The following is a 53,228-nucleotide window of genomic DNA, read 5'->3' on the forward strand; positions in this document are numbered from 1 at the left end:
CGTGTCTGCGGTTTGATTACAACCGTGTCTTCGGTTCTATAGCCTGCGGTCTACGGTTTGATCGCCTGACTCTTTTAAGATACAAGGGGCGGGTTCACCGAAATAACCGCCCAAAACAAACAATCTCAAAAACCCGCCCCCACCCAACCATAAATTCAAATGTACTAAAATCGTATCCCCGCATCAACAAATATCAATCTTGTAAGGGCTGGTTCACCGAAATAATCGCCCAAAACCAATAATCTGGTAAACCCGCCCACCCAACCATAAATTCAAATGTACCTATTTTCCAATAAAAACAACCGATAAACGTATTAAAAAACACAAATCAAATCTGTATAAAACCTTAAAAATTGCCAACCATACAAAATGTCACGAATTTTTACATTACATTGTAGTTAATGTCAATTCTAAAAATTGTGCAAACTAATCTCTGTTGAACTGACCAAAGGACACAAACATGGATATCTTATCTAATACCGTGGCGCTATCGCGGATGCAATTTGCGCTAACCGCCATATTCCATATGCTGTGGCCAGTTTTGACAACGGGAATGGGAATTTATCTGGTAATTGTTGAGGGAATGTGGCTGAAAACTCGCAATCCTGACTATTACCACCACGCTCGTTTTTGGTCGAAACTATACGTTCTCAACTTCGGTATTGGTGTAGCTTCCGGCATTCCCATGGAGTTTCAATTTGGGACGAATTGGGCACCATTTTCCGAAGCCGTGGGTGACTTTTTTGGCAGCATTTTAGGGTTTGAAGCTTCAATGGCATTTATGCTAGAAGCTGGCTTTTTAGGAATTATGCTATTCGGTTGGGGGCGCGTTCACCCGATCGTCCATTATTTCGCTACCATCATGGTAGCCTTCGGCGCAAACCTATCCACTGTATGGATTTTAGTCGCTAACTCTTGGCTGCAAACTCCAGCAGGCGGAGAAATGGTCAATGGCAAGTTTGTTGTCACCGATTACTTTCAAGCAATTATGAACCCCTTCGCATTAAACAGCATTCTACATATGTTTTTTGCGACGTTAGAAACTTCCCTGTTTGTAATTGGTGGAATTAGCGCTTGGTACATTCTAAATAAGCGCAACGAAGCCTTCTTTTCCAAATCTTTAAAGATTGCCATAGCGACGGCGATCGCAGTTGCACCTTTGCAGATATTCATCGGACATTTGAGCGCCGAACAAGTCTATCACTATCAGCCGACAAAATTAGCAGCGATCGAAGCTAAATGGGAAACCTCAGCAGCCGGAGAATCAGCCGATTGGACTTTGCTAGCTTTGCCTAATGAAAAAGCCCAAAAAAATGACTGGGAAATTAAAATTCCCAATGGCTTAGGATACGTTCTAGAATTCAAACAAAAACTTTCCGAACCAGTCCTCGGTTTAAAAGAGTGGAAACCAGAAGATCGACCCCGGATGGTAGGTTTAATCTACTATTGTTTCCGCATCATGTCCGGGATTGGATTCTTCTTTGTAGGATTGATGCTGTTCAGCACAATTCAGTGGATGCGAGGCAAACTTTCTGCTGAAAATATTAGCAGTCAACCTTGGTTGATGCGCGCTTGGATCTTAGCAGCACCCCTGGGATATATCGCTGTAGAATCGGGTTGGATTGTGCGCTGTGTAGGCAGACAGCCCTGGGTTTTATACGGGCAAATTCGCACGGCTGACGGCGTATCAAATATCCCCGCTAGCAATGTTTTAACTTCTCTGAGTTTCTTTGCGATTATTTACAGCTTTTTGTTTGTTTGCGCCTTGTATTTTGGCAGCCGCATTATCCGCAAAGGCCCTAATTTAAATCTGTCAGTACCTGGTTTAGGCAATCAACCTGCGATCGAAACTGAACTCGCAGAACACATTCCCGATCAACGCCCTGTAGAAGCACAACAATAGGAGATTTTATGCAAGCTTTGGAGCATTTTCTCCCGCAAGTCTGGTTCATCATTTTGGGTTTATTTCTTTTGCTCTATGTCATGCTAGATGGCTTTGACTTAGGGGTGGGAATATTATCTTTGACTGCTTCTGATGACGAGCGCCGAGGCATTTTAATGACCAGTCTGGGCAATGTTTGGGATGCTAACGAAACATGGCTGGTTTTAATGGGAGGCGCTTTATTTGGTGCATTTCCTTTGGCTTACGGCACAATTTTAACTGCCTTGTACATACCGATTTGCATGATGCTTTTCGGTTTAATATTTCGGGCTGTAGCCTTTGAATTTCGCGAGCATTCTAACCGCAAGTTGTTTTGGAATTATGCTTTCGGTGCGGGCAGTTTTTTGGCAGCTTTAGCTCAAGGATTTGCCCTCGGCGCGGTGCTTGAAGGCATTGCGGTGGATGAAGCGGGTCACTTTGTGGGGACTACTTGGGATTGGCTGGATTGGCGATCGATCTTGGTGGCTTTGACACTGGTTCAAGGCTACGTGTTGATCGGTTCCACCTATCTGATTATGAAAACCGATGGGGAATTGCAAACAAATCACTACCGCACCGCTAAAATTGCGGCGGTGACAACGTTAATCGGAGCAATTTTGATTACCATCGCCACTCCGGTTTTTTATGAAAGTACCAGAGCAAGATTGTTCGATAAACCGCTAGTTTATGTTTTTGCGGCGATTCCCGTGCTGGGATTGCTGCTGGTTGGACTCTTGCTCAGAAGCCTGGAACAAAAACAAGAACGCACGCCGTTTGTCTGGACGATTATGATTTTCTTGCTCAGTTTCATCGGTTTGGGATTGATTGTTTTTCCCTACATTATTCCGACACAACTCACGATTTACCAAGCGGCGGCGGCACCCAGCGCCCTGGTATTTATGATTGTGTTCATCGGCTTTCTGATCCCGATCATGATTTTCTACAACATCTACAACTACGTAGTATTTCGGGGTAAGGTTGCTGGCGGCCATTACGGCGAATAAAGCAGCATAACACCGCAAATCCAAGTAAAGACACCCAAATCTCCCCAGATTTAAAATTAATCCGATCTGCGGATATTTGCGTGTCTTTGCTGTTGACAAATATCGATTTCTGAGCGTCAGGGTTCTGATTTATTAATCAAAAAAACATAAAACTTTTTGTTTTCGCCCGCGAATTTAAGTGAATCTACTTATAAGAATGCTGAAAATTTCTGTATAATTAGTATAGAAAATGATTTCTATGCTCTTTTTGTCTGGCAACAGTTACAAGTTTTGGCTGTGTTTGCCTAACTATTGTCTCAGGTGCGTCGAGGCGAGATTGTCACTTTTTTTCAGGATTTAAGGGTGTTCCGGTACGAGGAACCTTATTGTTCTGTGAGTTTTGAGAATTAGTAGAAATAGAGTAACTCGTAAGTTGGTTGGCGATATTACGCAAATACTATGTATTATTTTACACCTGATTCAATAATTTATGTCTGAATTTTTAGACGGCGATCGAGAAATCAATCCCCCATCAGCAGCAGACGATCGCACTTTGATTTGTTTCAGAGAGAGGAAATTGCGGACTATTTGGGAAACTGCTCTAGATGCGATCGCGATCGCCGATGACAAAGGGCGATACCTCAATGTCAACCCCGCCGCCTGCGAATTGCTTGGACTAAAAAGAGAACAACTCCTCGGGCGCTGGATCTGGGAGTTTGCAAAACCAAGCTGGAATTTTCAACAGGTGTGGCAAGAATGCCAGAAACCGGAAAAAGTGCAGGGTGAATTTGAGTTAGTGCGGGCTGATGCAGAGATTCGCACCGTCGAATATGCAATAACGCTCAACTTTTGGCCTCACCGCTACTTGTTAGTCATGCGAGATGTTACAGGGCGCAAACAAGCCGAAACACAAGTCGAAGAACTTACCCGCCAACTCGCCCAAACCCAAGCTCAACTTCGGGAAGCAGGTATCGCACCGGAGAGTCCCATCAGTCCCACAGATACTGGTATTTTAGAGCAAATTGCCCGCCACATCCCGGGCGTTATTTATCAGTTTCGCATGGATATTGATGGTGGTTTCCATTTTCCCTATGCCAGCGGCAGACTGGAAGAGATTTACGGCGTTACCCGAGAACAAGTGCAACAAGATGCGACTTGTATTTTCAATCACCTCCATCCTGAAGATTTCGATCGCGTTTATCAATCGATTCTCGATTCTGCCCAACATCAGACACCTTGGTGTTGCGAATACCGGCTGTGTTTTCCCGACGGGCGGTTGCGGTGGTTGCGCGGCGATTCTACACCGCAGCGACAACCCGATGGCAGCACTATTTGGCATGGCTATGTTCGGGACAATACCGAGAGCAAAGCCGCAGAAATTGCCATCAAAACCAGTGAAAACAGATTCCGCACGATCGTGGAAAATCTCAACGATATGGTTTATATCGTCAATCCCGATAGCACCTTCAGCTATGTCAGTCCCCAATTAAAAGAAATCATGGGATATGAAGCAGCAGAAATGTTACATGAGAGTTTTGCTAATTGGGTTTATCCAGAAGATTTACCAATTTGTAAAAATACTCTCGATCGCTCTTTGCAAGGTGAGAAACTGCGGGGATCTGAGTACCGAGTTTTGCATCGAGATGGCAACTATTACTGGCACTCTGCCAATGTATCCGCGATCGTAAATGACGCTGGAGAATTCGTTGCCTGTTTGGGAATAGCGCGTTACATCCACCCTCAAAAACAAGCACAAATCGCTTTAGAAGAAAGTAACAGCCGCTGGCAGTTGGCTATAGAAGGAGCGGGAGATGGCACTTGGGATTGGAACCTCAAAACCAATGAAGTCATCTTTTCCAGGCAGTGGAAAGCGATGCTGGGCTATGCAGAACACGAAATTGTGAATGATTTAGCAGAGTGGGACGGTCGGGTACATCCAGAGGATAAAGCTCAATGCTATATAGATTTTGCCAAACATTTTCGCGGCGAAACTTCTACCTGTCGCAACGAACACCGCCTGCGCTGCAAAGACGGTTCTTACAAGTGGATTTTAGACCGGGGTCAGGTGGTGGAATGGGACGAAGAATCTGAACCGATGCGGTTTATCGGCACTCATTGCGATATCAGCGATCGCAAAACCGCAGAATTAGAGTTAGCTGCCTCTCAAGCAGAATTAATGGCACTATTTAACGCCATGCAGGATGTGATTATGGTGCTCGATGCAGAGGGACGCTATCTCAAAATATCTCCCAGCTCGGCTCCCTTGTTGTACAAACCTACCGCTCAAATTTTAGGTAAAACTCTTCACGAAGTTTTACCCAAAGAATCAGCAGATTTTTTCCTAGAGTCGATTCAAGAAGCGATCGCCAATCAATGCGTGACGCAGTTGGAATACTCATTACCAATTGGCGATCGCTCAGTCTGGTTTGATGCCAGGATTTCTCCCATGTCTCAAGAGCAAGTGGTGTTTGTCGCCAGAGATATCACCGATCGCAAACGCCAACAGCAAGCTCTCCGCTTAGTAGTCGAAGGTACGGCGGCAAAAACCGGCGCAGCATTCTTCAAAAGCTGCGTTCAATATCTCGCCAAGGCACTAGAAGTTCGCTATGCTTTGATTGCTGAATTTGGTGACTCTGAAAAAACGATCGCCACAACTCTAGCATTTTGGGCGGGAGATGAATTTGGGGATAATTTTACTTACCATCTATCCGAGACACCCTGTCAAAATGTCGAGCGGTGTACCAAGATATGTCGGTATCCCAATCTCTTGCACTGCTGGTTCCCCAAAGATGATAATTTAGCAAGTCTCCAAGCCCAAAGTTATGCGGGTGTACCGATTGTAGATGCCGCTGGAAATTGTTGGGGATTGCTCGTGGTGATGGATACTGAGCCGATGGTGAAATATCTAGAAATGCAGTCAGCTATCTTGAGAATATTTGCCACCCGTGCGGCTGCGGAAATGGAACGGATGCAGGCGGAAGCAGCAGTGCGTCAATCAGAAATTCAACTGCGGCTGCAAACTGAAGAATTAGAAGCAACCCTGAAAAAGTTGCAGGATACCCAAACTCAGTTAATTCAAGCGGAAAAAATGTCTAGTTTGGGTCAATTAGTCGCCGGAATTGCCCATGAAATTAACAATCCAGTCAGTTTTATTTATGGCAATATTCAACCTGCTACCGATTGTGCGAGCGAGTTAATTCAACTAATTCATCTTTACCGAGAGCATTATCCGATTCCGCCCCAGGCGATTGCCGATTTTATCGAAGATATCGAGCTTGAGTATCTAGAAAATGATTTTTATAAGCTGTTGAAATCGATGAAAACTGGAGCCGCGCGCATCAGCGATATTGTTAAGTCGCTGCGGACTTTTTCGCGGTTGGACGAAGCGGATTTAAAAAGCACAGATATTCACGAGAATCTCGAAAGTACCTTAGTGATTTTACAAAATCGCTTGAACGGTAGGGCGGGAAAACCAGAAATTCATGTCGCCAAATATTATGGTGAAGTACCTCTGGTTGAATGTTATGGCGGTTTGTTAAATCAGGTATTTATGAATTTGCTGGTGAATGCGATCGATGCGATCGAACAAAGGCGAGAAAGCCTAGAACCCAGCGCCAAATTAAATTATATTGGTCGGATCGCGATCGCCACTTCGTTCGCTGCTGACAATCGCGTGTCGATCTCGATTCATGATAACGGTTGCGGGATAACTCCCGAAGTTCAAGAAAAAATATTTAATCCCTTTTTTACGACTAAACCGGTGGGTAAAGGTACGGGGATGGGGCTAGCAACTAGCTATCAAATTGTCACGGAAAATCATCGGGGGAAGTTGCGGTGTTTTTCGACACCCGGAGAGGGGGCGGAGTTGGCGATCGAGTTGCCAACTTGCAAGTAAAATTATCTATAGCTAGTTTATAATGGAAGCTCGATCGCAAATTCCGTCCCTTCGCCCAAAACCGAATGGCAGATCAAGGTTCCGCCGTGTTTTTCCACCACAATTCGGTAACTGATGGCTAAGCCCAAACCGGTGCCTTTCCCCATCGGTTTTGTGGTGAAAAACGGATCAAATAATTGGTGGCGCACGTCTTCTGTCATGCCGATCGCATTATCGGCAATCCGGATGCAAATAATATTTTCGTTAAGGGCTTCTGTGTGAATGCTAATAGTTGGTTTCCAGTTGCCACTACCCGTTAGCGAAGCCCTAGGAGAGGAACGCTTTTTTTGCTTCCAAGCATCTTCCAAGGCGTCAATACTGTTGCTAAGCAGATTCATAAATACCTGATTTAGCTGACCTGGATAACATTCAATTAAGGGTACTTTCCCGTAATCTTTGATGACTTTAATTTCGGGATATTCGGATCTAGCTCGCAGTTTGTTGTGCAAAATTAGCAGTGTGTTGTCTATGCCTTCATGAAGATTGGCAGGCTGCTTTACCGAGTCGTCTAAACGCGAGAAGTTTCGCAAACTCAGAACTATTTCGCGAATGCGATCTGCTCCCATTTTCATCGAAGAGAATATTTTTAATAAGTCTTCTTTCAGGAATTCTAAATCTATGTTTTCAATATATTCTTGAACTTCTACTTGTGGTTGAGGATAGTGTGTTTGGTACAGTTCCACAAGCTGCAATAAGTCTCTCATATATTGGCTGGCGTAGGAAATATTGCCGTAGATAAAACTCACGGGATTGTTGATTTCGTGGGCGACTCCTGCTACCATTTGACCGAGACTTGACATTTTTTCGGTATGAATTAGGTGAGCTTGAGTTTCTCGGAGTTCTTTGAGAGCTATTTCTAGCTGCTGGGCTCTGTTGTTGGCGATCGCCTCGGAGAGTCGCAAAGCATCCTCCGCTGCTTTGCGCTCTGTCACGTCAAAAATGGCGCCGTTGAGGGATGAAATTTGACCGTCTGGGTTGAAAATAGCTTGACCTTTTTCTGCAACCCACCGCACGTTTCCGTTGCTGTGAATCAGGCGATATTCGATCGCGTAAGGTTGTCTTGTCTTAATCGCCCGATCGACAATTTTATCGATCTGCCCCACGTCATCGCCATGAACTATACTAGAAAAAGCTTGCACGGGTTTTTGCATAAAGTTATCTGCCGGATAGCCGGAAATAGCTTCTATGCCGCTGCTGATAAAAGTTAAGCTCGATCGCCCCGCAGCACTGCAACGGTAAACTGCGCCGGGAATATTGGAAACTAACGATCTAAATTCTTGTTCCCTTTCCCGCAAAGCTGCCTCAATCCGCTTGCGATCGCTAATGTCGCGAGCAAAGGCGCACTGATATTCTTTACCGTTAAATTGCCAATGGTCGATCGTAATTTCTACTGGAAAAATGCGACCGTATTTAGTGCTGTGGTGAACTTCAATATTAACGGAACCGCACCTTTTTAAGACTTTCCAGTGCAAATTCCAAGCAGTTTCAGGAAAATCGGGATTGATGTCGTGCACAGTTAGATCGAGCAATTCTGTGGCAGAATATCCCAATGAACTGCAAGCGGCGTCGTTGACGTACAAAAATTTACCGTCCGCTCCCATCCAGAATACCGCATCTGCCGATCGGTCGATCGCAAATTGAGCCAATTGCAACTTTTCCTCAATCCGGTGGCGATCGGCAATTTCTTTTTGTAACAGTTCGCTTAACGAACTGAGAGTTAAAGCGCGATCGACAATATCATCTGTCGGTGGTTTTGCCAATTCTGCTGTCTGTGTATCATCTTGCTGCTGATTTTCTGCTAGCTGTTTTAACGGCTGTTGTGGAATATCTTCTGTGAGATTTAAGTCAGATTCGGTAAATGCTTTCGGCATCAGGGCGATCGCAAATCCGGCTAAGAGCAAAGAAATCACACCACTTGCAGCTTTGAGATCTACCGACAGCCAATCAATGGAATGCCAAAGCGTCCAAACTTGCGTTAATTGAGCAGCGCCGCAGCCCAAAAAACCGACAGCAAATAGCCCTCCAATCTTGCTGTGAGAACTTTGGCGGGTAAAATAAACCAAAGATAGCGCCAGAGAGCAATAAGCGAGTGCCGTCAGCGAGTCAAAAACAGCGTACAGTCGCAACTGGGCCAGCCCGTCGCAGCCAAGTGCGGAAGATGCAGGCAGTGTTGCATAAAAAAATGTTAATAATTCTTGCATAAATTTCAAGAAAAAAGTTATTTGCAGCAATCCAAATCCATCAAATATAATTATTTGATTTCGGTGGCTGAAAAATGTTTACATAATTATATACTTTTTTCATTTTTTATGAAACAGCTATTTTTGCATGGAATGTCAAAACTGTATAGCTTCGGCTGACAGTTGACAGTTGACAGTTGCCCTGTGATAGTTGACAGTTGACGGTTTAAACAATACCGATGCAACCGGAAACGATATCAAAGGGTGGTAATGGGGAAAAAGGCAATTGGTAGTTCCTGTAAGCTGACTGAAGTTTCTGGGAGTAAAAATAATCGCGCGCAGTGTTTCCGATCCCTGGTGCTTCTAGAATAATTTTCGATATAGCGGTTTTCAGAAAGATAAGGTATGTTGTTGGGCTTTAGCCCTGTGAGTTTAGTAGTTATATGAGCTGTCAGTTATACCTCATCTTTTTGAGAAAGGCTATAAATTATGTACCGAAATGCTTCGCCCTTGCCTAAATGAGATGAACGCAAATACGTAGTTGCGAACTTAGCGCTTTTTGTTTAGATCATGAAGAGCGCTGAAGCGCAACTACGTACCTAGGATGATAATCAATAATAGCGCTTTTTGCTGGGATTGTTAAGAGCGCTGAAGCGCAACTACGTACCTAGGATGATAATAAATAATAGCACTTTTTGCTGGGATTGTTAAGAGCGCTGAAGGCTTTTTGCTGGGATTGTTAAGAGCGCTGAAGCGCAACTACGTACCTAAGATGATAATAAATAATAGCGCTTTTTGCTGAGATTATGAAGAGCGCTGAAGCGCAACTACGTACCTAAGACGACAACCAAACGGCCCTGACTTCCTCCCCGAAATTGCGGGGAGGGAGTTACAAATTCACAAATGATTTAGGATTGCTATGACCCAGATTGCCAGCAGCAAAAATCTCTATTTTTGCGCTAGCCAATCCACAGTTAATTAAGCACCACCAAGCACCAAATGTACCAGAGTCCGAACTCCAAAGCCAGTTGCTCCAGCGCCGTTATAGCCGTTTTCCTTATCGCTCCAAACTGGGCCAGCAATATCTAAATGTGCCCAAGGAGTGTCCTTAACAAACTGCTTCAAAAATAGCGCCGCCGTAATCGAACCGCCGTAACGAGGCCCTGTATTTTTCATGTCAGCGTGCAAAGCCTTCAAGCCATCAAAATACTTCTCTTCCATCGGCATTCGCCAAAACTTTTCACCTGCCAATTCAGAAGCCGCGACTATTTCGGCGGCGACGCTATCTTGAGGACTCCACAAACCGGCGATATCTTCGCCCAAAGCAATGACGCAGGCGCCAGTGAGAGTGGCTAAATCGACAATTACGTCAACTCCCAACTTATCAGCAAATACCAAAGCATCAGCGAGGGTTAAACGACCTTCGGCGTCGGTATTGTTGACTTCAATTGTTTTGCCGTTGGAAGCTGTAAGGATGTCTCCAGGGCGCATGGCGTGGCCGCTGATCATGTTTTCGGTGACGGCACTGATAAAGTGAACTTCGACATCTGGTTTGATGTGTCCGATCGCCTTTGCGGCTCCCAAGGTAGCAGCGGCACCGCCCATATCTATTTTCATCATTTCAATACCGCTGCCGACACCTTTGATGTTCAAACCGCCGGAATCAAAGGTTAATCCTTTGCCGACGATCGCAATTTTGCGGCGGGGTGTGCCTGCGGGTTTGTAAGTCAGGTGGATGAATTTCGGCGGCAAGTCGGATGCTTTGGCAACGCCGAGAAAGGCTCCCATGCCTAGTTTTTCGCAATCTTCTTGCTCTAATATTTCTAATTCTAAACCGCATTCTGCTGCTAGACTTTGAGCGGTTTCGGCCATGGTAATCGGGGTGACATAATTGGCAGGTGCTGCGACTAATTCCCGTGCTAAAATAACTCCGGCTGTGATTTGGCGGGCGCGGGCGATCGCACTTTCGGTACCGGCGAAACCGAGTAAATGAATTTGTTCTACTTGCGGGCTTTTTTCGTCGGGTTCCGATTTGAAACGGTTGTCTTGATTCAGCGAGAGTTCCACACCTTCGGCGATCGCACTTGCTGTAACATCCGGCGCACTTTGCCACACCGGAAGGCTAATTCCGAGGGTTTTGCATTTCTCCTTTTTGGCTAACTTGGCGCACGCGCCCGCAGCTTGCCGCACGGTTTCTAATTTTAAGTCTGCGGCTTTCCCCAAACCGACGATCGCAATTTTGCGAATCGGACTATTGCCGCCGACACGGGCGATCGCACTCTGGCCCGCTTTGCCCTTAAAATCTACTTCCATTAGCAGCTCTTTCAACGTGCCTGCAAGCTTTTCATCTAATTGTGCCAAGTCGCCGGCGATCGAGAGAGCGTCCTCAAATAGACCAATTGCCAGGGCATCTCCCGTCCAAGCAGAGGGGAGCGTATCGGTGACTAGAAATTCCATGTTTTGATTTACAGTTTAGATTTTAGATTTTTGATTGTACTTTGTCCTTGCTGGTTTGTCGTTTTTCCTTCGATCGAGTAAATAAATCTATCGCCTAAATTCTCCGCTACACATCTAAATAAATTCTGGTACGATATCAGCCAAGTCCGCTGGCGATCGATTTTCTATTGTTATTTTCTTAAATTTTCCCATGCTAAAGCGACGAAAAACCCGAGTTTCTGTTTTAATTGGCGTTTCAGTTTGCATAATGGCGATCGCCTCTGTGGTTGGTGCGGCGAAATGGATGGGTGTCGGCCCCTTCCAGAAGGCTCAGCGGCCTCGGGATGCAGCGAATTCCGCCTCTGAAGTCAAAATGTTGGTATCGCTGTCACCCAATGAGCGATCGGCAAAATTAGTCGAACTCGCGGGCGATCGATCTGAGAATTCAAACGACAAGCAGCAAATCTCCCCTCAAAGCCGCGCCCGCTACTTACTTGCCAGCGATTTAATCCAGCAAGGAAATGCCACCAAAGCATTAAAATTACTGGAAAATTTAGAGCAAGAATATCCAGTTTTAGCTGCTCAAATTGCCCTCAAACGCGCGCAAGCTTACGAATTGAGCGGCGACAAAGGCAAAGCACAAAAAGCTTGGGAAGAACTGCTTAAAAACTATTCTAGCGATCCAGTATCTGCCGAAGCATTATATGTTATAGGCAAGTCGAAACCAGAATATTGGAAGCAAGCAATTACTGAATTTCCCGCACATCCGCGCAGTGTAGAAATAGCCCGGAAGAAGTTAAAAGAAAATCCCAATCAGCCCGAGTTAATGCTGCTAGTAGCAAAGCACGGTCATTATGTCAAAGATTACGGTACATTATTAGAACAACTGGCGCAGCAAAACAGCGCCACTTTGAAACCCGAAGATTGGGAAGAAATTGCCTTTGGCTATTGGGAAAAACAGGATTACGGCAAAGGAGCGATTGCTTACGGAAAAGCTCCCCGCACCGCCAAAAATGTTTACCGCAAAGCTCGCGGTTTGTGGCTAGACGGTAAAATCCCGGAATCGAGAATTGCCTATCAAGAATTAGTGCGGGATTTCCCCAATGACGAAGATACTGGTATGGGTTTAATCCGGCTGTCACGGCTGAGCGAGCCCAAGGATGCGATCGTGTATCTCGATCGCGCGATCGCCAAATTCCCCGATCGTGCCCCCGAAGCTTTGCTAGATAAATCCAAACTTCTCGACAAAGCAGGCAGCGGTGAATCCGCCTCACAAACCCGTAAGTTGCTATTGACAAAATACAACAATTCTGATACAGCAGCCGAATTGCGTTGGGCGATCGCCCAACAGTATGCCAAAGGCGGAGATTTAAAATCAGCTTGGCAGTGGGCGAGGGAATTAACCACCCATAATCCCGACAGCGAACAAGCACCAGAAGCAGCATTTTGGGTCGGCAAATGGGCAAAGCAACTCGGCCGCGAACAGGATGCCAAGACATCCTTTGAGTACACCATTGTACGCTATCCAGAATCATATTTCGCATGGCGATCGGCAGTATTTCTAGGCTGGCCAGTAGGCGACTTTACCACAGTCCGAGACTTATCTCCCAAGGTAGTGCAACAGCCTCAGCGCCCCGAACCAACCGCCGGATCTCCTGCATTAAAAGAACTGTATCAATTAGGTCAAGATAGAGATGCTTGGACGTTGTGGCAAATAGAATTTACCAACCGCGTCGAACCAACTATAGCCGAACAGTTTACCGACGGTTTAATGCGAATTGGAGTCGGAGACAATTTAGACGGTTTGTGGATGGTGGGGAGTTTGCGCCAGCGGGAAAAACCCGATGATAGAGCCCAATACCAAGCACTCACACAGCAGCCAGCTTATTGGCAAGCACTTTATCCTTTTCCGTACTTAGAAAACATTACGAAATGGTCGCAAGAACGGAAAATAAATCCTGTTTTAGTGACAGCATTAATCCGGCAAGAATCGCGGTTTATGCCCGGAATTAAATCAGCAGTTGGCGCCACTGGTTTAATGCAGGTAATGCCTGAAACGGCTACTTGGGTAGCAGCAAAAATTAACCTCAAAAAGTATTCACTGGAGAATGTGGACGACAATATTAAACTCGGAACTTGGTATTTGGATCATACTCACGACGAGTACAAGAATAATTCGATGTTAGCTGTGGCGAGTTACAATGCAGGGCCGAATGCGGTAGCAGATTGGTTGAAGAGGTTTAGTTTTAGCGATCCGGATGCTTTTGCGGAAAAGATTCCGTTTCCTGAAACGAAAGGATATGTGAAATCGGTGTTTGAGAATTACTGGAATTATCTGCGGATTTACAATCCAGAAGTTAATCAGTTGATGACTGAACATTATCAGGCTGCTCAGAAAAAAGCCAAGCCTTAATAAATCTGTTTTGAGCTGTCAGGAACAGGCTTTCCTGCCTGTTCCACAATCACATTAATTTTGTCTGTTTATTACTTGTGGGGAGGGCTTCTAGCCCGCCCGGAACAAGCTTTCCCCAGAGTGGTTTTATTATCATAAAAATAGGTACGTAGTTGGGCTTGGGCCCTCTTTAGGCGTATATATTAAACAGGGCTAAAGCCCAACAACGTACCTTCTGTATAAAAATAGGTACGCTAAAGCCCAACAACGTACCTTCTGTATAAAAATAGGTACGTAGTTGGGCTTGGGCCCTCTTTAGGCGTATATATTAAAGAGGGCTAAAGCCCAACTACGTACCTTCTGTTCCACAAATTGAAATAATGGGATTATAAAATAAATCAACGACATCCCAAGGAATCGCGAGTTGAAATCCCAGTTTGAGAATTAATTCCGCTGGCTTTGCTGCACAATTCTTTAACTTGTGCGCCATCCATAATTGCATCAGTAAAATCAGCACCAGTAATATCAGCTTCATCAAAAGTAGAACGCAACAAAATTGTTTCGACTAAAATGGCATCGCTTAAATCAGCCTTAGTAAATTTAATTTGATCGATCATGGCATTAGTTAAATTTGCGCCGTGCAAATTCGCCTCAGTCATCACCGAAGCGCTCATGATTGCTCCCCGCAAATCGGCATTAGAAAAATTAGTTAAGTCCATATTAGCGTTAGAAAACTCAGCGGCGCGCAGCATTTGACCGGAAAAATCGCGTCTTGTCAGTTCGGCGTTGCTAAAGGACAGCGGCGGTGGGTAATATTTAGATTGAGCTTGGGCTGCGCGCGGCAGGATGAAGATGGTTAGCGCCAATAGGAATGCTGCTAGTTGCCGGAGTTTCATAAATCTGATGTGGTCGCAAGGTGGGTATTTGGTAGTGTATCCCGAACTTTGGTCGATCGCCTAAACAGCTACAATCTTAATTAATAGTGATGGAGATGAAAAAAGATATGCTAAGTTTTTTCTTAACTTGGATAGTAGCGGCCGTTTCGCTGATCATTACCGCTAACATTGTACCAGGTATTGCGGTGACGAGCTTTCCGGCGGCGATGCTGGCTGCTGTAGTTATCGGATTTGTAAACGCGGTTGTCAGGCCGATTATTACATTGCTGACGCTGCCTTTCAGCATTCTGACTTTAGGTTTGTTTTTGTTTGTGGTGAATGCGATTTCGCTTTCCTTGGCTTCGTGGTTGGCTGGTGCTTTCAGTATCGGTTTTGCGATTAACGGTTTTTGGCCTGCTTTGTTCGGTTCAATTGTGTTGTCGTTGGTTTCTGGGCTGATTGGCCGATTTGTGAATACTGGTGTCGAGCAGTAAGATATTATCTTAGATAGTCGATCGGGCAAACTGCAACGGCTACAGTTACCGCAGAACCCCCCCTAACCCCCCCTTGTAAAGGGAGGGGATTTTTAGTGGAAAATATTTTTTTTGGCACTAAAAGCCTGTTATGGGCGGGCAGGATGCCCACCCCACAAGCAGAATATTCACTCTTTGTGGAACAGGCATCTTGCCTGTTGCTAATAATTGTGGAACAGGCATCTTGCCTGTTGCTGATAATTGTGTAATCTGTTGGTTCGATCGCGCAAAGTGCACTGGCTTCTGCTACGCTGGGCGTTCCCACTGATTTTGCTGCAACATCTGAAGGATTGGGGACTTCAACGGAACTTAAAACATCAGCCGCAAAGGTTTTTAACGGCCAATTTCGCGATCGACAAAGTTCCAGCAAGCCGATTTCGCCTGCTTTAGTGTCTATTGTAGCAATACCTGCGATCGCACTTTCCGCTAAATGATAACTGCGACAGACACTTTGAATCGCAGTTTCGATTAATTCTCGCGAAGTTCGGGCCTTGCAACCTATCCCTACCCACAACACTCTCGGATGCCACTGAACCTTCGGCAAAACAGATTCCGGCGCAAATCTTCTCTGGGTAAAACTAATCCAAATTCGCCCTTTGATAGGTGATATATTTTCCCCATCCCAATACAAACAATGTTTTTCCGGCAGACTGTTTCGCCACAAAGTCGAACCAACTTCTTGAATTACTTCTACAGTTTCCCCTCTCTGCATCGCAGCCGCCACTCCCGTCCAGTCGCCTGTCCCGCGATTCCAACTCCTGGGAATATCTAGCCTATCTAACCTAAATTCATCGCTCATTATGCAATTATATATATTCCAATACGGTTCACTTAAGATGGTCATTGCGAGGAACGAAGCAATCGCAATGTATATTTTTCATGAGTTTTCCCTGTTGTCATCTCTTAAGTTAACCGTATTGATATATATTCCGTAGTTTCACTGAGAATCCAATCTTAAAATTTTTTTAACACTCTTTGTTGATTTTTTTTTGTATAATCACCTTAGCACAAACTGCAAACAATTAAACATTTAATATGGTAGAACTGAACCAATTACTGTTAGAGTTTGAAAGCAACCTCGCATGGGAAGCAGTGACGCAAGAATGGAAAGAACGTCGCGACAGTTGGGTGAGCGACGTGCAAGCAGCAGTCGATCCGTCACAGTTAGCAAAATTTCTAGTTGAATTGGAATCAGACATCGAGTGGGAAGCGGTGCAAAATCAATGGAAACGGCGCCGGGAAAGTTGGGTAGAAGAATGTCAAGCAGCATCGACTCTTGAAGAAGTATCAAGTTTATTGCTGGAACTAGAAAGCAATACAACTTGGGAAGCATTTATTGATGAATGGCAGGAAAATCGGGATAATTGGGCCAGGCAAATGTACGAGTTTAACGATGAGTAATAATTTACTCAATCAAAATCTATTTTCATAGTCAATGATGTCCCGGCTGTGCGGTTAATTATCTCGCTTCCCTCAATTACTTTAAATCCCGATCGCTCGTACAAATTCAGGGCCCGATTTGAGCTTCTGACACTCAGGGATACCGCTGGATAAGATGCTTTGGCTGCTGGCAACAAATGAGCCAGCAATTGAGTTCCTACACCCTGATTTGTGTATTCTGGAAGAACCGCGATCGCCAATTCCGGGATAGTATCGTCAATCCAGCCAAACCCCCTGTCATCCCCTGGAAATAAACGCAGCCACGCCGCTCCTACTGGCTGGCTGCCATTCAATTCAATTGCTAGGAAGCCCATATCGCCTGCACGTCCCCAATGCTTGACATATTTCGCAATTAAAGGATGATTCACAACAGCTTCCACCGTTGATTCACCTTCTTCTGCCATGTGCGCCGCTTCGTACAGCATTTGCCACAAAAAAGGCTCGTCTTCCTGCGTTAGCGGCCTAATAGAATAGTCTAATATTTTTTCCATAAGGTAGAAGAAAGTTAGGCAAAGGATTCGCTCGACGGATTTAACAAATGCGTGGAAGAATAAAGAAGGAAAAAAACCGAACTACTAATGACCAATGATTAATGACGTTCGCGAGCGGGGACGATCGCGCTAATAACGTTCGCGAGCGGGGACGATCGCGCTAATAACGTTCGCGAGCGGGGACGATCGCGCTAATGACAACTGACAACTGACAACTGACAACTGACAACTGACAACTAACCACTAACCACTAACCACTGCCAACTGACTAATCCTTAACTAAAACCCCATTCAGAAAAATATCTGCCAATCCTTCCGCCATTTCCTGCATTTCCTGCGGGGAAGCATTCGGCTCCATAATTGTATTCTGACTGAAACCGGCGACGGCAAACATTCCCAAAAATACTTGAGCGACAATTTTTGGATTCATCTTCCGATAAACTCCTTTTTCCATCGCCGTTTCAAAAAAAGCCTCAGCCACAATACTCATTTTTCCGATGACTTCCAACTGAATTTTGTCGCGCAAATCGGGATGAAACTGCGCCTCCAAAAAACATACCCGCATCATATCGCTATTCTCGCGGATATTTAGCATCCGCCTCCGCATCACTTGAGCCACTGCTTTGTAACTACCCATCTCGCTCAATTCCGTCAGCAAATCTGTCAGCAACTCCACCCATCCTTCCGTCGCCACCTCAACCAAAATCGCTTTTTTATTATCAAAATGCCGAAATAGCGTACCCTCCGCCACCCCCGCCGCCGCTGCTAAATCCCGAGTTGTCGTACCGTCGTATCCGCTGCGGGCAAATAACCGCTGAGCTGCTTGTAAAATTCGTTTCTTGGTTTCTGTTTCTGAAGGAGGAGACTGATTAAAAATTCGCATGGCTTTGGAATGGGTAATTGGCGATTTAAGTAGAAGGAAGAAGGAAGAAGAAAGAAGGAAGAAGGAGGAAGACATACACAGCAAGCTTTTAAGCGAGCCGTATTTTACGTTTGATTAGGTTCATGCACTTGGAACTGCGGGTTTGGGGCGGGCGGGCGAAATAATGTTAAGTTTTAAGTAGTGCGCGACTTTAATCTTAAACTGGAAGTGGCGCAACAGATCGCTTATGCCCCCAAAAATCTTTATGCTTAAAAAGCATCTCTTGTTATTCGGCATAAACTTCTTGCCGTTTGACAATCCAAAATCCAAAATCTAAAATCTAAAATCGAATGACCCTTTTTGAGATTTGCTGTATCAGCCTAACATCTGTGGCGCAACAGATCGCTTATGCCTCAAAAAATCTTTATCCTTAAACAAGAATCTCTTGTATTCGGCACAAACCTCAGGTTTGACAATCCAAAATCTAAAATCTAAAATCTAAAATCGAATGATCCCGCAGTTCCAAAAACCACGCGCGGCGAAGCGATCCCTTAGGGAATCGCCCAAACCCAAAACTCGATTCATTGCCTCCCTACTCGCCGCTGTGCTGCTGTGGTGGGGAATTTCCCCCGAAATCGCCCTCGCTCGCGAGAACCCCGCTAGCGGCTCGCAATTAGTGTCTGTGCAACCGTCGCTCGATCGCGTAATCAAGCAAGTCACCGAATTTAAGCTCGACAATGGCATGACATTCGTGGTGCTCGAAAGGCCCAGATCTCCGGTAGCATCGTTTCTGATTCACGCCGACGTGGGAGGCGCCAACGAACCAGAGGGTCAAACTGGAGTCGCCCACTACCTGGAACATTTAGCTTTTAAAGGTACGCCCAAAATCGGCACAACCGACTACAAAGCCGAAAAGCCGCTGCTAGAAAAACAAGATAAACTCTTCGAGCAAATGCAAGCAGCGAAGGCGATCGGCAAAACTGAAGAAATCGCCAAATTCAAAGCAGAATTTGACAAGGTTGAATCCGAAGCTTTGCAATTTGTCAAGCGCAATGAATTCGGTAAAATTGTCGAACAAGCAGGCGGAGTTGGACTAAATGCCGCTACTTCTATCGACTCGACTATGTATTTTTACAGTCTCCCCGCTAACAAGTTAGAGCTGTGGATGTCGCTAGAATCCGAGCGTTTTTTAGAGCCTGTTTTTCGGGAATTTTACAAGGAAAAACAGGTAATTTTAGAAGAACGGAGGCTGCGAACTGAGAATTCGGCGATCGGGCAAATGGTCGAAGTTTTTGCTGACAAAGCTTTCTCTGTTCATCCTTACCGTCGCCCGGTGATTGGCTACACTGAAGATATTAAGAACCTCACCCGCAGCCAGGTGCAGAATTTTTTCGATAGTCACTATATCCCCAGCAAGCTGACTGTGGCGGTGGTAGGAGACGTGAAAGCTGCGGAGGTGAAGCGTCTTGCTCAAATTTATTTCGGCCGCTACAAGGCGAAACCAGCGCCTCCTGAATTGCAAATTGTGGAGCCTCCGCAAACACAAACGAAGGAAGTGACGCTGAAGTTAAAAACTCAACCTTGGTATTTGGAAGGATACCACAGGCCGGCGATGAATCATCCCGATAATGCGGTTTATGAAATCATTGGTTCTTTACTCAGCAGCGGCCGCACTTCTCGGCTTTATAAGTCTTTGGTTGAACAACAGCAATTGGCGCTAGCTGCTCAAGGTTTTAGCGGTTATCCGGGGGAAAAGTACCCGAATTTGATGCTGTTTTACGCTCAAACTGCTCCGGGTAAGACGGTTGATGAGGTGGCGGTGGCTTTGAGTAAGGAAATCGATCGCCTAAAAACTGATCCGGTGTCTGCTTTGGAGTTGGAACGGGTGAAGACTCAGGCGAGGGCTGGTTTATTGCGATCGCTCAATTCTAATATGGGCATGGCATTTTCGCTGCTGGACTATCAAGTGAAAACTGGTTCGTGGAAAAATCTGTTTAAGCAATTGGATGCGATCGCTGCTGTTGCTCCCGCTGACATTCAGCGAGTAGCCAAGGCAACTTTCCGCCCGGAAAATCGCACGATTGGCAAGCTTTTGTCGCTGTAAGAAGAAGGAAGAAGGAAGAGGGAAGAAGGAAGAGGGAAGAAGGAAGAAGGAAGAGGGCATTAGTGTCAATTTAAGCTGAAACCTAGTGCCGATATTCTGTCTGGCGATTAGGTCTAGATCCCCCCTAGCCCCCCTTCTTAAGGGGGGGACAGGAGTATTCTCAAAGTCCCCCTTTTTAAGGGGGATTTAGGGGGATCTGGCCTCGGATAAAAGCGAGATTTACTGGTTTCCATGCTCTGCCTGGGAACGCATATCCCGAGGCTCTGCCTCGTCCAATGGTCAATAGATGAAAATTAGGAGCAAGAATGAAAAGGACTAGATTGAGACTGAAAAAAGTCAAGTTATTTCTGCTGGCACTTTGCTTTTTTACTGTTTCACTTGGCACGTTTAATTTGTTACCTTCCCTAGCGGCTGGGCCGAAGCACTACGATGAATTAAAATTCCCGTCGGTGCCAGAAATCAAACTGCCTAAATACACTCGGTTCGAGCTAAAAAATGGCATCCGCGTGTATCTGATGGAAGATAGAGAACTCCCGTTAGTTGGGGGAACGGCGCTATTTCGCACGGGCGATCGTTTTGAACCTGCTGATAAAATTGGATTGGGAGGTTTGACGGGAGAAGTGATGCGAACTGGTGGGACGAGTCGCCATACGGCTGATGAATTAAATCAGTTGCTAGAACAGCGGGCAGCTTCGGTAGAAACGGGGATTGATGTTGCTTCTGGGAACGCTAATTTTAGTGCTTTAGCTGAAGATGTGGAACCTGTATTTGACTTGTTTGCTGAAGTGATTCGGGAGCCAATTTTTGCTAAGGAAAAGTTGGATTTAGCTAAGAATCAAGAGCAAGGTGGCATCGCCCGTCGCAACGACGATCCTAACGATATTACGGGCCGCGAGTTTCAAAAGTTGATTTATGGCGATCGCAGTCCCTACGCGCGCACAGCAGAATACAAGACTATTGCCAATATTTCCCGCGACGATTTGGTGGGTTTCTACCAGAAGTATTTCCACCCGAAGAATATGATTTTGGGTATTTCTGGCGATTTTGATACGGCTAAAATGCGATCGCTCGTGGAGCAAAAATTCGGCAACTGGGTACCGACTAAAAGTGCAGAAATGCCTGCGCTACCAGCGGTAACGCCGGCGAATCAAGGCGGCATATTTTTGGTAAATCAACCGCAATTGAGTCAAAGTTACGTGCAGATGGGGCATTTGGGCGGGATGTTGAACAGCCCAGATTACGGTGCTTTGGACGTGATGAATGGGGTTATGAACGGTTTTGGCGGGCGTTTGTTCAATAATGTGCGATCGCGCCAAGGCTTAGCCTACAGTGTTTACGCGGCTTGGAGTCCGAGATTTGACTATCCAGGGACGTTTGTGGCTGGAGGCCAAACGCGATCGGACGCGACAGTACCGTTTATCAAAGCAATCCGCGCTGAGATCGATCGAATTCGCACCGAACCAATTACCGCCGAAGAATTAGCTTTTGCGAAAGATTCCACCCTCAATTCTTTCATCTTCAAATTTGAAAATCCCAGTCAAACATTGTCGCGACTAATGCGCTACGAATACTACGGTTATCCCGAAGATTTCATTTTTCGGTACCGCCGCAGCGTCGAAGCAGCCACAATTGCCGACGTGCAGCGTGTAGCTAAGACTTACTTGAAACCGGAGAATTTGGTAACATTAGTAGTGGGAAATACTGCGGGAATTCAACCGCCGTTATCGAGCTTAGGAACTTCTGTAAAAGTGCAATCTGTTGATATCACCATTCCGTCGGCGACTTAATATACCTCTTGCAAAAGTCAAATTTACCCCCCTTAGTCCCCCCTCCCGCGGGGGGGAAACAAGAATAATCTTGCTCCCTCCCCTTAATAAGGGGAGGGTTGGGGTGGGGTGCGTTGGATTTTTGCAAGAGTTCTAATCGATGATTCGTGTGACGCACCAGACTATTGTGTGGTGCGTCACTGCGAGATTGTGGATCTAATTTGTAAATTTTCGATGGCAACGCACGCTACCGCTACTGAATAATATAATGAATATCAACACGCAAGAGCAATTCGAGTTAATTCTAGGTTCTAGTATAGAAAATCAAGAATTTATCAGATTAACTTTAGGAAAATATCGAGGAAAAGAAGACGGCTTAACTAAAATCATTGTGAGAAGCGTACAATTAAAATCCAGCATAAAACTTTCTTTTACCTATAGCTACAAAACTAAGGAAATAGTAAAAAATTACCTAATTGCAGAGGGAATAAATTTAATCAAAACCCTGACGGGAAGTGAATTTATGAGTATTAGATTATTCTCGCTGACGCAGGATGTCCAACTTGAATATGGCAAAGATAAAAAACCAAAACTTAAATTTATTAAGCCTACTTTCACCAATCCTGTTGATACGGTTCCGCAGGAACACGATCGCAATAAAAAACGGTATATTCAATCAGAAAACAATTTATATCTCACAGCATTAGGTATTACCAACAGTCAAGGTAATATCGTAAAAACAATGGAAGATAAGTTTAGACAGATAAATAAGTTTGTAGAAATTATAAATAGCTTAATTGAATCATCAGGATTGGCAGCGAAAAGTCATATCTCTGTAGTTGACATGGGTTCAGGCAAAGGATACTTAACATTCGCAATCTATGATTTTCTGAACAATATTTTAGACAAAGAAGCATCAGTTATTGGTATAGAAAGCAGAATACATTTAGTAGATTTTTGTAACTCAGTCGCCCAATCAGTTGAGTTTAAAAATTTACATTTCAAACAAGGCAATATCAGTAACTATAGCGCAGAAAAATCAGACATAACCATCGCACTTCATGCGTGTGATACTGCAACAGATGATGCAATTTATAAAGGGATACAATCTGATTCTTCTTTGATTATCCTAGCACCATGCTGTCACAAGCAAGTTAGGAAACAAATTCATCCGAATATGGTTTTGAAGGATCTGCTGAAGTCTGGCATTTTGCTAGAGAGGCAATCGGAAATAGTGACTGATGGATTAAGAGCGCTTTTACTTGAATTGTCTGGCTACAAGACCAAGGTTTTTGAGTTTATAGCGGCTGAACATACGAGTAAGAATATAATGATTGTGGGAATCAAAAGCAATCAGAGTATCAACAAGGAGCAGATTCTTGGACAAATCCAAGAAATTAAAAAACTTTATGGAATAAAGTTTCACTATTTAGAAACTTTACTATTTCCCGATCTCTTTCTTTCCCCCGATCTAGCTACTATAATTAATACTGAGTCGGTAGGCGATCGGGCTATATAGCAATCCTAAATCATTTGTGAATTTCTTACTCCCTCCCCGCGGCTTCGGGGAGGGTTGGGGTGGGGTAAAAATTTTACGACTCCTGCAAGGATTGCTATAATACCAATTTGAACCCGATCGCATTCAAGCAGTAAGGCTGGGTTTGAAGCGCCGTAGGGTCAATTTGGATTGAGTAGCGGCCCGATCGCCCGATTCATGTCAGCAAATCGGGATCGACACCCAACTCCCGCAACTTTGCCGCCAATACCTCCGCCCGCAGACGTTCCTGTTCGGCCCGCAGACGTTCCTGTTGGGCCCGCTGGCGTTCCTGTTCCGCCCGCTGGCGTTCCTGTTCGGCTTGTTCCGAACTCCACAGCAGCAAATTTCCCTGCGAATCCCACCAGCGCAGCCAATTCATAGTTTGCCCCAAACGTTCCCCCCGCCAAATCCCCAGCCATAAATCTAACTCTGGAATCCGCACCCGTCCCTGTGCATCAGCAGTCTGGGTTACATAGCTCCCATTTTGCAGATACCGCACTTCCAACTTGGGCTCGTAGGGGTCGTAAGTAACATAGGTAGGAACTTGCAGAATCTGTTCGTAGAAGTAGAGCTTACCGTAGGGAGGAGTCGATCGCACAGACAATTCGCCGTAATCTTCATTAGACAAAAACTCCATCACTACCGATATCGGCGCACCCTCCAGATTCGGCGTGTAACTGCGGCGAATCGTACCCTCTGCAACTGGATGCACTTGTGGCACGTAAAACCAATCCGGTGCTTTAACTACAGTTTTCTGATTGATAGTCGCTACCAGTCCAAAATTGGAACCAATTAGGGCGAGTCCAATAAGTCCGGCGGCTCCCAGAGCATCGGTGAGAGAGGCAGCAAGGGGCGGTTGTTGAATATTTTCCACAGGATCGTCCGGTAAAATAAAGTCGGCTGGTAGGGCTTCCCAGGTGACAGTTGGTGCTTTGGAACTCGACGAAATTTGAAGAACCATTAGTTTATACCATTTTAGATTTTAGATTTGAGATGGGAAAAGAAAACTGGGCGGTTGAAACCGCGTCTATACAGACCAAACCCGAGCTCAGAGGGGTTAAATAACGCGCTGTGAAGATTATGTTATTGTCTTCAGTCGGCGTCCGGCGGACTTTGTTTTTGTAGGCGCGGTTTCAACCGCCGTCTGCATCTAAAAATCAATTGTCAAAGGCGCTCTCGGAAACGGAATTACATCCCGAATATTTCCCATTCCAGTCATAAACTGCACCAACCGTTCAAACCCCAAACCAAAACCAGCGTGAGGCACAGTACCGTAGCGGCGCAAATCCAAATACCACCACAATTCCTCTTTATTCATGCCTTGAGCTTCCATGCGCCGCTCCAACACATCGAGACGTTCTTCCCGCTGCGAACCGCCGATAATTTCCCCAATATTCGGAGCCAAAACATCCATCGCTCGCACCGTTTTCTCGTCCTCGTTTAAACGCATATAAAATGCTTTAATCCCGACGGGATAATCGCTGACAATCGTCGGCTTTTTAAACAAGTCCTCAGCCAAATAGCGCTCGTGTTCCGATTGCAAATCTAAGCCCCAGCTTACCGGAAAATCAAACTTTTTGTCAGCTTTTTCCAAAAGTGCGATCGCCTCCGTGTAAGTAATTCGCTCAAACTGATTGTTAATAATATTTTCAGCAGTCGCCAAAACAGTCTTATCAATCCGCTCGTTGAAAAACTCCATATCCTCCGGACAATGCTCCAAAACAAAGTTAAAAATGTACTTTAAAAACGCCTCAGCCAAATCCATGTTTCCCTGCAAATCGCAGAAAGCCATCTCCGGTTCAATCATCCAAAACTCAGCTAAATGCCGCGAAGTATTGGAATTTTCCGCTCGGAAAGTCGGGCCAAAAGTGTAAACATTGCCGAAAGCCATCGCCATAACTTCCGCTTCCAACTGGCCGCTAACTGTTAAATAGGCGCGCTTCCCAAAAAAGTCTTTCGCATAATCAACTTCTTGCGAATCAGTACGCGGCACATTCTTTAAATCGAAGTTAGTAACGGCGAACATTTCCCCCGCACCTTCGCAGTCGCTAGCAGCCAAAATCGGAGTGTGAACCCACAAAAAACCGCGCTCTTGAAAAAATTGGTGTACCGCCGCCGAACAAGCATTGCGGACTCGAAAAACAGCGCCGTGGGTGTTTGTGCGCGGCCGCAAATGGGCGATTGTCCGCAAAAATTCCAAGGAATGGCGCTTTTTCTGGAGCGGATAAGTTTGCGGGTCTGCTTCGCCGTAAACTTGTACTTGTGAAGCTTTCAACTCAATTCGCTGTCCCTTCGCGGGAGATGCCACCAGCACTCCTGAAACTTCTACAGATGCACCTGTATTGATTTGTTTGAGTATATTTTCAAAGTCGGGCAAATCAGCATTAATGACTACTTGCAAGTTAGCCATCGCCGAACCATCGTTGACTTCGACAAAGGCAAATTCTTTTAACTCGCGTTTAGTACGAACCCAGCCTTGAATGGTTACAGTTTCGTCTGGTTCGCCGGCGCGCAAAATTGCTGCAATTCGTTGATTTGTCATATCCAATCCTGTTTATTTAATATTTTGCACCATAATTCTCTCTTTTCTCTTCCTCTGCGCCCTCTGCGCCCTCTGCGGTAAAAAAAATCATAACTCCTAACATAATTCAACCGACATAGGATTTCAAAATCCAACCGAGCAAAATACCGAGTCCCCCAAAGCGAACCGCTTGCCAAAAAGGTTGTTTTATGCTTCCCCAAGAAAACAGGCTGCTTTCTAAATTTAACTCGATCGTTTCCAATTCTTGCTCAATTTCCCGCAATTCTTTCTTGAGTTGCGGTAATGGGTTTTGGCGCAGAGACTGGCGGACATCTTCTCGCCGGTTGCCGAGTTCGGCTTGGCGCTGGCGATCGCACTGAATCTGAGTGTAACGCTCTTTGACTGCTGCGAGCGATCGCTCCACTGCTGCGATCGCCTGCACAAACTCATTTTCTGAATCTTCCCGATTTAACTCTGACGGCTGTTGAGGCATTTCGATCTGCAAACCCGACAATACTTAAAAAAACAATTCCCAATTAACTTGTTATTATATGCAGTATATTTTTTCAATTCAGAAACCGCAGCCAAATAGCTATAATTGCCATCTATGCTTGAAACTACACAAACAACCCAAACTGTCAACCTCAACGAGCTGAGCACAGTAGAACTGGCTCAAGCCCTCGCAGCCCGCCTCGCCATTTCCGAAAGAGATTGGCACCGCCTCAAAGCCAACCGTTCCGCCCGGGCCGGAGAGCAAGCCGCGGCCGCTTTGGTCTTTTTGCTGAAAAATCAGCCCGAAGAAGCTCTGCCGCGCTTAAACCAAGCAGCAGGATGGTTAGATCGATCGATCTGTGCACCTCCGTGCCCGACTCACGGCAAATAATTTTGAGTCTTGAGTTAAATATTTGATTAGATCCCAAAACTCAAACAATCGCGCTACTCGATCGAGCAGCGCGATTGCGAGCTAAAAAAGATTTATACTTTTCTCACTCAAAACTCACATTTTGCATTATCATCAAAATCAATCGGTAAGTGGGAAACGAGCGTGGCTTTAGCCCTGAGAGGGGAAACGACGCGGGCGGTTTCAACCGCCTTAAATCCCCTCTGGCGAGGGTTGGAGGGGTATGGTTGCCCCTCCGGTGAGGTATGGTTGCCTCGATCTCCCTTGCGGGGTAATGTTTGCTTCGACCTGGTTATAAAGGCTTGTTAGACCTGCAACACTGTTTCAGTGACTTTAAAACTGTTTAATTGCAGATGACAGAGCGGAAAACTAGCGTCGCATTCGCCGGTGTCGTGACCTAAATAACGTCTCCTCCGTATAGGGGTCTGGTCAGAACAGCTTGTAATGTCTTACAAGCTCAGTGGCTTAAGCCCTGAGTTCCTGACCTACTATCAATAGCTTGATACTCAAAATTTTCCATCCTCGGTTCAGCGAGGAAACGAAAAAAATTGCAGGTCGAGCCGAGCTGAAAAATGCTGCCAAATATCAGTTCTAGCGCAAGCGAGGCAGCCGGTAGCGACTGGGAAGTTCTTTGCACAGCCGTAACTCTGTGCCTTGAGAATTCCACTCAACCCGATCGAATATTTGGTAAAGGATAAACAGCCCCCTACCACATTCTTGTTCAACATGGGGGAATGCAGAATTATCTGCAACATCCTCTGCTATGAGACTGTCGCAAGTATCGGTATAAAGGTCGCAACCGCAAGGTGCTTTAAAGCCACAACCTTCGTCTGATATCACCCACCAATATTCGTTTTGGACGATCGAAAAACGGACTCCAACAGTTTTACTGGGGTCTAACTTATTTCCATGCTTAGCGGCATTTACCAAAGCTTCTTGAAGCCCCAACCGTAATTCCGCTTGCCAGTGAGGCGGAATCTCTGCTAGGAGCAGATCCAAAATAGGACAAAGGTATAGGGTAGAAGCGAAGCTAATCGTAATCCAATTGCGTCCGACGACCGGACGGGCTGAGATAGCAATCACTCAGAAAACTCCCTAACTTTCAGGTGGATAAACTTCACACCCTGCATAGTTGGCTCCCTAGTATTCAAAATACTCATTAATTGAGCGGCGCAGCTCTATTTCTATCTTAGAGTATCAAAGCCGTTAAGAAAAGCAAAGAACATCACAAAATATTCTGCGATTCTCAGAAACTTTTGCCAAGAACTCCCAGTAATTTTACTTATAACTTCTACCCGCATCCTGATTTTTGAGGTCGGCTTTTGCTAGGGCACTGAAGCTGAACCCGCTGCATCCCAAGCCGTCAACAGCTCGCTTACCAAACGATCCCCACCTTGAAAAGATCGGAAATCCGTCCAAAAAAGTCGATCCCTTGACTCCTAGCCAATGGGGATCGACTCCCACCACCACAGCTTGGGCCCGATCGCCTAGATCTCCTACTTGTACCAAAGATCGCAAGGATCTTACCTAGGTGTGTTGCAGTCGAAACCAGATATATTTCCAAAATGCCGATCGAATACTGAAAATCCGACTGCTGCGACCTTTACCAAATCAATATTTGTTACAAAACTTATTGATTATGAGTGCGATCGCCCGAACTAGCCCAACTCGACCAACTTGACGTATCCCTTACTGGCAAAACCCCAGCGCGTTGGCAAAACTTTATAAATCTGAACCTCACGATACAATAGTTAAAGTAAATACTTATTTCTTTACATTATGCAAACAACCCCAGCCATCACTGCAACCCCCATTCCAGGCACATACTGGCAATGGCGGGGCCATTCAGTATACTATGTGCGGTCGAGCGATCGACATCTCGAACGCCCTCCCCTGCTGTTAATTCACGGTTTTGGAGCATCCACAGACCACTGGCGCAAAAATATCAGCGGGCTGAGCAAAGAATTTGAAGTGTGGGCGATCGACCTGATCGGATTCGGGCGATCGGCAAAACCCGAAATCCAGTACAGCGGCGAGCTCTGGCGCGACCAACTCCACGACTTCATCACCAACGTCATCGGCCGGCCCGCCGTACTAGCCGGGAACTCCCTCGGAGGCTACGCCGCCTTGTGCGTAGCAGCCCAGCGTCCCGAATCAGCCACCGGACTCATCTTAATCAACAGCGCCGGCCCCTTCAGCGAACCTCAGCCCGCACCCGAAGCCCCGCCCTTGCAAAAAGCCATATCTACCGTAGCTAAAACCTTATTCCAGCAAGATTGGGCAAGTTTTCTGCTGTTCCAATACGTACGAGGGCGATCGACAATTCGGAAAACCCTACAAAAAGTTTATCTCGACCAAAGCGCCGTCACAGACCAATTAGTAGAAGAAATTTACCAACCCTCGTGCGATCGGGGTGCACCCAAAGTATTCGCCTCCGTCTTCCGAACACCCCAAGGTGAAAAAATCGACGTATTGTTGAGTCAATTAAATTGCCCGCTGCTAATGCTGTGGGGAGAGGGCGATCCGTGGATGAATTCTACCAACAGAAGCGCCAAATTCCGCGAACATTATCCGCAGTTGACAGAACACTTTATCAAAGCCGGTCACTGTCCCCACGATGAAGTACCAGAAGAGGTAAACGAACTGATTCGCGCGTGGATAATTGACTAGGGCATAGGGCATAGGGCATAGGGCATGGGGCATAGGGCATAGGGCATAGGGCATGAGTTACTGGTTATTGGTTATTAGAACGAACAACTAACAAGAAACATAGGACAAATCAGCTCCGAGGCATTTAAATTGCACGTCCGAATAAAGTTAAACTTTTGTGGGGCGGGCATCTTGCCCGCCCTAAAGATACAATTTAAATGCACAACCAATAACCAATAACCAATAACCAACAACCAACAACCAACAACCAATAACCAATGACTTCAAGTGTGTTGATTGTGGCGCGGGTGTCCCGCCCGTGAATCCTACTAAATCAAATAGGTTTGTAGTGAGGACTTCAGTCCGCATCAATTTCTGCGGACTAAAGTCCTCACTACAAACCTCTAAAGGCGACCTATTTGGGTTGCCTTGTTTACTATCATGAAAAATGCAATTTGTCAACAGCAAATAGCGACTATTTTTTACGCTTGGCGTTATCTAAGCGCCTGCGATCGCGCCATTCAACTGCTGTCAAATAAGCGACCCCGCCAGTCACTGTCAGCAACAGCACAAAGGCTACCAAAACCAGCAAATTAGCAATCGAAAATTCCACAACCCCTCCTGCTTGCCTTATACTTGAGATTTAGACTTGAGATTATGTGCGATCGCACAACCCCAATAAAATTAGTTTGTAGCAAGGAATGGAAATCTTCATCAAACTCTGCGGACTAAAGTCCTCACTACAAACCTGATAACGGTTATTGTACCGAACGTGTTTTGAATTGGGTGAGAGGGAGACTTGGAGAGTCCGAGAGGGGGAGATGAGAAAAGTCTTCCCGGAAGCATCTCAGTTTTGATTTTATAGTGCGACCACTTCAAGAACTCGCGATCTACGATCTATCTAACACTCGCGAGCGGGGACGCTCGCACTGTAAAGAAATTGCTTTTTTACAAAAGTGAGATACTCCGAGTCTTCCCTCTGTCAACTATCAACTGCCAACTGCCAACTGTCAACAGTCAACAGTCAACAGTCAACAGTCAACTCTTCCTTAAAACAACTCTTCCAAAATTGTAAACCGGACATGATTAATGGCCAGACTTCCCACGGAAACATCCTCCTTCTTCAAAGGCAGACCCCCGCTGGTGAGACTTTGGAAGCGAATTCCCTTGCCAATTTCCACGTGATACCAAGCTAAACCCATAAAAAACCGCAAAGGATAAGGGCCTCTGTCTTGAATATCATCAGGATTAGATTCCATCGGTACCCAACCAAAACCTGGAATGTAAAACTCCAGCCAAACGTGATTGAAATCGGGTTCCAGCGGCAAACCTTTTCTGTCAGCAAAAGCCGGACACTTATAACGCCCAATTGTGCGACAAGCAATTCCGTTCAACCTTGCCAAAGCCAACAACAACCCCACATACTCGCCGCAAGAACCGACGCCGCGACGCAGTACAATATCGGGAGTGTCAATGTGAGGTCTAATCCCGTAAGAAAGTTGGTCGTAAACAAAATTGCGAATGCTCAGTAACTTCCTCAGAATATTAGTTTCTGTGCCAATGGAGGCCACCGCAGCCGATCGCACAATCTCCGTATCCATCGCCAAATTATCATTGTCCACCAAATACTTCGCTGCAAACTCCGGCGATAGTTGCGGTATCTTTTCTACATTCCGAGGTGACAACTGATACTTAATCGATCGCACTTCTAACAACGCCTTCCAGCCAAAAACTCGCCGTTCCCCCTTCTGGAGGCGATCGAACTTAAACACCGCCACCCGTTCCCCTTCCTGAATTTCCTCAGTAAAAGGCATCCCAATCGGCGTAATTTTCCTGACCTTTTGTCGGTGAGTGTCCGAAGGTAAAGCAATCCGCCACTCCAAATTATCGATTTCTACCTCATCCAGGGGAGAAAGTTCCTCCACATAGGACATTTCCATCAAAAAACCATTTGACAGAGCGAAGCGTTCGGCTTCATTGTAGTGAAAAGATAAAGGGTGAACAAAAGTGCGATCGCGCTTCGTCAACTGAAAAGGATCTTCCGAATTCGGATCGTCCCGAATATAAAGTTCATCCCCGGCATAAGCCACATACAGAACCTCTTCGCCCGTCTGGGAATCTTTGTGAAAAGCCAAACCCGAAGGCCATTCAAAGGGAGTCAAAACGCTAAATTTAATCTCCCCAGTTGCCCGTTCCAAACAGTAAACAGTTTGCTCAGTCTTGTCGCAAACCCAGAGTTCCTCATCCCGGACAGTGATATTTTCTATGCCAATACCGGGAGCATAAAACCGAGTAATTTCCCGACCAGTTTTTACATCAAAAACCAGAATATAGCCCAATCTCTGGCAAGTCACATACAGCGTAGATTTCCAAACTGCAATCCCGTCAGCGGGATAAGAAAGGGAAACAAAATGTTCGGGTTTGAGTTCAGCGATTGCCCCATCCCGAATTGCGCCCGGACAGCAACAAATATCCTCATCTCGCGAAAACCAGAGAGTATCTTCCCAAATCGCCAGCCCGGTTGCGCCTGCAAACTTAGCCGTTTGATGAGGATTCAAAACAGTAGTGTTGTCAGTTTCTCGATCGATCTCCAATAGTAGCCCTTCGGTGCGATCGACCGCGAATAACCTATTTCCTAAAAAAGTAATGCCGTGCAGCGCGTAGACCCCGATCGGTCTTACCATCCGCAGCCCCGAAGGCTGTTTGTCCGAGAGAACAGGTGAATCGAGATTCATGCTAAATTTTTTTGCCGCTATTGTATTGTACAGAAAACTTAATTTGCTCACTTGTAGCCGATCGCTTTAGGCTCATCAGCAAAATTGCCGAGGTTCCTGATATCCTGAACTGACGCATCAACCGGTTTTTTTACGAAAAGACGCTTTTTAGCCTGCGATCGCAGTAAAAAAACCGGAATATTAGTCTTTCTGAACATTGGCTTTGACAAGCTCAACCCAACCTGCTGTCGTGCAGGCAAGTAAGTATAACTACCAAGCTACCACTGAAAAACGCGACACAGAATTCCATCTTGCTCAGAAGGGCCAAACTAATCGTATCTGTTGGAAGATATAAATTAAGTACAACAGATTACTAGATCCGTCAAAACCTTGGGTAGAATAAAATCGTGTGTTTAAGTTCCTAGGTTCATTAGAAGGCAGGTTCGTCATGGCTTGGAAGTCTGCTCTAAACATCGGTGCTCTTTCCTTAATTCTGTCTCTAGAGGGAGTTGCCGTTGGTAGTTTAATACCAGCTCTTGCTCTCAACAGCCCCGGTAACAATGTCCGCCGCCCCTCACAACCGCAGCTACCACTCAACTGGCAAACAGTTCAACCCCCGGAACTAACTGGAAGCAGACCGAACAACCAGCAATTGGGAGGCACGTGGAATAACTTTCAACCGCCGGAGCAGGGAGTACCCGGAAGACGGGAAGGGGGAGGAACCCGCGGCTTAGAATGCACTGCCACAAATGCCTTAACTGCCTTGATTCCCCAATCAACTATGGGGCAAACAATATCAGCAAAGCCGACATTTTTCTACTACCTTCCCGTAGCCATCGACAAAACAGTTCAGTTTGAGTTAGCAGACGAAAGCGACAAAACGGTATACAAAAAAAGTTTTCGGATGGTAACGAGCCGTCCTGGTATCGTTAGCATCAACCTCGGCTCCGACGGCAACTCGCCAGCCCTGGAAGTTGGCAAAAACTATCAATGGTACTTTACTATCAAATGCAACCCAAAAAACTATAGAGATGAGGTTCTCGTTTCGGGGTGGATAAACCGCATCGCAGTGGCCCCAACCTTGAAAACAGAGTTGGATCGATCGCCCGAGGGTCGCGCCAAGCTGAGCATCTTCGGCAAACAAGGTCTCTGGTACGAGTACCTGGCAGCTCTAGCTCAATTGCGCGTGGAGTCTCCCAGCGATGCCAGTTTAGCGTTCGAGTGGTCAGAAGTGTTGAGTGCAGTCGAACTCGGCAAAATTGCCCGAGAACCATTAATCCCCAGTCAGTTAACACCCATCGCCAAAAAATAATTCGACTTGTGCAGCAAGTACCAAAAACCCGTGGCGATCGCGCGCGGTATTTGGCAGCGCCACAGATGATTTTTGCCTGTCTCGGGTTTTTTGGTCGATCGTCCTCAATAAATTAAAATTTTTGCGCTGACCAGCATAAGGATTCGCTAGGAGGATCTGGGAGGTTGCAACTGGGCATTTTTATTGAAGCGACTGCACTTCAGATGCTACTAGAGTCCCGATCCTCGCGACTAAATCCCCCAATCCCCCAAATCTAAAATCTAAAATCTAAAATCTAAAAGATCGATCGACTTCGATAGCAAAATTGAGATGCTCCCAGTCCCCTTGTCTCTGGAAAGCCGGACTATTGAAAATTTTATGTTCAAATTGCGCCCAATACTAAATGGTAAACTTGCATAGTCAAGCAGCAAGCAAAATTATTTTACAAAAATATTAATTATGCGCCCGAGAGCAAATATTGCAATATTTCGGTTGGGGATTTCACTTCTAACTGCGCTCCCCATTGCTTGCTTTGATGCCCATCAAGCTATATCCCAAACGGACGATATTTCTCAGTTGCCCGCCGCCGCTGACAACTTAGCAGATCCGGCCAACGGAGTATTAGCACTGCAAAAACTCGAAATCAAGCAGGATGAAACTGCAACTAACTTCAATCAACTGCCGGATTTTGCCGAAAACAACCCTCTTGACAACCAGGCCGATCGCTGTTCCACAATTAATGAAACTGGTTGTGATGCCCACCCGGAACCCGAAAGACCAAATCTAGTTAACAGCGAACCGATATTCCCTAACCAGCTACATAGCAATGTTTTAGCCCAAAACCCACAAAATACCCCTCCAAACCTGCCCCCGCCACCGACTCAGCCAGATCCAAATCGCGATCGATTTTTGCAACCGGCCCCGCAGCCTTCCCCAGAACCTCCTCAAATACCGCAACCAGTTGCACCGGAGCGCCCGTCCCCAGTTCCCCTGCCGCTCCCGAATCAGGTAATTCAGGTGCAGAAAATTCAAGTAGTTGGCAGCACAATTTTAAGCCAAGACGAAATTAATGCCTTAGTCAAGCCGTTAGAGGGCCGTTCTACCACGCTAGAACAGCTCAAACAAATCGCCGACAAAATTACCGAAATTTACCTCAATCGCGGCTACATCACTTCGAGAGCCGTCTTGCCGCCCCAAACTATCACCGCAGGGGTAGTCAAAATTCAAGTTATCGAAGGCAAGCTGACTCGAATTGAGGTAGAAGGAGCTAAAAGATTGCATCCAAGTTACATCCGCAGCCGGATTCGACTCGGTGCCCGAATGCCTTTAAGTACAGCTTCATTAGAAAACCAACTCCGGCTGCTGCGAGTCGATCCTTTATTTGACAATGTAGAAGCCAGCCTGCGGGCTGGGGATAATGAAGGAGAGAGCATTCTGATCGTCAGAGTTACGGAAGCTAATCCATTTCAATCTAGTTTCAGCATTGACAATTATTCGCCTCCCAGCGTCGGTTCTGAAAGATTGGGTGTTAGTTTGCGGCACCGCAATCTCACAGGAAATGGCGATGAACTTGCGGGTGCTTATTATCGATCGCTCGGCGATTCAGATGTCTTCGATTTCAGCTATCGCTTGCCGCTAAATGCGATGAACGGCACGTTGCAATTGAGGGCAGCGCCGAACCGCAACAGTATAGTACAAGAACCTTTTGATGCTTTTGACATTTCGGGAAAATCGCATTTATTTGAAGTTAGTTACCGCCAGCCGCTGCGGAGAACGCCGATCGAAGAATTTGCCTTATCTGCCGGTCTTACTTATCAGAAAGGCAGAACTTTTGTCGCCGGTGTACCGACTCCATTTGGCTCGGGCCCTGACTCCAATGGTGTCACGACTACCACTGCGATCAAGCTGGGACAGGACTACATTCGGCGGGATCCCCAGGGTGCTTGGGCTTTGCGATCGCAATTTACGATCGGCACAAGCTTGTTTGATGCTACTCAAAATGAAGGTTCTGTCCCTGACGGACAATTTTTGAGTTGGCTGGGTCAAGTGCAGCGAGTACAGCGATTAAATGATAAACATTTATTAATTTTGCAGTCAGACTTACAACTTTCTGCTAATAGTTTGTTACCTTCGCAGCAATTTGTAATTGGCGGCGGGCAATCTCTGCGCGGCTACCGCCAAAATGTGCGTTCTGGCGATAACGGCTTCCGACTGTCGATCGAGGATCGGATTACTTTGCAGCGGGATGCTTCGGGAAATCCCAAACTTCAATTAGCTCCTTTTTTGGATGCGGGTACGGTGTGGAACGCTCCCAATAATCCTAATAAATTAACCAATCAGACATTTTTAGCAGGTATGGGTTTGGGGGTAATCTGGGAACCGATACGGCGGGTGAACTTGCGTGTAGATTATGCTTTTCCTTTGGTGAGAATTACCGATAAAGGCAACAACCTGCAAGATAATGGCATTTACTTCAACATCATTTACACGCCTTAACGAGAGTGGGGGATGGAGAAAGCATCTGATTGCAAAAAGCATTTTTTTTACAGCAGTGCGAGCGTCCCCGCTCGCGTATTTTATCACTCGCGAGCGGGGACGCTCGCACTGCTATCAAAGCTGGCGCCGAGATGCTCCCTGCCGAACTTTCTCGATCGGATCTTAATCGCCGACTTCCCCGACAACCTCGGCAGCAGCCTGAGTTTCGAGCCAGAGTCCGAGCAACAACCGCTCCGCCCGATCGCTCAAAACCGTCGCAAACACCCCATCAGCGCCTTCAGATGCCCCTCCAATCCACGTACCGCGCAGGGTCACTTCGACAAAATCAGCATCAGCAACACAAAGGTCGATCGAATCGGTATCATCTCGGCGGGCCTCAGATTCCAACAGAGAAAGCGCCGGCAAATTCGCGGGCAGCAAAAATGCCGCAGTGCTCGGTTCGACGCTGATGCTTTGACCAACTCGCATAGCCAGCACAACTCGCAGCGCCACTAACTGTTCGGGAGATTGAGCCAAACGCTCTAGGTTAAAGCCCGTTTCAGTGTAAGTCAACTTCAGCATATTGACAGCCTTAAATTTGGAATTGAAAATTGAAAATTGGGAATTGGGAATTGGGCATTGGGAATCGGGAATTGGGAATCGGGAATTGGGAATTGGGAATTGGGAATTGGGAATTGGGAATTGGGAATTGGGAATTGGTCAAATAGGGAATTGGTTATTAGAAAAACCACTAACTATTACCCATGCCCCATGCCCCATGCCCTATTCCCCATGCCCCATTCCCCATGCCCCATTCCCTATTCCCCAATTTGGTATTCGTGCCAAAACATTTCGGCAAAAGCAACAGTGGGGTGAATGGGAGCCTTCGGCTTGGTTCGCAGAGACATTCCAGCTTCTATGGGAGTTCTGTCGCCCTTGCGAGAGTTGCACCGTTCGCAAGCAGTCACCACGTTGTCCCAAGTATGCGTCCCGCCCTTCGATCGGGGCATCACGTGATCCAGCGTCAAATGCCGGTTGTTGCCACAGTATTGGCAAGCATGGGCATCTCGGCGCAGAACTTCTCGCCGATTGACCGGCGGCACTTTCCACAGCCGTTCCCTGTTGCCAAAAGTCAAGCGGATTTGTTCGGGTACGTGGATGCTGGTGCTGGGCGATCGCACTAGATAGCCATTGCCGATGCTAAAATCCAGAGGTTCAGCCTTGCCTGTTACCAAAAGTACGATCGCCCGTTTGATGTTGACACGGCTCATCGGTAGGTAATTTTGAGAAAATACCACAACAGATTGCCTCAATACATCAGTTACTACGGTCACGGCTTGCTCCTCCTCATTTGGATTTTAGATTTGAGATTTTAGATTTGAGATTTTAGATTTGGAATGCTTCCCAGCATTGGCTACATCTAGTTTTTGCGAGTTCCCCAAGCCTTGCCAAATTGCTCCAATCTCCAATCAAATGCCCCCGCTTCTCTTACGAGTGAAGCGGGGGCTAGAAAAACTGCTTTCATGCAAATTTTCATCTTATGTTGGTACAGTCGTTAGCTGTACCTCCCGCTTCGCCTATCTTTATGGTGTGGCCGTGCCACTCCCAGACCGTCCCGGTCTACCTCGTTGTAATTAATTTCTGAAATTAGTCCTAATCCACTATAACCGGGTTTAATTGGGCTTGTCCCAGCCCACGAGGTCGCTGTAGGGGTTAGCAAACCTGTCATAAAGACTTGCCGTGAGGACTCAGCGCGACCCCTGGGGCGATCGCACTTGAGTTGATAAGTAGAGTAGGTGGGGAAAAATTTCACAGTAGGCAGAAAGTGATCTGAGACCTTTAAATCTAGCTTTAAACATACTACACTGATATTACAGATATGTCCACCCGTCACGGAGAAAAATTATGCATACCCTACCTAGAACCTCAACCACCGAAATGGAAGTCACCAGCATTCGATTGGAAAGAGAGCTCAAGGAGAGACTCAAAGAGCTCGCTGGCAATCAAGGCTATCAAGCTTTGATTCGAGATTTGCTCTGGAATTACGTCCAGCAGAAGTCTGGAGAGTATCGTCAGATGTTTTGTCGATCGGATATTCGAGCCAGCATTAACGCCACAGCACAGCAGGAGGAACGCTGCGCCCTTACAGGAGAGTTGATTCGAGTTAATGAGCCGATGTTATTAGGCCTGACGATGCACGGCGAAATGGTGCCCCTGAGTATGGGGAGTATGGGCAGTATGGCTGGATAAACCAGTTTACCGAGAATTTGCGATTGCGATCGGCCTGGGGTGAGAACCCCAGGCGCTGAAGATCAAATCCCGAAGCATTTCCAAGATATCTATATTTAAAGAAAGCAAGAAGACGCTAAGTTCGCGAAGAAAGATCCCAGAAGGAAGACGCGCGGACTAATGCTAAACTTTCCATCGGGTATGCCGAAAGATGATGGTAAATTTGATGGAAAAGATTAAGGTAATGCTGAAAAACCGCTACTTGAGTGCTGTAAGCTCGATCGCCCTTCTCACAATGATCGCCGGATGCGCCGCTACCGAATCACCCCAACTTGCAACTCCCTCTCCTGTAGCCGAATCTTCCCCGCCGCCAGTTAAACCCAATCAGCCGTTAACAGTTTCTCTCAACAATCCCGAAACCGCCACAAATACCAAAATCCAGCAATATCTCAACGCATTGACGGCCCAAGGTTCTGCCAAAGAAGACCAAGGCATCTGGATGCAATCGGGCAATACATTACTCGCCAATCATCAAGGTACAGTTCCTCTGTCAGCCGCTTCCATTACCAAAGTAGCAACATCTCTGGTAGCGCTGCAACAATTTGGGCCGGAACATCAATTTATCACCGAAATTAGTACCAACGGCACCATCAAAGACGGTGTATTAAAAGGCGATTTAGTGATTGAGGGCAGCGAAGATCCGTTGTTTGTGTGGGAAGAGGCGATCGCCCTCGGTAACATCTTAAATAAAAAAGGCATCAAGCGAGTCACTGGCACTTTAATCATTGTCGGTAAATTTTACATGAACTTTGAATTAAATCCCCTTAAATCAGGAGAATTGCTCAAACAAGCATTGAACAGCGAAATCTGGCCGGGCGAAGCCGCAGCCCAGTATCAAACACTTCCTCCCAATACACCGAAACCCCAAATAGTAATTGATGGTACTGTCAAAGTTTTGCCAGCACGTCCCAGCGCCGTACCCTTAGCCAAACATTATTCTTTACCCCTCGCCGAACTTATCAAAAAAATGAATCAGTACAGCAACAATCTCATGGCAGATATGCTAGCTGATACTGTTGGTGGCGCCAAAACAGTCGCGCAAAAAGCAGCAGCAGCAACTGGAGTTCCTCCCGCAGAAATTCAACTCGTCAACGGTTCCGGATTGAGCGACGACAATCGCATTTCTCCTAGGGCTGCGTGCGGGTTATTTATAGCTTTAGAACGCTACCTGCAACCTTACAGCATGACAGTTGCTGATGTCTTAACAGTAGTTGGCAAAGATAAAGGAATACTATCAGAACGGGCGCTACCAAAGTTAGCAGTAGTCAAATCTGGCACATTGGATAATGTTAGCGCTTTGGGCGGAGCGCTACCAACTCAAAAACAAGAAACCGTGTGGTTTGTGATTATGAATCGAGGGGCAAATGTCGAGGCATTTCGCACTCAGCAAGAGGTTTTGTTGAAAAGCTTTTTGACTGAATGGGGAAGCGTTCAAGTTTCGCCACCGGAATTAACGCCAAATCCTGCTAGAAGTAGTAAGGTATCTCGCAGCGAACTTGTTCAATAATAACTGATTTGATGAATAATATTATGTTCGATTCTTGGCGAGTAGTCAATAGTTGTACGGTGGATCGGCACAGAGATTTTCAATGGGTATCTAAAATTGTGCCAACTGACGCACCCTACTATTAATACCTAAAATGGCATCACCTTTTAATCGCGCGCATCGCTTTTTTAACTATCGAGTTGCTCTTTTATTGACTATCATCCCTATTTTGATTGTCGGTTTAAGCAGCGAATTCTATTCCGGGCCGGGGCGAGAGTTTTTTAATGATTATTTTGGTGATTTTCTCTACCAAATTTTCTTGATTCTGCTAATTGTTTTCATGTTTCCCCAAGTTTCTCCGACTAAAATTGCCTGGGGAGTTTTTATTTTTAACTGTCTCATTGAATTTAACCAACTGTGGAAACCTCCTTTTTTGCAAGCTATTCGCGCTACATTATTTGGGCGTTTGTTTCTGGGTAGTGGCTTTTCGTGGGAGGATTTTATTGGCTATATTTTGGGATGTACTTTGGGGTGGGTTTTGGTGGTAGGGCTGAAGCGGAAATTTAGATAATTTGATTTTTTGTCAAACTTCGATATGGTTTGTAGTGAGGACTTCAGTCCTTCATGAATGCGGACTGAAGTCCTCACTACGAACGAATTGGATTAGGTGTTTTTGCTCTAGCAACTACAATGCCGATCGCACTTTCGACTCTGCTAATATATCTCTGCAAGTCGTAAGCAACTGTCACAGCCCCAGCCGGCGAAGCGTGAATTAAGCCGAGATTCCCGTCTGCATTCCTGTACACAAAACCTGTGTGGGTGACATCCAATCCTTTAACATCCGTGGCTACCGCCACAATATCCCCAGGCTTTAACTGGGAATAAACACTTTTGATCCGATTTGTCGGGATGTAATTAACCGTAGTTTTGGCTAATTCTGCTTCTTGGCTGACTATGCACTGATAAGTTGCTTCATCTTTTACCATTTGCGGGTAACTGCTGCGGTGCTGGCTCATGAAATTTAGTGTTTTATTCATCGGCACTCCGCCCAATTGAGCGGTAATGTTTTCTACGGTTTGCCGTTTTTGATTGTCTTTAATCCATTCTGAAAAATAGTGCAGCCGGCTGCAATAGCCGTTCATTTTACCGTTTAAATACCGTTGTTCTTCTATGCGATTTACAAAATTTTGATATTCGTAATCTTTTACTGCTACGCCTCGGGAAATAGCCAAAACCGTCTCTACAAACAAAACGCAATCAAATTTATTCAACGTTACGATCAACTTTTCTTCGCCGGATTTGTCCAGCAAACCCTCGACGTAGGGCAATCCTTGGAAGTTATCGCCGATCGCCTGGATGATTTGTCCGATCGGGCGATCGGGCAAATTTTCCTGTTTGGCATACTGTACAATCTTTTCAAAACGTGCTATGTCTTCGGGTAGTATAGCGGTTTCTGTCGCAGTATTCTCTGAGTCTGGTCGTCTCGCCAGCACTTCTAGCCATTGGGAATACGGAATTTCAGGTAAGTTGTTCAAGTCCCGAAACAGACTGAGCAAACTAGAAACACTTTGCTTATTTTTGGGTTCCCTATTTTCGCTGTCTGCGATCGACTCAGCCACTACATCCGGGCCGCGTGCTTCTGTTTGTCGATCGACAACAGCGACAGCAGGTTGAGACTGCAATGCCCAAACATCAGGTATCAAATAATTATTCACCCAGGCGATCGCAAATCCCAAAACAGCCAGACTCCAAAAATTTCTCATGTTTTCCCAAGGATTTTGCTTCAACTCAGTGCTATCCTGAAATCTTTACGATTACTCGAACTCTTAATCAGCCTAGCAGGTAGATTAAATTGACGAAAGTGTAGACCCGTTTCAAAAAATAATGCAACTGTTGGCAAGTTCCAAACCCTTATACAATCAGTTATTCCACATCTAAAATTTAAAATCTAAAATCTAAAATTCTATTAGACACCGCCCTATTTTGACACTCCCCGGCCGTACCGCGGGATTCTTTGATCTACGACATGACTTACTTAAACAGGATTTCTCCAGTTAAAGTAGAGGACTCATCTCCCAAAGCGTTGCTTGCATCTAATGCAAAGGTTCCGGTATGCCCTACCGTACCTAATCCTCTCCTGAGGATATTTCTAGCTGCATTGAAATCTCTATCGAGCGTACAACCACACTGACAAACGTGTGTTCTAGTAGATAGCGTTTTCTTGACAATTGCACCGCAGCTAGAGCATTCTTGGCTAGTATACTGCGGATTTACCGCAACCGTTACTTTCCCAAATACTTTGGCAAAATATTCAAGCCAGATCCGGAACTGATACCAAGAAGCATCGTTAATAGACTTAGCCAAACAGTGATTTTTCACCATATTTTTAATCCTCAAATCTTCATAGGCTATCAAGTCGTTTGACTGAACTACGCACCGCGCAAGTTTGATTGCATGGTCTTTGCGCTGCCTACTTATTTTGAGGTGGCGTTTTCCTAAAATCTGTCTAGCTTTGCCTCGATTCTTTGAACTCTTAACTTTTCGGGAAACACGACGTTGACAACGCTTGAGGACTTTTTCGCCTTTGCGGAGAAATCTCGGATTTTCAATCATCACTCCGTTGGAATCGGTGTAATATTCCTTTAGTCCTACGTCTAACCCAATGGTATTTCCAGAGGGTTCTATGTTTTCTTTTCGGTTAACATCAATACAGAATTGAACGTATACGCCCGAATCCCGTTTCACCAATCTCACCCGTTTGATTTGGTTGAAGGAGTAGAAATGTAAGTCGCGCGTTCCTTTTAGTTTAAGCTTGCCAATTCCCTTTTTGTCGGTAAACTTGATTGACTTTCGATCTTCTGCCAGTTTCCATCCAGTTGACTTATACTCAACTGAGCGACAATCTTTCTGGAATTTTGGATATCCTTTTTTACCAGGAATTCCTTTCTTACAGTTTTCGTAAAATCGGGAGATAGCAGACCAGGCTCGTTCGGCGCTAGCTTGTCTAGCTTGAGAGTTAAGTTCGTCGGCAAACGGAAATTCATGCGCCAGTACCGCACAGTATTTATTTAAGTCGTACTTATCTATTTTCCGGTTGTCCATCCAATAGCGCAAACAACTATTTCGGACAAATTGAGCTGTACGAATTGCTTCATCTACTGCGGCAAACTGACTCTTATTTCCGTAGGCTTTAAACTCAAAAACTAGCATAGCATTTACCTCCTTTCTTATGCTAGACCTCCTAGCACAAAACTGACTGGTGTTGCAACAAAGATTTACAATTAAAGCCGTCCTTTTAGGACGGGGTTTTAAACCCCGATGTCCTGATAAACTGATCCTGCGAGTTTGATACCAAAACACTGTAATGCAAGTAGACCGCCGACGCAGCCCAATCGGGCCCCAACGCCCCATCCAGCCCCGACGCCCAAGCAGCGAGCCTCAAGTCCAATCCCGACGCGCAAGCAGCGATCGCCCAGTCAAACCCCAACGTCCTATCCAATCCCGACGCCCGATCGGCGATCGTCCAATCTGGCTCCAACGCCTCATCTCGCTCCAACGACTCATCTGGCTCCAAATCTCAATCTGGCTCCAACGCCTCATCTTGCTCCAACGCCCAATCTGGCTCCAAATCTCAATCTGGCTCCAACGCCTCATCACCGATCGTACAGTCGCGCCCCGACGCGTCATCACAGATCGTCCAGTCGCGCCCCGACGCCAAATTAGCGATCGTCCAGTCGCGCCACGACGGCAAATCAGCGATCGTCCAGTTGAGCCACGACGGCAAATTAGCGATCGTCCAGTCCAACCTCGACGGCAAATCAGCGGCGATCGTCCAGTTGAACCCCGACGCCTCATCACCGATCGTCCAGCGCCATCTCGCCGGCGACTGAGGGCAAAATTGTCTCGGCTCAAATACCGCAACATTTTGTGTTTAATTGCGGGGGCGATCGCGTTTTTTTGGCTCCTAACAATGCCCTTCAGAACTCGCCGCGCCCCAGAGCCACCCGTCATATTGTCTCAAGAAGCTATCTCGCCACCGACAATTCCAACATCCCAAAATGTAGTCGATAGTAAAAGCGATCCTACCTTCACCTACAACATCAAAACACCTCCCAATCCAGTTTATTCTCAAGAATTGCAAGGGATTGTTGATGAAGCTGTGAACATTGCCACCAGCCAAGGATTACCAGCAGATAAGCTATCAATTAGCTTGTTTGATGTCAGCAATCCCAAAAATCACACCTTCGCCGGATATCAAAATCAAACTCTCAGATTTCCTGCTAGCGTTGCCAAGTTATTTTGGATGGCAGCCTTTTACTCAGCTATAGAAAAAGGCATGATTACGGAAAGAGAATCTGCATTTAAAAACGACTTAGAACAAATGATTCGCATCTCCAACAACGATGCTGCTAGCAGGATTTTAGATAAAATCACCGATACAAAATCCGGCGGACGGCTCGGAGGAGAAGAGTTGCAAACATGGCTGCAAAAGCGCACGCAAATTAACACGTTTTTCCAGTCAGCAGGCTACAATGATATTCGTATAAGCACCAAAAATTATCCCATATACTATTTAAGGCAAGAAGGCCCAGTCGGTCGCGATTTGCAATTGCGGGGCGATGATTCTGTGCCGATTCGCAATCAAGCAACTACTGACCAAGCCGGCAGATTAATATATGAAATCTATACTAGGCAAGCTGTTTCTAGTCTCGCCAGCCGCAAAATGGCTTACTTGCTGACGAGAGATTTAGACCCTAAAGCCTGGAAAAATGACCCTAGCAACTCAATAAAAGGATTTCTCGGCGAGTCTTTACCAACTAATATTTATTTTGGTTCCAAAGTTGGCTATACTTCCAAATCCCGCAGCGAAGCGGCTTTTGTCAGAACTTTAGACGATCGCGCGATTTACATCTTGGTCGTTTTCGCAGACGATGTGGCTTATACCAAGGACGAAACAGCATTTCCGGCAATTTCTCGATACGTATTCGATCGATTAAATGCTCGCGGGCCCAGCAATTAGCAGAGCGGATGTACGGTTGAAACCGCGTCTATACAAACTATGTCCGCCTCTGTGGACTAAGAGAGCATAAGGTAATTTTAACGACCCACTCTTCAACCCGCGGAGGCGGGTTTTGCCTGTGTAGATGCGGTTTCAACCGCCCTTTCATCGAAAACATTAAAAACTATTTAACTGGGGCGAAAGGATTCGAACCTCTGAATGGCTGGACCAAAACCAGCTGCCTTACCACTTGGCGACGCCCCAACGTCTTAACCTTTATCATATTAACACTCAAACACCAGAATCTGTCAAGCACTTTCACAATAAAGTTTAAAAAATGTTTGCCAAACCGATCGCCCGCCAGTTTATTCTTTGACAGCAGCGGGGCGAGACAGCGGGATCTCAATCCAGAACTCCGCTCCCTGTCCGGGTTCTGAGATACACTTCAAACTGCCGCCGTGTTTTTCCACCACAATCTGGTAGCTAATGGACAAGCCGAGTCCCGTGCCTTTGCCCACTGGTTTAGTGGTAAAGAAAGGGTCAAACAAGCACAATTTAGCTTTTTGGGTCAATCCCGGCCCGCTGTCGCGAATCCGAATCACCACAAGTTTACCGATCGACTTTCGTGACTCACCTCGATCCGAGTCTTGGGACACCACCGCCGTCGAGATTTCGATCGTCTTGGGTGCGGGCTGATTTTCCAAGGAGTCGATCGCATTTCCCAAAATATTCATAAATACTTGGTTGAGCTGTCCGGGATAGCATTCTACCTTCGGCAAGTCGCCGTAGTCTTTAATTACCTTAATTCCCGGTATTGGCCCGTTTGACTTCAAGCGGCTGTGCAAAATCAGCAGCGTGCTGTCAATCCCTTCGTGAATGTCCACCGGCTTCTTCTCGGCTTCGTCGTGCCGCGCGAAGTTCCGCAGGGACAGGACAATTTGCCGGATGCGTTCGGCTCCCATCTCCATCGAAGAAAGAATTTTCAGCAAATCTGGCACTACGAAATCCACATCGATTTCTTCGCTTTTGTCGAGAATTTCCTCGCAAGGTTCGGGGTAGTGCTTTTGATACAAGCGCAGCAAATCCAGCAGATCTTTCATGTACTGCTCGCAATAAGTCAAGTTGCCGTAAATAAAATTAACCGGATTGTTAATTTCGTGGGCGACGCCGGCAACCATTTGACCGAGAGAGGACATTTTTTCGTTTTGAATGAGCTGAGCTTCTTTTTGCTGCAAACTCTGCAAAGTTTCAGTCAGTTGTCGGGCTTGAGTTTGAGCTGCTAAGGCTGCCGCCCGAGTTTGGGCGTAAAGTTCGGCTTGGTCGATCGCGATCGCCAGTTGATCCACCACCGCTTGCAGCAATTCTACCTCGCTTGCCGCCCAGGAACGGCTGCTGTAATGATTGCAAACTATCGCCCCCATTTGACCGGAGTGAGTCTTGAGCGGCAGCAGCAGCTTAGAAACGATCCCGACACCCCTTAAAAAAGCTCGCGTGGCGGAATCTATGCAGGCTGCTGTGGCAGTGTCGCCGATGCGGAGCGTTTGGCGATCGCGAATTTTCTCGGCTAGTAGCGTTACTTGTGCGATCGGATATTCTGCGAGCAGATCTGTGAGTTCAGGATTTGCCGCCTCGTGGGTAATCGCAAAACTCGGCTGCCCCTGCCGCGATACTGAATACCACAAAAAGTAGCACTGGTCAACCTGCAACAAGCTGTGAATTTCATTAACAGCCGTATCTAAAATTTTGTCGAGGTCTAGAGAATTCCGCATCTGACTGGCGAGGCCAAACAGCAGACTTTCCCGGCGGCTCAACAATTCTTCTCGGGCCTTGACACGATCGATCGCCACGCCAATGGCATTAGCCATCCACCCCAGAACTTCTAGCGCCCCCTCCGTGGCAGCAGCGCTGCTGCATACAGCCATCACTCCCACCAGTCGTTCCTCCACAATCAGGGGATAGGCAATGGCGCAGAGGGACGGGTTCGACAGCAAGCACAGAGGAGCCGTTTCGAGTTTTCCCGTTTCTTCTCGCAGCCAATCTTCTATTAGCCGTTCCCAATCTTGGCTGCTGACTCCTGAATCGGCCTGCAATTCTAACCGCTCTATCTGCGGGTTGAACGTCCAGATGCTGGCTGCTGTGGCGTCGAGATGGTCTACCATTGCGTCGGTGCAGCGGTTGAGGGTGGCCGGTATTGTCCCGCCTTGTCCGAGAGCTGCACCAACTTTAGCTTGCAGCATTGCCAAGCGCGATCGCTCCTGTAGCAAGTCTGCCATTGATTGCCCCTCTGTCACTATTTCGGGAATTTGTTTGGGATCGCGATCGCGCCTCATGCCCGCTGAAGTTTCCCGCAAATCCTGAGATTTGCCTGTTTCGAGCACCGGCAGCTTTTTTGTTGGGAATATTCTTGTGTCCTTCTCTGAAGTCTGTACTGCCCAGAAAAACTCCTGGTTCGATCGAGCTAACTCCGAGATTTGCTGGCCCTGTGAAGCGATATCTTCTACCTCTGCCACCTCTTTCTTGGCTTTGACTAATTGCCACCGCAGCTCCACCAAACTCGCAACTTGCCGAGTTAAAATCTCAATACCATCAATCGTATTTTTTGTCAAGCCTTTAGGTACGAAATCCATGACACAGATCGCGCCCAGCATCTGCCCATCTGAGGTGACGACTGGGATGCTAGCGTAAAATTTGATGAAGGGGTAAGAAACAATTAGCGGATGCTGGGCAAATCGCACGTCTGTGGAAGCGTCTCGGACAATGATGGCAGGCGGTTTATTGCAGGAATTTGCAAAGGGTGCGATCGCATCTGCCGCCGCAACCGCAGGTTTTTGTAGGGGAATGTCCCGGTCAAATTCCGAGTTAGAGTTGGAACTCGCGCCCAACTGTGCGGGAGTTTGGTCGATATAGCAGCGATCGCAAAAATTCAGGTAACGGTGTGCCAAAGTTCGATCGATACCTAGCTGCGACTTCAACCAGTGGCCGGAGGCATCAATCAAACTCAAAAAAGCAATAGGAGTTCCGCTCATCCTGGCGGCCAAGCCTACCAAATCGTCAAAGCAAGCCTCTGGATCGGAACCCAGAAGTTGATACAAGTCGGTGCGATCGAGATCGAACACTGTTTTACCAAGAGGCAAGGGTGCTTTCATCATGTATAAGTGCCCATCTAGTTGCTGGCAACCGCCCTAATCAATACTGGCCGAGGAGAAAAACGAGCCATGAATTTTGTCCCGGGAGACTGCGATCGCAAGTCGAACACAGGCTGCTGGCACCAAACTCAGACCAACCTCTTGACTGACATGGAAACTTTTGATTTATGGGAGTTAGAGCACCGCAGATCTAATACTCTAGAAATTATACTTCGAGTTGACTATGCTTTTGATGTGCCAGAGGCTGGGTGAATCTAAGAGCCTCCGTGGGGACGAAGCACCCTTCAAAAATCTATGGCGGATAGCTTACAGAGAATTTCTTAATAAGTTTAATAGTATTTTAACAGACAGATCTAATCGTGGGTAGCAGGCTTGCTGGTAGATTAAAATAATTGGTTTGTGCCACAATACCAGTACGGTTTACCGGGCTGTTGCACAGGCAACTCAACAAAAGTTAGGAGAGCGACTACACAAACACCGAAAATGTTAAACTTTGTAACAATAGTTGTTCAAACTCCACCATCAAGGGTTTGACGGTTGAGATGCAGATTTTGCAACTGTTGTCATCGCCGATCGACCCCTCGGGCAATCTGTTTTTTCGAGTTTGAGGTCAAAAAAACAGGGGTGAAGTTTCTGCTAATGCTCCAACGGAGTTGGGCACTATTTATCCGAAGGCACTCTTGAAAAATGACCCACCCAAAAACCGATACTTGCTTGCCGACAATTTTGAGGGTCGAGATCGCAATTTTAGACTCAAGTTCAAGCTCCCAGATTCATCTGGAACAGTCAATCTACAATCTACAATCTACAATCGACTGACGGCGGGAATTATGTTTTCTATTTTCAAGAACTATAAATAAACCGGGAGAAGAATATGTCTGCAACTAGCAGTCAAGTACCAACTATTTTGGCAGTTGATGATAGCGTCGTCATGCAAGGACTGGTCAAACAAGCCTTAAGCAAAGAGTTTCGAGTTCTCGTGACAGACAATGCAGTTGATGCTTTGTCAACAATTTATCACGAACAAATTTCGGTTTTGTTGCTCGATGTTTCGATGCCTGGGATTGACGGATTGGAGCTCTGCCGCACGGTGCGAAGCTTGCCTCAGTTTCAGAATTTGCCGATCGTGATGCTGACAGCCAGAGATGGAGCATTTGATAAAGTACAGGGGCGTTTGGCAGGAGCAACCGAGTATTTAACTAAGCCCTTTGATGCTGACAAGTTGCGCGAAGTAATTGGTAAGTTTATCAATATCAAATCATAAAAGAAGACGGGCGCGGTTGAAACCGCGTCTATACCAGCAAAACCCGCCTCCGCGGGTTGAAGCTCAGACCGTTTAAATTACGTTTTATGTTATTCTATTCAGTCGGCGTCCGGCGGACATCGTTTATATAGAAGCGGTTTCAACCTTACGTCCGATCTGCTATATTCTCCCGCTTGTCCTAAACTTTTAATTTCGCCAACAGTAAAGGAGCGATCGCACTGACGGGTAAAACGTGCTGGGCCGCACCGAGGGCGATCGCCTCTTTTGGCATTCCAAACACAACACAACTAGCCTCATTTTGAGCAATAGTCAAACCGCCGGCTTGGGCGATCGCCAACATACCCTCAGCACCATCTCGCCCCATTCCTGTTAGCAACACTCCCGCAGCCCCGCGACCATAAAAACTAGCAACTGACTTAAATGTTACCGTTACAGAGGGGCAATGTCCCGCTTCACGAGCAGCTTCAGAATAAATAAAACGCCCTTGAGCATCCAATTCTAAATGACGTTTTTCTGGCGGGAAATAAACAATCCCAGCTTGTGGAAATTCCCCAAAACCCGCTATTTTCACCGGCAGTTTAGATTCAAAACCCAACCAGTCAACCAATCCTTGCAAAAATCCTTCACTGATATGCTGGATGCAAATCACCGGTACTGGCAAATTAGCCGGAAACTTAGAAATAATCGAGTGTAGCGCTTGTGGCCCCCCTGTAGACGCGCCAACAGCCAATAACTTAATAGTTTGAGAATTGAGATTTTTGCTAGATAATTGGTAATTATGAATTGGTAATTGATAATTTTTTTTGCTTGGGCGACCCTCGGCTGTTTCGATTCCTCCAAGCCTTTGATGTCGCGTAAATACTTTAACTCCCGACAACACTTTAACTTTAGCGATTAATTCATTCCCCAGGCGATCGTAATCAGACGCCAACCCGCCAATGGGTTTCGGAAAAACATCTAATGCACCTGCTTTCATTAATTCAAATACATTTTGAGTATCCTTTGCTTGTACAGAAGCACTAATTATTAAAATTGGTCGCGGGTATTTTTTCATCACTTCCCGCGTGAACTCTAACCCGTTCATTTGTGCCATATTCAAATCCGTACAGATGACTTCCGGTTGAAGTTTCGGGATTAATTCTAGGGCTTCTAACCCGTTAGAAGCCGTTCCGACAACCTGGATTTCTGGCGAAGCATCCAAAATGCGCTTGAGAACGATCGTAGCTACTGGGGAATCTTCTACTAACAATACTTTAATGGGCGACAACATCATACCATTTTAGATTTTAGATTTTAGATTTTTTTAGGTAATGGGTAATGGGTAATGGGTAATGGGTAATGGGTAATGGGTAATGGGTAATGGGTAATTCTCCCCCTCTTCCCCTGTCCCCCTCTCCCCCTGTCCCCCTCTTCCCTTCCCCTCTGACAATCAAACTAACCTTTTCAAGGTCTCGATTAATACATCTTGATTGAAAGTACCTTTAGGAATATAAGCATTAGCGCCAGCATCAGCCCCTCTTTTTCTATCTTCATCAGACGCCAAAGATGTCACCAAAATAATCGGCAACTCACTGTATTCTTTTAGCTGACGAATTTTAATAGTCAGTCCCAAGCCGTCCAAATTAGGCATTTGTACGTCAGAAATCAGAGCATCAAAATAGCGAGTTTTTAATTTATTGAAAGCATCCAACCCGTCCACTGCTGTCACCACTTCATAACCTGCACCTTCCAGAATGCGCTTTTCTTGAGTGCGGGTAGCGATCGAATCTTCTGCTAAAAGTATAACTTGTTTTCGGCTGACTGTCTCAATTGGCGATCGGGCACCCCCAACCCCACCCAACAAAACTTGCTTGCGTACAGATTTTATCAAATCGTGGGGATTGAGCACCATACAAACTTCCCCCGTCCCCAGAATCGTTGCACCAGAAACGTTTCGCACCCGTTTCAGCAATTGACTTTGAGGTTTAATCACCACATCCTGTTCGTCAATCAAAGCATCTATAAATAATCCCAATCTTTCCTCCCCAACTTTCAAAACAATACAAGGCATTTTCCGAGAATTATGATTCACCGATTCTACCTCTGTATTTCTCTTGAATTCTCTCCAACTTTCCTGTCTCCACTCCCGATTATTGTGCAACCAATCTGTATCATTTAATTCTAGTAAATCTGCCAAATAAGCAACTGACAAAGGCTGAGAGTCTAAAATCACCGTCGCCTTGCTTTCGAGAGAAAAAACATCCGAAGAGCGGACTAATATTGCAGTTTCAATAAACTCGACTGGCAGCGCATAAGCAATACCATCAACCGCTAATATTAATACATTAGCAGTAGCTAAAGACGTACTTAGTTGCAGGCGAAAAGTGCATCCTTTTCCGAGATCTGATTCAACTTGAATGCGACCTTTTAATGCTTCAACATTAGTCCTAACTACATCCAAACCTACCCCTCTTCCAGAGATTTCAGTAACAAATGTTCTGGTTGAAAAACCCGCAGCAAAAATCAGCGATTGAATTTGGCTTTCTGTCATCACCGCCAGTTCTTCCGGCGTGCAGATGTTGCGTTTGACAGCAGTTTGTTTAATGCGATCGAGATTCAGCCCCCGACCATCATCAGCAACTTCAATAATAATATTGCTAGCAGTATGGTAGCCTTTAATTCGGAGAGTAGCTGCGGGATGCTTGCCGAGCTTTTCGCGATCGGCTGGCGTCTCAATTCCGTGATCTATCGCATTCCGAATCAGGTGCATTAAAGGGTCTTTCATTTCTTCTAGAATGCGTTTGTCAGCTCGAGTTTCCCCACCTTCAATGACTAATTTAACCTCTTTCCCTTCCCGCTTAGCCAAGTCTCTAACTGCTCGTGGAAATAGATTAAAAATAGTAGACAAAGGCAGCAGTCTGAGAGTGCGAATTCCTGATTCCAACTCTTCCGCAATTAATTCGAGTCTTGCAGTATCTTCATCAACTCGATTTTTCAATCTATTTACTAGAGTTCCCAGACGTTCTAAACGTTCTTCTGTACGCTGGTAATAATTCTGTAACTGTATGATGAGGGCATTTTGTTGAAAAGCATTTTTGTCCGATTCTATCTGATGAAAAGCCAAGCGATTTATAAAAGCTTCTCTGCTCCAACTTTCCCACAAATTTGTCAGTTTTTCGATATCAGCAAGTCGGTGTACTAACCTAGTTTTTGTAACAGTAAGTTCACCAGCTTGAGTCATTAAATCGTCTAAATTTTTGGTAGCAACGCGAATTGTTTCGATGCGGTAAGACGAACTTGAAGAACTGCTAACAGCGGGTTGGGAAGCCGATGCAGTAGCGGGGGCAGAAGCCCCACGCAAGTTGTGAGATTGGAGCAACAATTCTTGCTCGGATTGTAGAGTCGAAAAAGAATAATTTTTATCTAAATTAGTGGCGGAATAAGTTTCACTATTTGTTTCGGGTTCCGCAGTAGACGAATCAATAAGTTGCGTTTGTATAAATTCTTCTTCTGGTACCTTTGAAGATTCTGGATCTGCTATGGGGACGGCGGGCAGGGGCTTGTTAGAAGCACCCATCATGCTAGCGAGCACGTAAAAGGTATTGACACCGGAATCTTGACCAGTCACGGCTTCGTCAACGAGTTTGCGGATGGCGTCTAAACCTTGCGAAAGTCGATCGCTAATTTCTGAAGTTAGTTGAGTCTCTCCCCGCTTGACACCTCCCAAAATATGCTCTATTTGATGAGCTAAAGATGCTACATTTTTTACCGCCAACATCCCAGCATCGCCTTTAAGAGAATGAGTTTCCCGCAGCAATTCTTCTAACTTAGCTGAGTCCCCGGGGTGTTGTTCCAAGTACAGCAATCCATCGTCTAGTTTCTGCAAGTGTTCTTCACTAGCAATTTTAAATACATCTCGAAGTTCTTCATCTTCAATTATCATAGGTGTTTGTGGTAATGGGTAATGGGTAATTGGTAATTGGTAATGGGTAATTGGTAATTGGTAATGGGTAATTGGTAATTGGGAATTGGTAATTGGTAATTGGTAATTGGGAATTGG

At 46.0% G+C, this 53,228-nt stretch carries 42 protein-coding genes and 1 tRNA gene; 19 read left to right on the forward strand and 24 right to left on the reverse strand.

The window, feature by feature from the left end; genetic code table 11:
* Positions 1-460: 460 nt before the first annotated feature.
* The 3 genes from JGK20_RS07660 (at position 461) to JGK20_RS07670 (ending at position 6,799) form a co-directional block, all read left to right on the forward strand.
* Positions 461-1,903, forward strand: coding sequence for a cytochrome ubiquinol oxidase subunit I (locus JGK20_RS07660; protein WP_293181498.1), 1,443 nt, complete (start codon positions 461-463; stop codon positions 1,901-1,903).
* 8 nt (positions 1,904-1,911) lie between these two features.
* Positions 1,912-2,925 carry a cytochrome d ubiquinol oxidase subunit II gene (gene cydB / locus JGK20_RS07665; RefSeq protein WP_293181501.1) on the forward strand — a complete coding sequence of 338 codons (1,014 nt, stop codon included), beginning with the start codon at positions 1,912-1,914 and terminating at the stop codon, positions 2,923-2,925.
* A gap of 469 nt (positions 2,926-3,394) precedes the next feature.
* Entirely contained in the window at positions 3,395-6,799 is a 3,405-nt protein-coding gene (locus tag JGK20_RS07670) for a PAS domain S-box protein (RefSeq protein WP_293229976.1), read from the forward strand.
* A 17-nt stretch (positions 6,800-6,816) separates the two neighbouring features.
* Here JGK20_RS07670 and JGK20_RS07675 read toward each other — a convergent pair whose 3' ends face one another.
* Together JGK20_RS07675 and JGK20_RS07680 are read right to left on the reverse strand one after the other, a co-directional pair.
* The gene (locus JGK20_RS07675) at positions 6,817-9,039 is read right to left on the reverse strand and encodes a PAS domain S-box protein (protein WP_293210842.1); all 2,223 of its coding nucleotides are present in this window, start codon (positions 9,037-9,039) and stop codon (positions 6,817-6,819) included.
* Positions 9,040-9,996: 957 nt separating this feature from the next.
* Positions 9,997-11,475, reverse strand: a complete 1,479-nt coding sequence (locus tag JGK20_RS07680) for a leucyl aminopeptidase (RefSeq protein ID WP_293181510.1) — start codon at positions 11,473-11,475, stop codon at positions 9,997-9,999.
* Positions 11,476-11,665: 190 nt separating this feature from the next.
* Between JGK20_RS07680 and JGK20_RS07685 the strand changes: the two genes are divergently transcribed.
* Positions 11,666-13,867 carry a transglycosylase SLT domain-containing protein gene (locus tag JGK20_RS07685; protein WP_293229979.1) on the forward strand — a complete coding sequence of 734 codons (2,202 nt, stop codon included), beginning with the start codon at positions 11,666-11,668 and terminating at the stop codon, positions 13,865-13,867.
* 377 nt (positions 13,868-14,244) lie between these two features.
* Here JGK20_RS07685 and JGK20_RS07690 read toward each other — a convergent pair whose 3' ends face one another.
* Entirely contained in the window at positions 14,245-14,742 is a 498-nt protein-coding gene (locus JGK20_RS07690; protein WP_293229982.1) for a pentapeptide repeat-containing protein, read from the reverse strand.
* Positions 14,743-14,849: 107 nt separating this feature from the next.
* Here JGK20_RS07690 and JGK20_RS07695 point away from each other — a divergent pair, with 107 nt between their 5' ends.
* Entirely contained in the window at positions 14,850-15,215 is a 366-nt protein-coding gene (locus JGK20_RS07695; protein ID WP_293190171.1) for a phage holin family protein, read from the forward strand.
* A 4-nt stretch (positions 15,216-15,219) separates the two neighbouring features.
* Here the strand turns inward: JGK20_RS07695 and JGK20_RS07700 are convergent, their stop codons facing one another.
* A complete protein-coding gene (locus JGK20_RS07700) occupies positions 15,220-16,053 on the reverse strand; it encodes a cobalamin biosynthesis protein (protein WP_293196749.1) in 834 nt (277 codons plus the stop codon).
* 236 nt (positions 16,054-16,289) lie between these two features.
* On the opposite strand from JGK20_RS07700, the gene JGK20_RS07705 reads away from it, so the two are divergent.
* Positions 16,290-16,655 (forward strand): hypothetical protein, encoded by a 366-nt coding sequence (locus JGK20_RS07705; RefSeq protein ID WP_293181524.1) that lies wholly within the window; start codon positions 16,290-16,292, stop codon positions 16,653-16,655.
* Between the two features lie 8 nt (positions 16,656-16,663).
* Here the strand turns inward: JGK20_RS07705 and JGK20_RS07710 are convergent, their stop codons facing one another.
* Both JGK20_RS07710 and JGK20_RS07715 read right to left on the reverse strand, forming a co-directional pair.
* Complete coding sequence (locus tag JGK20_RS07710; protein ID WP_293229985.1) at positions 16,664-17,185, reverse strand: GNAT family N-acetyltransferase; 522 nt, start codon at positions 17,183-17,185, stop codon at positions 16,664-16,666.
* A 268-nt stretch (positions 17,186-17,453) separates the two neighbouring features.
* Complete coding sequence (locus tag JGK20_RS07715; RefSeq protein WP_293190175.1) at positions 17,454-18,068, reverse strand: TetR/AcrR family transcriptional regulator; 615 nt, start codon at positions 18,066-18,068, stop codon at positions 17,454-17,456.
* Positions 18,069-18,555: 487 nt separating this feature from the next.
* On the opposite strand from JGK20_RS07715, the gene JGK20_RS07720 reads away from it, so the two are divergent.
* The 3 genes from JGK20_RS07720 to JGK20_RS07730 all read left to right on the forward strand — a co-directional run bounded on the left by JGK20_RS07720 (position 18,556) and on the right by JGK20_RS07730 (position 23,436).
* A complete protein-coding gene (locus JGK20_RS07720; RefSeq protein ID WP_293181533.1) occupies positions 18,556-20,151 on the forward strand; it encodes a pitrilysin family protein in 1,596 nt (531 codons plus the stop codon).
* A 305-nt stretch (positions 20,152-20,456) separates the two neighbouring features.
* Positions 20,457-21,938 (forward strand): pitrilysin family protein, encoded by a 1,482-nt coding sequence (locus JGK20_RS07725; protein WP_293181536.1) that lies wholly within the window; start codon positions 20,457-20,459, stop codon positions 21,936-21,938.
* 247 nt (positions 21,939-22,185) lie between these two features.
* Positions 22,186-23,436: an SAM-dependent methyltransferase gene (locus JGK20_RS07730; protein WP_293190179.1), complete on the forward strand. Its 1,251-nt coding sequence runs from the start codon at positions 22,186-22,188 to the stop codon at positions 23,434-23,436.
* Positions 23,437-23,629: 193 nt separating this feature from the next.
* Here JGK20_RS07730 and JGK20_RS07735 read toward each other — a convergent pair whose 3' ends face one another.
* The 3 genes from JGK20_RS07735 to JGK20_RS07745 all read right to left on the reverse strand — a co-directional run bounded on the left by JGK20_RS07735 (position 23,630) and on the right by JGK20_RS07745 (position 26,468).
* Positions 23,630-24,415 (reverse strand): Uma2 family endonuclease, encoded by a 786-nt coding sequence (locus JGK20_RS07735; RefSeq protein ID WP_293229989.1) that lies wholly within the window; start codon positions 24,413-24,415, stop codon positions 23,630-23,632.
* A gap of 189 nt (positions 24,416-24,604) precedes the next feature.
* Complete coding sequence (gene asnS / locus JGK20_RS07740; protein WP_293181551.1) at positions 24,605-25,996, reverse strand: asparagine--tRNA ligase; 1,392 nt, start codon at positions 25,994-25,996, stop codon at positions 24,605-24,607.
* Between the two features lie 106 nt (positions 25,997-26,102).
* The gene (locus tag JGK20_RS07745; RefSeq protein WP_293181554.1) at positions 26,103-26,468 is read right to left on the reverse strand and encodes a DUF2203 domain-containing protein; all 366 of its coding nucleotides are present in this window, start codon (positions 26,466-26,468) and stop codon (positions 26,103-26,105) included.
* A 114-nt stretch (positions 26,469-26,582) separates the two neighbouring features.
* On the opposite strand from JGK20_RS07745, the gene JGK20_RS07750 reads away from it, so the two are divergent.
* Positions 26,583-26,858 carry a DUF6439 family protein gene (locus JGK20_RS07750; RefSeq protein WP_293181557.1) on the forward strand — a complete coding sequence of 92 codons (276 nt, stop codon included), beginning with the start codon at positions 26,583-26,585 and terminating at the stop codon, positions 26,856-26,858.
* Positions 26,859-27,467: 609 nt separating this feature from the next.
* Here JGK20_RS07750 and JGK20_RS07755 read toward each other — a convergent pair.
* Positions 27,468-27,959: an anti-sigma regulatory factor gene (locus tag JGK20_RS07755; RefSeq protein WP_293147533.1), complete on the reverse strand. Its 492-nt coding sequence runs from the start codon at positions 27,957-27,959 to the stop codon at positions 27,468-27,470.
* 195 nt (positions 27,960-28,154) lie between these two features.
* Complete coding sequence (locus tag JGK20_RS07760; protein ID WP_293181563.1) at positions 28,155-28,394, reverse strand: hypothetical protein; 240 nt, start codon at positions 28,392-28,394, stop codon at positions 28,155-28,157.
* A gap of 261 nt (positions 28,395-28,655) precedes the next feature.
* On the opposite strand from JGK20_RS07760, the gene JGK20_RS07765 reads away from it, so the two are divergent.
* Positions 28,656-29,546 carry an alpha/beta fold hydrolase gene (locus JGK20_RS07765; protein ID WP_293181566.1) on the forward strand — a complete coding sequence of 297 codons (891 nt, stop codon included), beginning with the start codon at positions 28,656-28,658 and terminating at the stop codon, positions 29,544-29,546.
* A 454-nt stretch (positions 29,547-30,000) separates the two neighbouring features.
* Here the strand turns inward: JGK20_RS07765 and JGK20_RS07770 are convergent, their stop codons facing one another.
* The 3 genes from JGK20_RS07770 to JGK20_RS07780 form a co-directional block, all read right to left on the reverse strand.
* Positions 30,001-30,138, reverse strand: a complete 138-nt coding sequence (locus JGK20_RS07770) for a hypothetical protein (protein ID WP_293147539.1) — start codon at positions 30,136-30,138, stop codon at positions 30,001-30,003.
* 436 nt (positions 30,139-30,574) lie between these two features.
* Complete coding sequence (locus tag JGK20_RS07775) at positions 30,575-32,260, reverse strand: transglutaminase domain-containing protein (RefSeq protein WP_293181568.1); 1,686 nt, start codon at positions 32,258-32,260, stop codon at positions 30,575-30,577.
* Positions 32,261-32,307: 47 nt separating this feature from the next.
* Positions 32,308-32,457, reverse strand: a complete 150-nt coding sequence (locus JGK20_RS07780; RefSeq protein ID WP_293181571.1) for a hypothetical protein — start codon at positions 32,455-32,457, stop codon at positions 32,308-32,310.
* Between the two features lie 230 nt (positions 32,458-32,687).
* Between JGK20_RS07780 and JGK20_RS07785 the strand changes: the two genes are divergently transcribed.
* Positions 32,688-33,551 carry a DUF928 domain-containing protein gene (locus JGK20_RS07785; RefSeq protein WP_293181574.1) on the forward strand — a complete coding sequence of 288 codons (864 nt, stop codon included), beginning with the start codon at positions 32,688-32,690 and terminating at the stop codon, positions 33,549-33,551.
* Between the two features lie 438 nt (positions 33,552-33,989).
* Entirely contained in the window at positions 33,990-36,026 is a 2,037-nt protein-coding gene (locus JGK20_RS07790) for a ShlB/FhaC/HecB family hemolysin secretion/activation protein (protein ID WP_293196754.1), read from the forward strand.
* Positions 36,027-36,188: 162 nt separating this feature from the next.
* Here JGK20_RS07790 and JGK20_RS07795 read toward each other — a convergent pair whose 3' ends face one another.
* Together JGK20_RS07795 and JGK20_RS07800 are read right to left on the reverse strand one after the other, a co-directional pair.
* Entirely contained in the window at positions 36,189-36,587 is a 399-nt protein-coding gene (locus JGK20_RS07795) for an alr0857 family protein (protein ID WP_293218977.1), read from the reverse strand.
* Between the two features lie 236 nt (positions 36,588-36,823).
* Positions 36,824-37,339, reverse strand: a complete 516-nt coding sequence (locus JGK20_RS07800; RefSeq protein ID WP_293210828.1) for an HNH endonuclease — start codon at positions 37,337-37,339, stop codon at positions 36,824-36,826.
* Between the two features lie 571 nt (positions 37,340-37,910).
* On the opposite strand from JGK20_RS07800, the gene JGK20_RS07805 reads away from it, so the two are divergent.
* The 3 genes from JGK20_RS07805 (at position 37,911) to JGK20_RS07815 (ending at position 40,351) form a co-directional block, all read left to right on the forward strand.
* Positions 37,911-38,255, forward strand: a complete 345-nt coding sequence (locus JGK20_RS07805) for a ribbon-helix-helix domain-containing protein (protein ID WP_293181586.1) — start codon at positions 37,911-37,913, stop codon at positions 38,253-38,255.
* Positions 38,256-38,445: 190 nt separating this feature from the next.
* Positions 38,446-39,801, forward strand: coding sequence for a D-alanyl-D-alanine carboxypeptidase (locus JGK20_RS07810; RefSeq protein WP_366038647.1), 1,356 nt, complete (start codon positions 38,446-38,448; stop codon positions 39,799-39,801).
* 133 nt (positions 39,802-39,934) lie between these two features.
* Positions 39,935-40,351, forward strand: a complete 417-nt coding sequence (locus tag JGK20_RS07815; RefSeq protein ID WP_293210826.1) for a DUF2809 domain-containing protein — start codon at positions 39,935-39,937, stop codon at positions 40,349-40,351.
* A 76-nt stretch (positions 40,352-40,427) separates the two neighbouring features.
* Here the strand turns inward: JGK20_RS07815 and JGK20_RS07820 are convergent, their stop codons facing one another.
* The 4 genes from JGK20_RS07820 to JGK20_RS07835 all read right to left on the reverse strand — a co-directional run bounded on the left by JGK20_RS07820 (position 40,428) and on the right by JGK20_RS07835 (position 43,597).
* Entirely contained in the window at positions 40,428-41,543 is a 1,116-nt protein-coding gene (locus JGK20_RS07820) for an N-acetylmuramoyl-L-alanine amidase-like domain-containing protein (RefSeq protein WP_293181596.1), read from the reverse strand.
* A gap of 268 nt (positions 41,544-41,811) precedes the next feature.
* Positions 41,812-42,990 (reverse strand): transposase, encoded by a 1,179-nt coding sequence (locus JGK20_RS07825; RefSeq protein ID WP_293205213.1) that lies wholly within the window; start codon positions 42,988-42,990, stop codon positions 41,812-41,814.
* An 85-nt stretch (positions 42,991-43,075) separates the two neighbouring features.
* Entirely contained in the window at positions 43,076-43,354 is a 279-nt protein-coding gene (locus JGK20_RS07830; protein WP_293210824.1) for a hypothetical protein, read from the reverse strand.
* 57 nt (positions 43,355-43,411) lie between these two features.
* The gene (locus JGK20_RS07835; RefSeq protein WP_293210822.1) at positions 43,412-43,597 is read right to left on the reverse strand and encodes a hypothetical protein; all 186 of its coding nucleotides are present in this window, start codon (positions 43,595-43,597) and stop codon (positions 43,412-43,414) included.
* Positions 43,598-43,678: 81 nt separating this feature from the next.
* Here JGK20_RS07835 and JGK20_RS07840 point away from each other — a divergent pair, with 81 nt between their 5' ends.
* Complete coding sequence (locus JGK20_RS07840) at positions 43,679-44,800, forward strand: serine hydrolase (RefSeq protein ID WP_293210820.1); 1,122 nt, start codon at positions 43,679-43,681, stop codon at positions 44,798-44,800.
* A gap of 171 nt (positions 44,801-44,971) precedes the next feature.
* On the opposite strand, the gene JGK20_RS07845 is transcribed toward JGK20_RS07840, so the two are convergent.
* Both JGK20_RS07845 and JGK20_RS07850 read right to left on the reverse strand, forming a co-directional pair.
* Positions 44,972-45,043: transfer RNA gene (locus JGK20_RS07845), tRNA-Gln, on the reverse strand.
* 101 nt (positions 45,044-45,144) lie between these two features.
* Entirely contained in the window at positions 45,145-47,928 is a 2,784-nt protein-coding gene (locus JGK20_RS07850) for a GAF domain-containing protein (RefSeq protein WP_293229992.1), read from the reverse strand.
* A 66-nt stretch (positions 47,929-47,994) separates the two neighbouring features.
* Between JGK20_RS07850 and JGK20_RS07855 the strand changes: the two genes are divergently transcribed.
* Together JGK20_RS07855 and JGK20_RS07860 are read left to right on the forward strand one after the other, a co-directional pair.
* Positions 47,995-48,177, forward strand: coding sequence for a hypothetical protein (locus JGK20_RS07855; protein WP_293181608.1), 183 nt, complete (start codon positions 47,995-47,997; stop codon positions 48,175-48,177).
* 622 nt (positions 48,178-48,799) lie between these two features.
* A complete protein-coding gene (locus tag JGK20_RS07860) occupies positions 48,800-49,189 on the forward strand; it encodes a response regulator (protein ID WP_293157809.1) in 390 nt (129 codons plus the stop codon).
* A 178-nt stretch (positions 49,190-49,367) separates the two neighbouring features.
* On the opposite strand, the gene cheB is transcribed toward JGK20_RS07860, so the two are convergent.
* On the reverse strand, positions 49,368-50,459 hold the full coding sequence (gene cheB / locus JGK20_RS07865) for a chemotaxis-specific protein-glutamate methyltransferase CheB (protein ID WP_293181668.1): 1,092 nt from the start codon (positions 50,457-50,459) through the stop codon (positions 49,368-49,370).
* A gap of 159 nt (positions 50,460-50,618) precedes the next feature.
* Complete coding sequence (locus tag JGK20_RS07870; RefSeq protein WP_293181611.1) at positions 50,619-53,111, reverse strand: hybrid sensor histidine kinase/response regulator; 2,493 nt, start codon at positions 53,109-53,111, stop codon at positions 50,619-50,621.
* Positions 53,112-53,228: the final 117 nt, after the last annotated feature.

Source organism: Microcoleus sp. PH2017_05_CCC_O_A, assembly GCF_020738785.1.
Classification (GTDB): domain Bacteria; phylum Cyanobacteriota; class Cyanobacteriia; order Cyanobacteriales; family Microcoleaceae; genus Microcoleus.

Bases quoted from the DNA above. Each gene is read 5' to 3' on its own strand.
- JGK20_RS07660 (WP_293181498.1), top strand. From the start codon at position 461: ATGGATATCTTATCTAATACCGTGGCGCTATCGCGGATGCAATTTGCG.
- cydB (WP_293181501.1), top strand. From the start codon at position 1,912: ATGCAAGCTTTGGAGCATTTTCTCCCGCAAGTCTGGTTCATCATTTTG.
- JGK20_RS07670 (WP_293229976.1), top strand. From the start codon at position 3,395: ATGTCTGAATTTTTAGACGGCGATCGAGAAATCAATCCCCCATCAGCA.
- JGK20_RS07675 (WP_293210842.1), bottom strand. From the start codon at position 9,039: ATGCAAGAATTATTAACATTTTTTTATGCAACACTGCCTGCATCTTCC.
- JGK20_RS07680 (WP_293181510.1), bottom strand. From the start codon at position 11,475: ATGGAATTTCTAGTCACCGATACGCTCCCCTCTGCTTGGACGGGAGAT.
- JGK20_RS07685 (WP_293229979.1), top strand. From the start codon at position 11,666: ATGCTAAAGCGACGAAAAACCCGAGTTTCTGTTTTAATTGGCGTTTCA.
- JGK20_RS07690 (WP_293229982.1), bottom strand. From the start codon at position 14,742: ATGAAACTCCGGCAACTAGCAGCATTCCTATTGGCGCTAACCATCTTC.
- JGK20_RS07695 (WP_293190171.1), top strand. From the start codon at position 14,850: ATGCTAAGTTTTTTCTTAACTTGGATAGTAGCGGCCGTTTCGCTGATC.
- JGK20_RS07700 (WP_293196749.1), bottom strand. From the start codon at position 16,053: ATGAGCGATGAATTTAGGTTAGATAGGCTAGATATTCCCAGGAGTTGG.
- JGK20_RS07705 (WP_293181524.1), top strand. From the start codon at position 16,290: ATGGTAGAACTGAACCAATTACTGTTAGAGTTTGAAAGCAACCTCGCA.
- JGK20_RS07710 (WP_293229985.1), bottom strand. From the start codon at position 17,185: ATGGAAAAAATATTAGACTATTCTATTAGGCCGCTAACGCAGGAAGAC.
- JGK20_RS07715 (WP_293190175.1), bottom strand. From the start codon at position 18,068: ATGCGAATTTTTAATCAGTCTCCTCCTTCAGAAACAGAAACCAAGAAA.
- JGK20_RS07720 (WP_293181533.1), top strand. From the start codon at position 18,556: ATGATCCCGCAGTTCCAAAAACCACGCGCGGCGAAGCGATCCCTTAGG.
- JGK20_RS07725 (WP_293181536.1), top strand. From the start codon at position 20,457: ATGAAAAGGACTAGATTGAGACTGAAAAAAGTCAAGTTATTTCTGCTG.
- JGK20_RS07730 (WP_293190179.1), top strand. From the start codon at position 22,186: ATGAATATCAACACGCAAGAGCAATTCGAGTTAATTCTAGGTTCTAGT.
- JGK20_RS07735 (WP_293229989.1), bottom strand. From the start codon at position 24,415: ATGGTTCTTCAAATTTCGTCGAGTTCCAAAGCACCAACTGTCACCTGG.
- asnS (WP_293181551.1), bottom strand. From the start codon at position 25,996: ATGACAAATCAACGAATTGCAGCAATTTTGCGCGCCGGCGAACCAGAC.
- JGK20_RS07745 (WP_293181554.1), bottom strand. From the start codon at position 26,468: ATGCCTCAACAGCCGTCAGAGTTAAATCGGGAAGATTCAGAAAATGAG.
- JGK20_RS07750 (WP_293181557.1), top strand. From the start codon at position 26,583: ATGCTTGAAACTACACAAACAACCCAAACTGTCAACCTCAACGAGCTG.
- JGK20_RS07765 (WP_293181566.1), top strand. From the start codon at position 28,656: ATGCAAACAACCCCAGCCATCACTGCAACCCCCATTCCAGGCACATAC.
- JGK20_RS07775 (WP_293181568.1), bottom strand. From the start codon at position 32,260: ATGAATCTCGATTCACCTGTTCTCTCGGACAAACAGCCTTCGGGGCTG.
- JGK20_RS07780 (WP_293181571.1), bottom strand. From the start codon at position 32,457: ATGTTCAGAAAGACTAATATTCCGGTTTTTTTACTGCGATCGCAGGCT.
- JGK20_RS07785 (WP_293181574.1), top strand. From the start codon at position 32,688: ATGGCTTGGAAGTCTGCTCTAAACATCGGTGCTCTTTCCTTAATTCTG.
- JGK20_RS07790 (WP_293196754.1), top strand. From the start codon at position 33,990: ATGCGCCCGAGAGCAAATATTGCAATATTTCGGTTGGGGATTTCACTT.
- JGK20_RS07795 (WP_293218977.1), bottom strand. From the start codon at position 36,587: ATGCTGAAGTTGACTTACACTGAAACGGGCTTTAACCTAGAGCGTTTG.
- JGK20_RS07805 (WP_293181586.1), top strand. From the start codon at position 37,911: ATGCATACCCTACCTAGAACCTCAACCACCGAAATGGAAGTCACCAGC.
- JGK20_RS07810 (WP_366038647.1), top strand. From the start codon at position 38,446: ATGATGGTAAATTTGATGGAAAAGATTAAGGTAATGCTGAAAAACCGC.
- JGK20_RS07815 (WP_293210826.1), top strand. From the start codon at position 39,935: ATGGCATCACCTTTTAATCGCGCGCATCGCTTTTTTAACTATCGAGTT.
- JGK20_RS07820 (WP_293181596.1), bottom strand. From the start codon at position 41,543: ATGAGAAATTTTTGGAGTCTGGCTGTTTTGGGATTTGCGATCGCCTGG.
- JGK20_RS07825 (WP_293205213.1), bottom strand. From the start codon at position 42,990: ATGCTAGTTTTTGAGTTTAAAGCCTACGGAAATAAGAGTCAGTTTGCC.
- JGK20_RS07850 (WP_293229992.1), bottom strand. From the start codon at position 47,928: ATGATGAAAGCACCCTTGCCTCTTGGTAAAACAGTGTTCGATCTCGAT.
- JGK20_RS07855 (WP_293181608.1), top strand. From the start codon at position 47,995: ATGAATTTTGTCCCGGGAGACTGCGATCGCAAGTCGAACACAGGCTGC.
- JGK20_RS07860 (WP_293157809.1), top strand. From the start codon at position 48,800: ATGTCTGCAACTAGCAGTCAAGTACCAACTATTTTGGCAGTTGATGAT.
- cheB (WP_293181668.1), bottom strand. From the start codon at position 50,459: ATGTTGTCGCCCATTAAAGTATTGTTAGTAGAAGATTCCCCAGTAGCT.
- JGK20_RS07870 (WP_293181611.1), bottom strand. From the start codon at position 53,111: ATGATAATTGAAGATGAAGAACTTCGAGATGTATTTAAAATTGCTAGT.